55 protein-coding genes (2 of these 55 only partly in view) are annotated in these 56,511 nt (G+C 57.9%); 21 read left to right on the forward strand and 34 right to left on the reverse strand.

All coding sequences use genetic code 11. The annotated features are described in order from the left end of the window. Positions 1–928 carry the 5' portion of a serine hydroxymethyltransferase gene (gene glyA / locus J3R80_RS10870; protein ID WP_275393799.1) on the reverse strand. Its footprint begins 365 nt before the window's first position, so 928 of the gene's 1,293 nt are visible here — the first part of the coding sequence; it begins with the start codon at positions 926–928; its stop codon lies beyond the left edge, outside the window. Positions 929–1,098: 170 nt separating this feature from the next. On the opposite strand from glyA, the gene J3R80_RS10875 reads away from it, so the two are divergent. Next, positions 1,099–1,860, forward strand: coding sequence for an NAD kinase (locus J3R80_RS10875; RefSeq protein WP_275393800.1), 762 nt, complete (start codon positions 1,099–1,101; stop codon positions 1,858–1,860). A gap of 9 nt (positions 1,861–1,869) precedes the next feature. Here J3R80_RS10875 and J3R80_RS10880 read toward each other — a convergent pair whose 3' ends face one another. The 3 genes from J3R80_RS10880 to J3R80_RS10890 form a co-directional block, all read right to left on the reverse strand. Next, positions 1,870–3,351 carry a sigma-54 dependent transcriptional regulator gene (locus J3R80_RS10880; protein ID WP_275393801.1) on the reverse strand — a complete coding sequence of 494 codons (1,482 nt, stop codon included), beginning with the start codon at positions 3,349–3,351 and terminating at the stop codon, positions 1,870–1,872. A 128-nt stretch (positions 3,352–3,479) separates the two neighbouring features. Further along, on the reverse strand, positions 3,480–5,369 hold the full coding sequence (locus J3R80_RS10885; protein ID WP_275393802.1) for a propionyl-CoA synthetase: 1,890 nt from the start codon (positions 5,367–5,369) through the stop codon (positions 3,480–3,482). Positions 5,370–5,600: 231 nt separating this feature from the next. Continuing rightward, positions 5,601–7,874: an NADP-dependent malic enzyme gene (locus tag J3R80_RS10890; RefSeq protein ID WP_275393803.1), complete on the reverse strand. Its 2,274-nt coding sequence runs from the start codon at positions 7,872–7,874 to the stop codon at positions 5,601–5,603. A 207-nt stretch (positions 7,875–8,081) separates the two neighbouring features. Here J3R80_RS10890 and J3R80_RS10895 point away from each other — a divergent pair, with 207 nt between their 5' ends. From J3R80_RS10895 to upp, 4 genes are read left to right on the forward strand one after another with little or no spacing between them, the layout of a single operon-like run. Beyond that, positions 8,082–8,474, forward strand: a complete 393-nt coding sequence (locus J3R80_RS10895) for a cytidine deaminase (RefSeq protein ID WP_343075824.1) — start codon at positions 8,082–8,084, stop codon at positions 8,472–8,474. Further along, positions 8,471–9,685 (forward strand): phosphopentomutase, encoded by a 1,215-nt coding sequence (locus J3R80_RS10900; protein ID WP_275393805.1) that lies wholly within the window; start codon positions 8,471–8,473, stop codon positions 9,683–9,685. The genes J3R80_RS10895 and J3R80_RS10900 overlap by 4 nt, the downstream gene beginning before the upstream one ends. Then, positions 9,682–10,674, forward strand: coding sequence for an adenosine deaminase (locus tag J3R80_RS10905; protein WP_275393807.1), 993 nt, complete (start codon positions 9,682–9,684; stop codon positions 10,672–10,674). Before J3R80_RS10900 ends, J3R80_RS10905 begins: the two co-directional genes overlap by 4 nt. Further along, positions 10,667–11,299 (forward strand): uracil phosphoribosyltransferase, encoded by a 633-nt coding sequence (upp, locus tag J3R80_RS10910; protein WP_275393808.1) that lies wholly within the window; start codon positions 10,667–10,669, stop codon positions 11,297–11,299. Before J3R80_RS10905 ends, upp begins: the two co-directional genes overlap by 8 nt. Positions 11,300–11,317: 18 nt before the next feature. Here the strand turns inward: upp and J3R80_RS10915 are convergent, their stop codons facing one another. Further along, on the reverse strand, positions 11,318–12,334 hold the full coding sequence (locus J3R80_RS10915) for a hypothetical protein (RefSeq protein WP_275393809.1): 1,017 nt from the start codon (positions 12,332–12,334) through the stop codon (positions 11,318–11,320). A gap of 80 nt (positions 12,335–12,414) precedes the next feature. Then, positions 12,415–14,058 carry an AMP-binding protein gene (locus tag J3R80_RS10920; protein ID WP_275393810.1) on the reverse strand — a complete coding sequence of 548 codons (1,644 nt, stop codon included), beginning with the start codon at positions 14,056–14,058 and terminating at the stop codon, positions 12,415–12,417. 118 nt (positions 14,059–14,176) lie between these two features. On the opposite strand from J3R80_RS10920, the gene J3R80_RS10925 reads away from it, so the two are divergent. Both J3R80_RS10925 and J3R80_RS10930 read left to right on the forward strand, forming a co-directional pair. Next, complete coding sequence (locus J3R80_RS10925) at positions 14,177–15,082, forward strand: DMT family transporter (protein ID WP_275393811.1); 906 nt, start codon at positions 14,177–14,179, stop codon at positions 15,080–15,082. Between the two features lie 20 nt (positions 15,083–15,102). Next, entirely contained in the window at positions 15,103–15,750 is a 648-nt protein-coding gene (locus tag J3R80_RS10930; RefSeq protein WP_275393928.1) for a sulfotransferase family 2 domain-containing protein, read from the forward strand. A gap of 51 nt (positions 15,751–15,801) precedes the next feature. Here J3R80_RS10930 and J3R80_RS10935 read toward each other — a convergent pair whose 3' ends face one another. The 8 genes from J3R80_RS10935 to J3R80_RS10970 all read right to left on the reverse strand — a co-directional run bounded on the left by J3R80_RS10935 (position 15,802) and on the right by J3R80_RS10970 (position 23,602). Further along, a complete protein-coding gene (locus J3R80_RS10935; protein WP_275393812.1) occupies positions 15,802–18,006 on the reverse strand; it encodes a 3-hydroxyacyl-CoA dehydrogenase NAD-binding domain-containing protein in 2,205 nt (734 codons plus the stop codon). Positions 18,007–18,018: 12 nt separating this feature from the next. Further along, positions 18,019–19,224: an acetyl-CoA C-acetyltransferase gene (locus J3R80_RS10940; RefSeq protein WP_275393813.1), complete on the reverse strand. Its 1,206-nt coding sequence runs from the start codon at positions 19,222–19,224 to the stop codon at positions 18,019–18,021. A gap of 17 nt (positions 19,225–19,241) precedes the next feature. Beyond that, complete coding sequence (locus J3R80_RS10945; RefSeq protein WP_275393814.1) at positions 19,242–19,877, reverse strand: glutathione S-transferase family protein; 636 nt, start codon at positions 19,875–19,877, stop codon at positions 19,242–19,244. 143 nt (positions 19,878–20,020) lie between these two features. Further along, on the reverse strand, positions 20,021–20,233 hold the full coding sequence (locus J3R80_RS10950) for a hypothetical protein (protein WP_091430943.1): 213 nt from the start codon (positions 20,231–20,233) through the stop codon (positions 20,021–20,023). A gap of 27 nt (positions 20,234–20,260) precedes the next feature. Beyond that, a complete protein-coding gene (locus tag J3R80_RS10955) occupies positions 20,261–22,036 on the reverse strand; it encodes an acyl-CoA dehydrogenase C-terminal domain-containing protein (protein ID WP_275393815.1) in 1,776 nt (591 codons plus the stop codon). A gap of 23 nt (positions 22,037–22,059) precedes the next feature. Beyond that, a complete protein-coding gene (locus J3R80_RS10960) occupies positions 22,060–22,449 on the reverse strand; it encodes a MerR family DNA-binding transcriptional regulator (protein WP_275393816.1) in 390 nt (129 codons plus the stop codon). A 251-nt stretch (positions 22,450–22,700) separates the two neighbouring features. Further along, positions 22,701–23,069: a MerR family DNA-binding transcriptional regulator gene (locus J3R80_RS10965; protein ID WP_275393817.1), complete on the reverse strand. Its 369-nt coding sequence runs from the start codon at positions 23,067–23,069 to the stop codon at positions 22,701–22,703. A gap of 92 nt (positions 23,070–23,161) precedes the next feature. Then, positions 23,162–23,602 (reverse strand): putative manganese transporter, encoded by a 441-nt coding sequence (locus J3R80_RS10970; protein WP_275393818.1) that lies wholly within the window; start codon positions 23,600–23,602, stop codon positions 23,162–23,164. On the opposite strand from J3R80_RS10970, the gene J3R80_RS10975 reads away from it, so the two are divergent. The 3 genes from J3R80_RS10975 to J3R80_RS10985 are packed head-to-tail and all read left to right on the forward strand — an operon-like array spanning position 23,595 to position 25,911. Next, positions 23,595–24,086: a PaaI family thioesterase gene (locus tag J3R80_RS10975; protein WP_275393819.1), complete on the forward strand. Its 492-nt coding sequence runs from the start codon at positions 23,595–23,597 to the stop codon at positions 24,084–24,086. The two genes, J3R80_RS10970 and J3R80_RS10975, sit on opposite strands and share 8 nt — an antisense overlap. Next, a complete protein-coding gene (locus tag J3R80_RS10980) occupies positions 24,083–24,598 on the forward strand; it encodes a PaaI family thioesterase (RefSeq protein ID WP_275393820.1) in 516 nt (171 codons plus the stop codon). The genes J3R80_RS10975 and J3R80_RS10980 overlap by 4 nt, the downstream gene beginning before the upstream one ends. Further along, positions 24,595–25,911, forward strand: coding sequence for an MATE family efflux transporter (locus J3R80_RS10985; RefSeq protein WP_275393821.1), 1,317 nt, complete (start codon positions 24,595–24,597; stop codon positions 25,909–25,911). The genes J3R80_RS10980 and J3R80_RS10985 overlap by 4 nt, the downstream gene beginning before the upstream one ends. Here the strand turns inward: J3R80_RS10985 and arsC are convergent. The 3 genes from arsC to J3R80_RS11000 are packed head-to-tail and all read right to left on the reverse strand — an operon-like array spanning position 25,908 to position 27,645. Then, positions 25,908–26,249 carry an arsenate reductase (glutaredoxin) gene (gene arsC / locus J3R80_RS10990; protein WP_275393822.1) on the reverse strand — a complete coding sequence of 114 codons (342 nt, stop codon included), beginning with the start codon at positions 26,247–26,249 and terminating at the stop codon, positions 25,908–25,910. The two genes, J3R80_RS10985 and arsC, sit on opposite strands and share 4 nt — an antisense overlap. Continuing rightward, positions 26,246–27,310 carry a quinone-dependent dihydroorotate dehydrogenase gene (locus tag J3R80_RS10995; RefSeq protein ID WP_275393929.1) on the reverse strand — a complete coding sequence of 355 codons (1,065 nt, stop codon included), beginning with the start codon at positions 27,308–27,310 and terminating at the stop codon, positions 26,246–26,248. Before J3R80_RS10995 ends, arsC begins: the two co-directional genes overlap by 4 nt. Next, positions 27,307–27,645, reverse strand: coding sequence for a DUF952 domain-containing protein (locus tag J3R80_RS11000; protein ID WP_275393823.1), 339 nt, complete (start codon positions 27,643–27,645; stop codon positions 27,307–27,309). Before J3R80_RS11000 ends, J3R80_RS10995 begins: the two co-directional genes overlap by 4 nt. A gap of 179 nt (positions 27,646–27,824) precedes the next feature. Here J3R80_RS11000 and J3R80_RS11005 point away from each other — a divergent pair, with 179 nt between their 5' ends. Further along, the gene (locus J3R80_RS11005; protein ID WP_275393824.1) at positions 27,825–29,402 is read left to right on the forward strand and encodes a bifunctional metallophosphatase/5'-nucleotidase; all 1,578 of its coding nucleotides are present in this window, start codon (positions 27,825–27,827) and stop codon (positions 29,400–29,402) included. An 88-nt stretch (positions 29,403–29,490) separates the two neighbouring features. Beyond that, complete coding sequence (locus J3R80_RS11010) at positions 29,491–29,796, forward strand: DUF1992 domain-containing protein (protein ID WP_275393825.1); 306 nt, start codon at positions 29,491–29,493, stop codon at positions 29,794–29,796. 29 nt (positions 29,797–29,825) lie between these two features. Here J3R80_RS11010 and J3R80_RS11015 read toward each other — a convergent pair whose 3' ends face one another. After that, entirely contained in the window at positions 29,826–30,386 is a 561-nt protein-coding gene (locus J3R80_RS11015; protein ID WP_275393826.1) for a flavodoxin family protein, read from the reverse strand. Between the two features lie 127 nt (positions 30,387–30,513). On the opposite strand from J3R80_RS11015, the gene J3R80_RS11020 reads away from it, so the two are divergent. After that, complete coding sequence (locus J3R80_RS11020) at positions 30,514–32,040, forward strand: malonyl-CoA synthase (protein WP_275393827.1); 1,527 nt, start codon at positions 30,514–30,516, stop codon at positions 32,038–32,040. A gap of 74 nt (positions 32,041–32,114) precedes the next feature. Here J3R80_RS11020 and J3R80_RS11025 read toward each other — a convergent pair whose 3' ends face one another. Genes J3R80_RS11025 through J3R80_RS11050 form a run of 6 tightly spaced genes read right to left on the reverse strand, consistent with a single transcriptional unit; the run spans position 32,115 to position 38,774 of the window. Further along, a complete protein-coding gene (locus J3R80_RS11025; RefSeq protein WP_275393828.1) occupies positions 32,115–33,440 on the reverse strand; it encodes an FAD-dependent oxidoreductase in 1,326 nt (441 codons plus the stop codon). Positions 33,441–33,443: 3 nt separating this feature from the next. Then, positions 33,444–34,790 (reverse strand): glutamine synthetase family protein, encoded by a 1,347-nt coding sequence (locus J3R80_RS11030; protein WP_275393829.1) that lies wholly within the window; start codon positions 34,788–34,790, stop codon positions 33,444–33,446. After that, complete coding sequence (locus J3R80_RS11035; RefSeq protein WP_275393830.1) at positions 34,787–35,599, reverse strand: ABC transporter permease; 813 nt, start codon at positions 35,597–35,599, stop codon at positions 34,787–34,789. The genes J3R80_RS11030 and J3R80_RS11035 overlap by 4 nt, the downstream gene beginning before the upstream one ends. Beyond that, positions 35,596–36,486: an ABC transporter permease subunit gene (locus J3R80_RS11040; RefSeq protein ID WP_275393831.1), complete on the reverse strand. Its 891-nt coding sequence runs from the start codon at positions 36,484–36,486 to the stop codon at positions 35,596–35,598. Before J3R80_RS11040 ends, J3R80_RS11035 begins: the two co-directional genes overlap by 4 nt. Continuing rightward, positions 36,483–37,628 carry an ABC transporter ATP-binding protein gene (locus J3R80_RS11045; protein ID WP_275393832.1) on the reverse strand — a complete coding sequence of 382 codons (1,146 nt, stop codon included), beginning with the start codon at positions 37,626–37,628 and terminating at the stop codon, positions 36,483–36,485. The genes J3R80_RS11040 and J3R80_RS11045 overlap by 4 nt, the downstream gene beginning before the upstream one ends. A gap of 60 nt (positions 37,629–37,688) precedes the next feature. Further along, positions 37,689–38,774, reverse strand: a complete 1,086-nt coding sequence (locus J3R80_RS11050) for a polyamine ABC transporter substrate-binding protein (RefSeq protein ID WP_275393833.1) — start codon at positions 38,772–38,774, stop codon at positions 37,689–37,691. A gap of 164 nt (positions 38,775–38,938) precedes the next feature. Between J3R80_RS11050 and J3R80_RS11055 the strand changes: the two genes are divergently transcribed. The 3 genes from J3R80_RS11055 to J3R80_RS11065 all read left to right on the forward strand — a co-directional run bounded on the left by J3R80_RS11055 (position 38,939) and on the right by J3R80_RS11065 (position 42,469). Next, entirely contained in the window at positions 38,939–39,598 is a 660-nt protein-coding gene (locus J3R80_RS11055) for a GntR family transcriptional regulator (protein WP_343075825.1), read from the forward strand. A gap of 129 nt (positions 39,599–39,727) precedes the next feature. Further along, entirely contained in the window at positions 39,728–41,122 is a 1,395-nt protein-coding gene (locus tag J3R80_RS11060; RefSeq protein ID WP_275393835.1) for an aspartate aminotransferase family protein, read from the forward strand. A gap of 45 nt (positions 41,123–41,167) precedes the next feature. Then, complete coding sequence (locus J3R80_RS11065) at positions 41,168–42,469, forward strand: FAD-binding oxidoreductase (RefSeq protein ID WP_275393836.1); 1,302 nt, start codon at positions 41,168–41,170, stop codon at positions 42,467–42,469. Here J3R80_RS11065 and modC read toward each other — a convergent pair. The 5 genes from modC to msrB all read right to left on the reverse strand — a co-directional run bounded on the left by modC (position 42,466) and on the right by msrB (position 46,130). After that, positions 42,466–43,566 (reverse strand): molybdenum ABC transporter ATP-binding protein, encoded by a 1,101-nt coding sequence (gene modC / locus J3R80_RS11070; protein ID WP_275393837.1) that lies wholly within the window; start codon positions 43,564–43,566, stop codon positions 42,466–42,468. The genes J3R80_RS11065 and modC overlap by 4 nt on opposite strands. After that, positions 43,563–44,258: a molybdate ABC transporter permease subunit gene (modB, locus tag J3R80_RS11075; protein WP_275393838.1), complete on the reverse strand. Its 696-nt coding sequence runs from the start codon at positions 44,256–44,258 to the stop codon at positions 43,563–43,565. The genes modC and modB overlap by 4 nt, the downstream gene beginning before the upstream one ends. After that, complete coding sequence (gene modA, locus J3R80_RS11080) at positions 44,255–45,067, reverse strand: molybdate ABC transporter substrate-binding protein (protein WP_275393839.1); 813 nt, start codon at positions 45,065–45,067, stop codon at positions 44,255–44,257. Before modA ends, modB begins: the two co-directional genes overlap by 4 nt. A 107-nt stretch (positions 45,068–45,174) precedes the next feature. After that, entirely contained in the window at positions 45,175–45,684 is a 510-nt protein-coding gene (gene msrA, locus J3R80_RS11085; RefSeq protein WP_275393840.1) for a peptide-methionine (S)-S-oxide reductase MsrA, read from the reverse strand. Further along, entirely contained in the window at positions 45,684–46,130 is a 447-nt protein-coding gene (gene msrB, locus J3R80_RS11090) for a peptide-methionine (R)-S-oxide reductase MsrB (RefSeq protein ID WP_275393841.1), read from the reverse strand. The genes msrA and msrB overlap by 1 nt, the downstream gene beginning before the upstream one ends. Positions 46,131–46,559: 429 nt before the next feature. Between msrB and J3R80_RS11095 the strand changes: the two genes are divergently transcribed. The 5 genes from J3R80_RS11095 to J3R80_RS11115 all read left to right on the forward strand — a co-directional run bounded on the left by J3R80_RS11095 (position 46,560) and on the right by J3R80_RS11115 (position 49,477). Next, positions 46,560–46,892, forward strand: coding sequence for a hypothetical protein (locus J3R80_RS11095; RefSeq protein ID WP_275393842.1), 333 nt, complete (start codon positions 46,560–46,562; stop codon positions 46,890–46,892). A gap of 34 nt (positions 46,893–46,926) precedes the next feature. Next, positions 46,927–47,352, forward strand: coding sequence for a hypothetical protein (locus J3R80_RS11100; protein WP_275393843.1), 426 nt, complete (start codon positions 46,927–46,929; stop codon positions 47,350–47,352). 97 nt (positions 47,353–47,449) lie between these two features. Then, the gene (locus J3R80_RS11105; RefSeq protein ID WP_036560649.1) at positions 47,450–47,695 is read left to right on the forward strand and encodes a helix-turn-helix domain-containing protein; all 246 of its coding nucleotides are present in this window, start codon (positions 47,450–47,452) and stop codon (positions 47,693–47,695) included. Further along, positions 47,695–48,978: a type II toxin-antitoxin system HipA family toxin gene (locus tag J3R80_RS11110; RefSeq protein ID WP_275393844.1), complete on the forward strand. Its 1,284-nt coding sequence runs from the start codon at positions 47,695–47,697 to the stop codon at positions 48,976–48,978. The genes J3R80_RS11105 and J3R80_RS11110 overlap by 1 nt, the downstream gene beginning before the upstream one ends. A gap of 301 nt (positions 48,979–49,279) precedes the next feature. Then, positions 49,280–49,477 carry a hypothetical protein gene (locus J3R80_RS11115; RefSeq protein ID WP_275393846.1) on the forward strand — a complete coding sequence of 66 codons (198 nt, stop codon included), beginning with the start codon at positions 49,280–49,282 and terminating at the stop codon, positions 49,475–49,477. 114 nt (positions 49,478–49,591) lie between these two features. On the opposite strand, the gene J3R80_RS11120 is transcribed toward J3R80_RS11115, so the two are convergent. The 5 genes in view from J3R80_RS11120 to J3R80_RS11140 are tightly spaced (at most 9 nt apart) and all read right to left on the reverse strand, a layout consistent with a single transcriptional unit that may run on beyond the window. Continuing rightward, positions 49,592–50,005 (reverse strand): hypothetical protein, encoded by a 414-nt coding sequence (locus tag J3R80_RS11120; RefSeq protein ID WP_275393847.1) that lies wholly within the window; start codon positions 50,003–50,005, stop codon positions 49,592–49,594. A 9-nt stretch (positions 50,006–50,014) separates the two neighbouring features. Then, positions 50,015–53,125 (reverse strand): DEAD/DEAH box helicase family protein, encoded by a 3,111-nt coding sequence (locus tag J3R80_RS11125; RefSeq protein ID WP_275393848.1) that lies wholly within the window; start codon positions 53,123–53,125, stop codon positions 50,015–50,017. 5 nt (positions 53,126–53,130) lie between these two features. Next, positions 53,131–53,727: a hypothetical protein gene (locus tag J3R80_RS11130; protein WP_275393849.1), complete on the reverse strand. Its 597-nt coding sequence runs from the start codon at positions 53,725–53,727 to the stop codon at positions 53,131–53,133. Next, on the reverse strand, positions 53,728–55,041 hold the full coding sequence (locus tag J3R80_RS11135) for a restriction endonuclease subunit S (RefSeq protein ID WP_275393850.1): 1,314 nt from the start codon (positions 55,039–55,041) through the stop codon (positions 53,728–53,730). Continuing rightward, positions 55,038–56,511: the 3' portion of a class I SAM-dependent DNA methyltransferase gene (locus J3R80_RS11140; RefSeq protein ID WP_275393851.1), read on the reverse strand. It continues 716 nt past the right edge of the window; 1,474 of the gene's 2,190 nt are visible here — the last part of the coding sequence; the start codon falls outside the window, past its right edge — the gene reads right to left on this strand; it ends in the stop codon at positions 55,038–55,040. The genes J3R80_RS11135 and J3R80_RS11140 overlap by 4 nt, the downstream gene beginning before the upstream one ends.

Consider the following 56,511-nt stretch of genomic DNA (forward strand, 5'->3'; position numbering starts at 1 on the left):
CCTTCATCAGTTGATCTGCCAGCGCGACGGCATTGGCGCGCACCTGCTTCTGATAGGTCTTGAATTCGGGGCGCAATGCCTCGCCGAAGGCCACGGCCTTTGCTGCGATCACGTGCATCAACGGGCCGCCCTGAATGCCGGGGAAGATGGCGGAGTTGATCTTTTTGGCCAGATCCTCGCGGTTGGTCAGGATCATGCCGCCACGCGGGCCGCGGAGGGTTTTGTGGGTCGTGGTGGTCGCCACATCGGCATAGGGGAAGGGCGAGGGATGCTCGCCTGCCGCCACCAGACCGGCAAAGTGGGCCATATCGACCATCAGGAATGCTCCGACCGAATCCGCGATCTCGCGGAATTTGGCGAAGTCGATCTGGCGCGGGATGGCCGAGCCGCCAGCGATGATCAGCTTGGGTTGGTGCTCGGTCGCCAGCGCCTGAATTTCATCATAGTCGATCAGGTTGTCCTGCTTGCGCACGCCATATTGCACCGCGTTGAACCATTTGCCCGACTGGTTCGGCGCCGCACCGTGGGTCAGGTGCCCGCCCGAGGCAAGGTTCATGCCAAGGATCGTATCGCCCGGCTGGATCATCGCCATGAACGCACCTTGGTTGGCCTGCGATCCCGAATTGGGCTGCACGTTGGCAAATTCGCAGCCAAACAGCTCTTTCGCGCGATCAATGGCCAGATTTTCGGCCACATCCACGAACTGGCATCCGCCATAATAGCGACGGCCCGGATACCCTTCGGCGTATTTGTTGGTCAGAACCGAGCCCTGTGCCTCCATCACGGCGGCGGACACGATGTTTTCCGAGGCGATCAGCTCGATCTCGTCGCGCTGGCGCCCCAGTTCATCAGTGATTGAGCCATAAAGCTTGGGGTCGCGAGAGGCGAGGGATTCGGTGAAGAAACCTTGGTCACGGGTGGCAGTCATGCGCGTAGTCCTTGGGTTGGAAGCCAGATGTCCGGATTTCCTATCGGAAACAAACCAGATCGCAAAGACCGGAAAGCGACATGGCTGCGGAAAGACGCGGCAATTTCTGGCACTTTGCGGAAACATGTGTTTCTTTCGGAAACCAAGGGACACGTACAGGAAACCCAGACATGAGCCAAAACATCGCTTTCGTCGCAAGCAATGCGCAAATTGCAGAGACCGCGAAAGAGGAACTGGTGGCCCGCTACGGCAACAAAAACGTCAAGGACGCCGATGTGATCGTCGCGTTGGGGGGCGATGGGTTCATGTTGCATACGCTGCACGAGACGCAGGAGCTGACGATCCCGGTCTATGGCATGAATTGTGGCACCGTCGGGTTCCTGATGAACGAGTATTCGCCCGACGATCTTGTCGAACGCTTGATTTCCGCCGAGGAAGAGGTGATCAACCCCCTTGCCATGCGTGCGGAAAGGAAGGATGGCAGTGTGCACGAGGCACTTGCGATTAACGAAGTCAGCTTGCTGCGCGCAGGGCCTCAGGCCGCGAAACTGCAGATCAGTGTAGATGGTCGAGTGCGCCTGTCAGAACTGGTCTGCGACGGTGCATTGCTTTGTACGGCTGCCGGGTCAACGGCTTACAACTACTCGGCACATGGTCCGATTCTGCCCATTGGATCAGATGTGCTCGCCCTGACGGCAATGGCTGCCTTTCGCCCACGCAGATGGCGCGGTGCCTTGCTTCCGAAGAACGCAGTGGTGCGGTTTGATGTAATGGAGCATGAGAAGCGGCCAGTGATGGCCGATGCGGATGGGCGATCCGTTCGCGACGTGGTGTCCGTAGAAATCAGATCGGACAACAAGATCAAGCACCGTATTCTTTTCGATCCGGGGCACGGTTTGGAAGAACGTCTGATCCGCGAACAGTTTGTCTAAGCTGTCGCGCTATTTGCGGACCCAACCTTCCCGTTTTCGATAAATCGTCGATGGCGATAGCTGCAGAACCTGCGCGGCCTGCGGGATAGAGCCCCCTTGCGCTCGGATTGTTTCCTCGATGACGATGCGCTCGATTTCCGCCAAGGGTCGTCCCAGCAGCCCCGTTTCCGCCAAAACCTGCTGGCGTCCCGTGGCATCGACTGGCTCAGCAAGCCCGGCCAGAAGGTCAACAGGCAGCATGTCGGTTGTGACCATATCCCCATCATGGTGCAGCACGATATTCCAGATAACATTGGTGAGTTGGCGTATGTTGCCCGGCCAACGGTGAGACATCAGGATGTCGGCGGCACTGGGTGTGAAGCCGCGAAACCTGCGCCCTTCCTTTCTGGCGGTTTGGATCAATTTGGTGTTGGCGATAGCCAATATGTCGTCCCCGCGGTCCCGCAGTGCAGGCAGCGAGATCGGCACGACGTGCAAACGGTAATACAGATCCTCGCGAAGGCGCCCGGCCTCGATCTCGGCCCGGGCATCTTCGGTGCTCGTGCAGATGATACGCGCATCAACCTTGGATGCATCAACGTTGCCGAGCGGCGTGATATCACCACTTTCCAGAAACCGCATAAGTTGCTCTTGCACCCGCAAATCCGTCCGCGCGATTTCGTCGAGGAACAACGTGCCACCATCGACAGTGCTTGCTACGCCTTGCGTGCCATGTCCGCTGTCGGCAAAGACCTGACGCGTCAGGTTGTCAGGTTCAAGTCGCGCGCAATCGACGACAACAAAGGGCCCCGTGGCCCGACTGCTTTCCGCATGGAGCGCACGGGCCAGAACCTCCTTTCCAGTGCCGGTTTCACCGTGGATGTAAATTGGAGCGTCCGACGCGGCGACCGTATCCAGCGCATGCAAGACGGGTTTCATAGACAGGTCGGACAAGACCATGCCGTGCCTCATCCAATACGGATCGACGGGCTTGGTGTGGACGGAACCGGATGATTTCTGATTGGCCTCGCGCGGCGGTGGCTTGGACGTTGTCTTCGCCCGGCTTCGGCCCTTACCGCCAGCGCCAATTTTCTGAAGCACTTGACCGACGGTTTTTTCCAAACGGGTGGGTGTGAACGGCACGAAAAGGCAATCCATGGCCCCAAGCCGCATGGCTTCCGCAGCATCATTGATCTGATTGCTTTGAGGCACGACGATGATCGCTTGCTCGATGTTTCGCTTCATCAGCTCACGAACAAGCGGTAGAACGCTGCGCCCGTTCACATCGAGCGGCAGGAGCGCAATATCGACAATGTCATCCTTGGCAATGATCCGAGCCTCAGCAATGGAGTTCGCATACCTGACATCGCAATCCAGCGTCCTAAAAACCGTGGCGGGAAACAGGTTGTCGATGACTGGCGGGGCCAAAGCCATCACGACGGGTGGGTGCCCGTCCTTATCGTCGTTAGCCGATCCAGTGACGCTGGGTTTGTCCCGTTCATCTTTCGCCATCTTCCCCCCAGTCCGCTGGCGCAATTTTTTTTATTCCCCAACCGGTTCTAGCCAGCCCGATGCCGAAAAGCCAAAAAAAACTCACCCAACGCCGGGTTGGGTGAGTCTTGCAGGCCTCTGGCCCGGTGTTAATCGGCGTAGCCAAGGCTTTGCAGCGCTTCCTGGATTTCCTCCAGAATGGCCGGATCATCAATGGTTGCCGGCATCTTGTAATCCTTGCCATCCGCGATCGAGACCATAGTGGCCCGCAGAATCTTGCCCGACCGTGTTTTCGGCAGTCTGTCGACCACAATGCACAGCTTGAAGGCCGCCACCGGACCGATTTTCTCGCGCACCAGTTTGACGCATTCGGCGGTCACATCCGCCTCGGGGCGATCGGTGCCCGCGTTCAGGCAGATCATGCCCAACGGCAATTGACCTTTAAGCTGGTCCGTGACGCCGATGACAGCACATTCGGCCACGTCTGGATGGGACGCCAAGACCTCCTCCATCGCGCCGGTTGACAGGCGGTGCCCAGCCACATTGATCACGTCATCGGTGCGGGCCATGATGTAAAGATAGCCGTCTTCATCCTTGTATCCCGCATCCCCGGTCTCATAGTAACCCGGAAAGGTGTTCAAATAACTGGATTTGAATCGTTCTTCCGCATTCCACAGGGTTGGCAGAGTGCCAGGGGGCAGGGGGAGTTTGATCGCGATCGCACCCAGTTCGCCGGCTGCCATCGGGTGCCCCCCTTCGTCCAGAATTTGCACGTCATAGCCGGGCATTGGCACCGATGGCGAACCAAGTTTGACGGGCAGCTCTTCGATACCAAGCGGGTTGGCTGCGATGGCGTAACCCGTTTCCGTCTGCCACCAGTGGTCAATCACAGGCACGTTCAATTGGTCCTGCGCCCACACGATGGTGTCAGGGTCGGCACGCTCACCAGCCAAATAGACCTGTTTCAGACTGGACAGGTCATATTTCTTCACAAACGCGCCCTTGGGGTCTTCGCGTTTCACGGCGCGGAAGGCGGTGGGGGCCGTGAAGAAGGTTTTTACATTGTGCTCGGAGATCACCCGCCAGAAGGTGCCCGCATCCGGCGTGCCGACCGGCTTGCCTTCGAAGACGATGGTGGTGTTGCCATGCACCAATGGTCCGTAAGTGATGTAAGAATGGCCAACGACCCAACCCACATCCGATGCCGCCCAGAACACGTCGCCCGGATCGACATTGTACAGGTTCTTCATCGTCCAGTTCAGGGCCACCAGATGGCCACCCGTGTGGCGGATCACGCCTTTCGGTTGGCCGGTGGTGCCCGAGGTGTAAAGGATATAGGCCGGGTGGTTGCCCTCGACCGGCACACAATCGGCTGGTTTGGCGGATGCTTCCAACTCGGCCCAGTCAAAATCACGCCCGGAGGTCAGGTCTGCAATGGCTTCTTCGCGTTGCAAGATGACAGTGAAGTCAGGTTTGTGGTCGGCAATGTCGATTGCCCCGTCTAGAAGCGGTTTATAGGCAATGACGCGACCCGGTTCGATCCCGCATGAGGCCGCGATGATCGCCTTGGGTTTCGCGTCGTCGATCCGCACCGCCAGTTCGTTCGAGGCAAAGCCACCGAACACGACCGAATGCACGGCGCCGATGCGGGTGACGGCCAGCATTGCCATCAAGGCTTCAGGCACCATTGGCATATAGATGATGACGCGGTCACCCTTTTCGATGCCCTTTGCCTTCAGGGCACCCGCCAATGCCGCCACGCGGGTTTGCAACTCGGCATATGTGATCTTGGCCTGACGACCGGTGATCGGGCTGTCGTAGATGATCGCCACCTGATCACCGCGGCCGCCTTCGACATGCCGGTCGACCGCGTTATAGCACGTGTTCACCATCCCGTCTGCGAACCATTCGTAAAGCGGTGCGTTTTCGTCAAAGAGCGCTTTCGAAGGTGCCTTGTCCCAACTGATCGCCTGTGCGGCGTCCATCCAGAAAGCTTCCGGGTCCGCCTGCCACGCAGCGTAAACGTCTTTGTATGCCATGGTGCACTTCCTCCAGTTTCCCTTGGTATGAAGTGTTACGCCTCTGGCTATCGTTAGGGCAAGCTTGGCGTATCGCAGTGCGACGGTTTAACCGGGAAAATTTGCAATCAGGCTGGAAACGGCTTGCAAATTTTTGCAAACCGCAGAGAAATAAGCCCCTCGAGTTTGAAAAAGTCAAAGATTGCAAAATTGCAAAGTCAGGCTTGCAAAGATTAGCAGACGTGAGTCGCCTCATCCATACTTGGCGACGGGGGTGCCGGCAACCGCCGACATGTTCAGCAACCCGCGCGCTGTGATCGACGGCGTGACGATGTGGGCGCGGTTGCCCATTCCCATCAGGATCGGTCCGACTTCCAACCCGCCACCTTTCACCTTCAAGGTGTTGCGAACGGCGCTTGCCGCATCCGCATTGGCAAAAACCAAGGTATTGGCTGGCCCTTCAAAGCGCGCATCCGGGAATATGTGCTGCCTGACGTCGGTGTCCAAAGCAGCATCGACATGCATCTCACCCTCATAGGCGAAATCGCGCGGGCGACTGTCGAGAATCTCCAATGCGCCGCGGGCCCGTTTGCCGCTGTCGCCATCATGATTGCCGAACTGAGAATACGAGCACAGCGCGATCTTCGGCTCGACCCCGAAACGGCGCACATGACGAGCGGCTGCACACACTGACTCTGCGATCTGCTCAGACGTTGGGATGTTGTGCACATGTGTGTCGGCAATGAACAGCGGGCCGTCCTGCAAGATCATGAGGCTGAGCGCCCCAACCGGGTGCAATTGATCTGTTCCGAGGATTTGCTTGATATAGTTCAGGTGCCACAAATACTGACCGAACGTACCGGCGATCATGCTGTCTGCCTGTTCCAGATGCACCATGATCGCGGCAATGGCCGTCGTGTTGGTGCGCAGGATCGCCTTGGCAAGGTCTGGCGTGGTGCCCTTGCGCGCCATGATCTGGTGATAGGCGGTCCAATAGTCGCGGTAACGGTCGTCGCGTTCCGGGTTCACGATCTGGAAATCCTTGCCTGGCGTGATTGACAAACCCGCGCGTTCGCAGCGTTGGGCGATCACGTCTGGACGCCCGATCAGGATCGGGGCGTCGGTGGTTTCTTCCAGCATCGCGTTGGCAGCGCGTAAGACCCGCTCGTCTTCGCCTTCCGCAAACACAATACGGCGTTCGGCGGTGGCGGCGGCCTCGAACACAGGGCGCATGATCAGGGCGGACCGGAACACAGACCCGTCCAGCGTTTCTTTGTAGGTCGCCAAATCCTCGACCGGGCGGGTGGCAACACCGCTTTCCATGGCGGCTTTTGCAACTGCGCTTGCGACCACACCCATCAGGCGCGGATCGAACGGTTTCGGGATCAGGTAGTCTTCGCCAAAACTGAGCTGTTCGCCCTTGTAAGCCGCCGCTGCTTCGGCCGATGTGGTGGCGCGGGCCAGCGCCGCGATCCCTTCGATACAGCCCAACTGCATGGCGTCGTTGATCTCGGTCGCGCCGACATCCAACGCGCCCCGGAAAATGAACGGGAAACACAGGACGTTGTTGACCTGATTGGGAAAGTCCGAACGCCCCGTGGCGATGATCGCGTCGGGCGCAACGGCGCGCACTTCGTCCGGCATGATCTCGGGGGTTGGGTTTGCCAGAGCGAACACAATCGGCCGCTTGGCCATCTTGGCAACCATTTCCGGTTTCAGCACGCCGGGACCGGACAGGCCCAGAAACAGGTCGGCCCCTTCGATCACGTCATCCAACGCGGCTTGGGTTGTGCCCTGCGCATATGCCGCTTTCTGCGGCGTCATCTCGGTTTCGCGGCCTTTATAAACCAGCCCGTCAATGTCGCAGAGCCAAACATTCTCGCGTTTTACGCCCAGCTTCAGAAGCATGTTAAGGCAGGCGATACCTGCAGCCCCGCCACCGGTCGACACCACCTTGATCTGATCAAAGGACTTACCGGTCACGCGCAATGCATTGGTTGCCGCTGCACCAACAACGATTGCTGTGCCGTGCTGATCGTCATGGAACACCGGGATGTTCATGCGCTCGCGACAAATTTGTTCAACGATGAAACAATCGGGCGCCTTGATGTCCTCAAGATTGATCGCACCGAAGCTGGGTTCCATCGCACAGACGATTTCGGCCAGCTTCTCGGGGTTGTTTTCGTTCAGTTCGATGTCAAAGCAATCAATGTTGGCAAACTTCTTGAACAAAACGGCCTTGCCTTCCATCACGGGCTTTGACGCAAGTGCACCAATATTGCCTAAACCCAACACGGCAGACCCGTTCGACACCACGGCTACCAAATTGCCGCGCGCGGTGTATCGGCTTGCTACAGAAGGATCGTTCTTGATTTCGATACAGGCTTCGGCGACCCCCGGTGAATAGGCCAGACTAAGATCGCGCCCGTTTGCCATGGGCTTTGTGGCGCGAATTTCCAGCTTCCCTGGTTTCGGAAACTCATGATAATCCAACGCGCGTTTTCGGGGGTAATTGTCGTCGCTCACGGCGTCCTCCAGTAAGAAGTTTAGCTTTAAACTATCTTCAAGATCGCCTTACTACAGGCAACCGCGCGCAATCAAGCCTGCTTGCGCAATCATAGGTTAGCGCAGGTATTGGCGGGCGCGTCAACTCGGCACGGTTTGGCCTTGCATCCGACGTCGCTCCGCGCCACCTTGGTTGAATGTCCTTACCATCACCGTACAGGAGGTCCGATGTCGCTATTGGAGGCTGCCAAAACCGCTCGTGAAAATGCCTATGCGCCTTATTCGAACTTCAAGGTTGGCGCGGCGCTGCGTTGTGCGTCCGGGGCGGTGTATGCTGGGTGCAATGTCGAGAATGTGGCCTATCCCGAAGGCACCTGCGCCGAAGCCGGGGCGATCGCAGCCATGGTCGTGGCGGGGGACCACAAGGTGGTTGAGGCAGTCGTGATTGCCGATGCGCCGTTGCCGGTCACACCCTGCGGTGGATGCCGACAAAAACTTGCCGAGTTTGGGGATGCAGATGCCACCATCACAATGATGACGCTGGGTGGCGAAAGCCTGACCATGACCATGGCAGAGTTGCTGCCGGGCGCTTTCGGCACCGAGCATATGGAGAATACATGACACGAGCCTTCCTGATCGTTCTGGACAGTGCCGGATGTGGCGGTGCGCCTGATGCGCACGCGTTTGTCAATGACAAGACCGTGCCGGACACTGGTTCGAACACGCTGGCTCACATCGCGCAGGCCTGCGCAGATGGCCGGGCCACCGACGGGCGATCCGGGCCGTTGAAAATGCCCAATCTTGATGGGCTGGGTCTGGGCGCTGCGATCCGATTGGCCTCGGGCGATGATACACCGGGGCTGGATGCCAAACCACAAGGCCTGTGGGGCGCGGCTGAGGAGATATCGAAGGGCAAGGATACGCCGTCCGGTCATTGGGAAATCGCCGGTGTGCCCGTGCCGTGGGACTGGGGTTATTTTCCGGACACCCAACCCGCCTTTCCAGAAGAGTTGACGCGCAGGATCTGCGAAATCGCGGGCGTGGATGGAGTTTTGGGCAACAAACACGCTTCTGGCACCGCGATTCTTGATGAATTGGGGGCTGAACACATGCGCACGGGTTGGCCGATTGTCTATACCTCGGTCGATAGCGTGATCCAGATCGCCGCGCATGAGGAAGCATTTGGTCTTGACCGGTTGATTGACCTCTGTGCTGCCATCGCGCCCGAAGTGCACAAGATGCAGATCGGTCGCGCAATCGCGCGCCCCTTCGTCGGGACCGAGGCCGAGGGTTTCAAGCGCACCACCAACCGCCGCGATTTCGCAATGACGCCACCCAGCCCGACCTTGTGCGACTGGGTGCATGACGCAGGACGCAAGGTTCATGCGATCGGCAAGATTGGCGACATATTCGCCCATCGGGGGATTGATACCCTGAAAAAGGGGGCCGACGCCGAATTGATGGAGCATCTGGTGGCGTCAATGGATACGGCGCAGGACGGTGATCTTGTGTTCGCCAACTTTGTCGAGTTCGACTCGAAATACGGGCATCGCCGCGATGTATCGGGCTATGCCCGCGCGTTGGAGTGGTTCGACGCCGAATTGCCGCGCTTGTTCGACAAGATGCGTGATGGCGACCTGCTGATCTTCACGGCTGACCACGGTAACGATCCGACATGGGTCGGCACGGACCACACCCGTGAACGCGTGCCGGTGATCGGGGCGGGGCTTGGTCTGAAAGAAATAGGCATTTGCGGTTTCTCGGACATTGGGGCATCAGTCGCTGCACATCTCGGACTAAAGGATCACGGGGCGGGGAAATCGTTTCTATGAATTACACAGCAATGCCAAAGGTCGAACTGCACACCCATATCGAAGGTGCGGCTCCGCCAGATTTCATTCGCGGTTTGGCGAAGGAAAAAAGCGTCGATCTGTCGGGCATCTTCGAGGCGGACGGCGGTTATGCCTATCGCGACTTCTGGCACTTTCTTGAAGTCTATGAAGCTGCGACCTCGGTTTTGAAAAGTCCGAGTGATTATGCTCGCCTGACCCGTGCGGTGCTTGAAAACAGCGCCGATGCTGGCGTCGTATATCTTGAGACTTTCATCTCGCCAGATTTCTGCGGTGGGCGGGATGTGATCGCTTGGCGCGACTATCTTGCCGCCATACAGGATGCGGCAGCCGAGGTAGAGCGCGACCGGGGAATCATCCTGCGCGGGATTGTGACTGCCGTGCGCCATTTCGGCCCCGATGCCGCGCACGAGGCCGCGCGCTGTGCGCAGGAAACTGCGGGCGACTTCATCACCGGGTTCGGTATGGGTGGTGACGAGAAATCAGGCAAGCAAGGTGATTTTGCCTATGCGTTTGATATGGCGCGCGAAGCGGGATTGAAACTGACGACCCACGCAGGCGAATGGAATGGTCCGGACGAAGTGCGGGCGGCTTTGGATGATCTTAAGATTGAACGGATCGGCCACGGTGTGCGCGCGATCGAGGATCCCGCTTTGGTCAATCGCCTGATCGAAGATGACATTACGCTAGAGGTTTGCCCCGGTTCCAATGTCTTTCTGGGCGTTTATCCAGACCTCGCCGCGCATCCCATTGCCAAGTTGCGTGACCAGGGTGTGAAGGTCACCGTGTCCACCGACGATCCGCCGTTTTTCCGCACGGATATGGTGCAAGAATATGAAAACCTGTCGCGCCAGTTCGGCTGGGATGCGGCGGATTTCAAAGCCGTGAACCTGACCGCCACCGAGGCGGCATTTTGTGATGAGGCCACGCGCGACCGCGTGCGCAAGATAGTGGAGGCCCAGGATGTATGAACATCTGACCGTCGTGAAGCACCCGTTGCTCCAGCACAAGCTGACCCTGATGCGCGACGAGACAACGCCGACCAATCATTTTCGCCAACTTCTGCGCGAGATCAGCCAACTTTTGGCCTATGAAGTGACGCGTGAATTGCCGATGGAAACACAGCGTATCAAGACACCGATGCAGGAAATGGATGCTCCGGTTCTGGCGGGGCGCAAGCTGGCACTGGTGTCGATCCTGCGGGCCGGCAACGGGCTGCTGGATGGTGTGCTTGAGTTGATTCCGTCCGCCCGCGTTGGGTTTGTCGGGCTGTATCGCGACGAAGAAACACTGGAGCCCGTGCAGTATTATTTCAAGGTGCCCGAGGCGTTGGAAGACCGTTTGGTCATCGCGGTTGACCCGATGTTGGCCACCGGAAACAGCTCGGCCGCCGCGATTGATCTGCTGAAAAAGGCAGGTGCACGGGACATTCGTTTCATGTGTCTTTTGGCCGCCCCCGAAGGTGTGGCCCGGATGAAAGAGGCGCACCCCGATGTGCCGATTATCACCGCCGCACTGGACGAAAAGCTGAACGACAAAGGCTATATCGTTCCCGGCCTTGGTGACGCTGGCGATCGGATGTTCGGAACGAAGTAAGTCGGGCGCTTGGGGGGGCTATTCGCCACAGATGCCTTGCAGACGCACCCAGTTGGCATCAGTCAACAAGGGCGTCGCGTCTGCCAGGGGCACCGGATCAGCCTCGATCAACTCAAGCGTGGTTTCGCCGGTCAGGTCCAGCGCATAGGCATAGGGCGTGGATCGTATCCCTGCCTTTTCAAAGCGCGCCAACAGTGCGGCATGGCTCAGCACGGCCGGCGCCGCGGTCAGCAGGTCTTCGGCATAATTGTCGATCACGCTGTCGGGCAAATCGCCCGTCGTCAAAAGCTGGGCCGTCGCTTTTAACCCGGCATGTTCCAGCAAGGCTTTCATCGGGTCAGTGTTTTGGCGGCGCATGTCCTCGGCCAGAAGGAAGCCTGCGACCACATCGGGTTCCTCGTAATCTTCGATCAGCGCGCGATTTAGAAGGGTGATTTGTCCCGGCAGATGCGTTGCGGTCTGTACCCCACCAGACAAAACGATCACGCGGGTCGTTGATCCATCCAGAACACGGTTTTTCAAGCGATCCAACGCGCCCTGTCCGTTGCGCCCATCGCATTGTTGACCCGCCACCCTGCCGATCCGGTTCAGTATGCGTTGCCCGATGGCATCCCGTGTTGGCTCCGGCACCACGGATACGGTGTAACCGCGAAGTGCACCGGGCATCCAGAACACGCAAAGCGCGAGCAGCAGGCAAAACAATCCGGCGGTAATCCAATGGCGCAGGCGGCCTGGATGGGGGCGGCGGCGTTCCACAACCCTGCGCACCTTCTCGATCGCCCGGATCATGGTGTCGTCGTTTATCTCAAGCTCTTCGGTGGCATCTTCACCCGGTGTAAAAAGCGCCGGGCGCTCGGACGGGTTCATCCGGATCACAGCAGGTAGGGACCAATGGGTCAGGGCCGTATCATGGGTGTCCGAGATCGTCAGCGTGGCATCCCCCAGCGACACGATCACATCCCGGCGTTGGGCGTCGGGGGCGCCGCGCCACAACCCGGCTGCCTCCAGCCGTTGATATTTCGTGAGGGCCGTCATGTGTCGGACGGGTCCGTCTGCTCGTTATCGTTACCAAAAGAATAGTCCGTTGCCGTCGTTGGGGCAATGCACGAGGTGGGTCAGGACGCGTTCCGCAGACGATCACGCAATTCGAACTTCTGGATTTTCCCGGTCGAGGTTTTGGGCAACTCGCAAAACTCGATCATCTTGGGCGTTTTAAACCCAGCCAGACGGCTGCGAACGAAAGCGATCAGCTCTTCTTCGGTCGCATGTGCACCGTCTTTGAGCTCTACAAAAGCGCAGGGCACTTCTCCCCATTTGTCATCAGGTTTGGCGACGACGGCGCAGAGGCTGACGGCAGGATGGTGCATTAACGCACCCTCGACCTCGACCGAACTGACATTTTCACCGCCCGAGATGATGATGTCCTTGGCACGGTCTGTGATGCGGATATAGCCGTCCGGCGTTTGATGCGCGATGTCGCCGGAATGAAAGTAACCACCCATGAACGCCTCGCGCGTGGCGTCGGGGTTTTTCAGATAACCTTTCATGACCGAATTGCCACGGATCATAATCTCGCCGATCATTTCGCCGTCCATCGGCACTTGGGTCATCGTTTCCGGGTCCAGAACCGTGATGTCTTCCATCTGCGGCATGGCGACGCCGGTGCGTGCCTTCATGGACGCCTTGTCGTCCTGCGAAAGCGTGTCCCAGTCAGGGCCGTTCCACAGACATTCGGTGACGTGTCCATATGTTTCGGTCAGGCCATAAACCTGCATGACGTTGAAGCCCAGCGGCTCAATCGCGGCCAAGGTGGCGGCAGCTGGCGGGGCCCCTGCGGTGAACACCTCGACCGTGTGGTCAAAGTCGCGGCGATCCTTGTCGGGCGCATTCACGATCATGTTCAGCACGATGGGGGCGCCGCCGAAATGGGTCACGCCGTCATCCGCAATCGCGTCATAGATTGCTTTGGCGGTGATGTCGCGACAACAAACCACGGTGCCACCAAGCGCCGGGATCATCCATGAATGGTTCCAGTTGTTGCAGTGAAACAAAGGCACAATGGTCAGATAGCGCGGATAAAGCGTCATCCCCCAACTGATCGGCGTGCCCATTGTCATCAGGTAAGCCCCACGATGGTGGCAGACGACACCCTTGGGCCGCCCGGTTGTGCCCGAGGTGTAATTCAGGGCAAGGCTTTCCCATTCGTCCTGCGGCATGATCCAGTCGAAACCAGCGTCGCCTTCGGTCAGCAGGTCTTCGTATTCCAGATGGTTTCCAATGGCGGGGAAACCTGCTGCCGGGTCGGCGACCTCGACAATCAAGGGGGCAGGGTTGCCCTGATCGGTCAGTTGGCTGATCGCCTGTTCTGCCAGCGGCAGAAGCTGGGTGTCGACCAGCACGGCACGGGCTTCACCATGGGCAAGGATATAGGCCACCGTGTCCACATCCAGCCGCGTGTTGATCGTGTTCAACACCGCACCGCAGGCCGGGATGCCAAAGCTGGCTTCCACATGGGGCAGCGTGTTGGGCAGGAGCGTGGCAATCACGTCACCCGGTTTGATCCCCCGGCCTGCCAGCGCCGAAGCCAACTGTGTCACCCGTGCGTGATACTGCGCATAGGTCAGCCGACGTTCGCCATAAACCAACGCCTCGCGCTTTGGAAACACCCGTGCCGCGCGTCTGAGATGCGACAAAGGCGTCAGGGGCACAAAATTTGCCGCGCATTTGTCCAACCCGGTTTCGTCAGCCATCCAACCCATCGGTGTTCCTCCCTGTCTTGCTGCGACAATTCACTCGTGTATGTCGTTTTACGAGCAGACCAGAACGATACCCGTGTGGTCAATGCTCGCGACACATGAACAAAGGGCGGAAAGCGACATGGCTGGCGATCGAACGCTTGCGGCGGCAGGAACAATCGGTCTGTCGATGTTCCTTCTGGGGTTCTTTGACAATTTCGTTGCGTTGATCGCGCGTGACCTTGGCCTTTGGCAGTTTCACCTGATGCGTGCGACGATGGCCGTCGGCCTTCTTTTGCTTCTGTCATTGGCGGGCCGGGCTCGGCTGAAACCCATCCGCCATTGGGCCGTGATGGTTCGGGGTGGTTTCGCGGCTGTCGCGATGCTGATTTACTTCGGCTGTCTGGCCTTCCTTCCCATCGGACAGGTCGCAGCCGGGCTGTTCACCGCGCCGATCTGGGTGCTGCTGATCGGCGCCCTGTTTCTTGGTCAGCCGGTGGGTGTGACGCGGATCAGCGCCGCGGTGGTGGGATTTGTGGGCGTGTTGATCGTGCTGGACCCGTTTGCAAACGGCCTTGATCCCGTCGCCTTTGTTCCCGTGGCAGCCGGATTCTTCTATGCCATCGGAGGGATCGCCACGCGCCAATGGTGCGAAGGTGAAAGCGCCTTGTCCATGCTGCTGTATTTCTTTCTTGCGTTGGGGTTGTTTGGTCTTATGGGTTCCGTCGTCATGACGATGTGGGTGCATGAAGTGCCCCCCGGGCCCGAAGGGTTCATCGTGCGCGGCATGGTCTGGCCCACGCCGATGGGTTGGGGGCTGACGGTTATGCAGGCGGTGGGGTCTTTGATCGCAGTCGGTCTGATTTTCAAAGGCTACCAGATGGGCGACGCAGCACAGGTGGCGATCTATGAGTATCTTCTTCTGCCATTCGCGGCGGGGTGGAGCCTTGTGCTGTTTGGCGACCCGGTCCCCGCCCGCGCGGTTGTGGGGATGGCTTTGATCATTGTCTCAGGCGCGATCATTTCCTTACGCTCGCGCGCCGTTTGAAACCAAGCTATGGTCAGGGCATGATCATCTCGCACGGGCGTCGCTATATTTTCATACACCCGCCAAAAACCGGCGGAACCTCTCTTGCCCTAGCGCTTGAGGCGCGGGCGATGAAAGACGACATCATGCTGGGTGATACCCCGAAAGCGGTTCGGCGGCGCAGACGCATGAAACATGTTCAGTCCTCTGGTCGGCTTTGGAAGCATTCAAAGCTGCGCGACATTTACGGCCTCGTGACGCAGGACCAGATCGAGGATTATTTCATCGTGACACTGGTGCGAAACCCGTGGGACAGGCTGGTCAGCTACTATCATTGGCTCAAGGCGCAGCATTTCGATCATCCGGCAGTTGATCTTGCGCATGCTCTGACGTTTTCCGAGTTTCTGAACCATCAGCACACGATTGACAGTTTCGTCGCTTCGCCGATTGAAAGCTACGTTCTGGATCAGAGTGGCCGGGAACATTGTGATCTGTTTGCCCGGACCGAAGAATTGCCCGCCGATCTTGCCCCGTTCGAAGAACATCTGGGTTTTACGCTTGGTCCGATGCCTCACGAAAACAAGTCTGACCGCCGCGCCGATTACCGCAGCTATTATTCCGATGGCGATGCAGCACTTGTTGCTGATATTTGCGCCAAGGACATCCAGAGATTTTCATACACATTCTAAAAAGGCCCGAGCGATTGCCCGGGCCTTCTTGTCATGTTGGATGCGGCGGTATCAGGCTGCGTCTGCTGCCGTGTCGAAGCGGCCATAGAAGGTCTCGCCTTTGTCCGCCAGATCCCGCAGCAGGGCGGGCGTTGTGAACCGCGCGCCGTGGGCGTCTGTCAGGCCGTCGCAGATCTCGACCGCTTTGCCAGCGCCGATCATGTCCAGCCAGCTGAACGGACCGCCCGACCACGGCGCAAAGCCCCACGCCAGGATCGCGCCCACGTCGCCTTCGCGGATGTCTTCCAGCACGCCTTCTTCAAGCGCACGGACGGCTTCCAGAACCTGTGCCATCATCAGACGATGTTTGACTTCGGTCAGGTCAGGCTGGTCATCCGCCAGCGGGAACTTGTCGCCAAGCCCTTCCCACAAGCCGGTGCGCTTGCCCTTCTCGTCGTAGTCATAGAAGCCCGCGTTCGACTTGCGGCCCATGCGACCTTCGTCGGCCATCCAGAAGATGATGTCATCGACAGCGTCGTCCGGATAGGCGTCGCCCATCGCGGCCTTGGTCGCCTTGGCGATCTTCACGCCCAGATCAATCGAGGTTTCGTCGACCAGTTGCAGCGGTCCAACCGGGAAGCCCAGCAGTTTTGCAGCACCTTCGACCAGCGCGGGGCTGACGCCCTCGCCAACCATGCGCATCCCTTCGTTGATGTAGGGAATGATGCAACGGTTGCAGTAGAAGAAGCGCGCGTCGTTGACCACGATCGGCGTCTTGCGGATCTGGCGCACATAGTCGAGCGCCTTGGCCACAGCACGCGGGCCGGTTTCTTTGCCCTTGATGATCTCGACCAGCATCATGCGTTCGACAGGGCTGAAGAAGTGGATGCCGATGAACTGCTCGGGACGTTCAGACGCCTTGGCCAGCTCGGTGATTGGCAGGGTCGAGGTGTTGGTGGCGAAGATGCAATCGGGGCCAACCACGGCCTCGACCTTTTTGGTCATCTCGGCTTTCACACCCACGTCTTCAAACACGGCTTCAATGATCAGATCGGCACCTTTCAGGGCCTCCAGATCGGTGGTGGCGGTGATCGCCGACAGAACGGCCTCTTTCTTCTCGGGCGTGGCTTTCTTGCGGGCGATGCCCTTGTCCAGATAGCTTTCCGAATAGGCCTTACCGCGGTCTGCGGCCTCTTGCGTCTGGTCGATCAGAACGACCTCCATGCCAGCCATGGCGGATACCAGCGCGATGCCAGCGCCCATCATGCCTGCACCCAGAACGCCGACCTTCTTGACCGACTGATCATCGACGTCTTTCGGACGCACAGCGCCTTTTTCAAGCGCCTGTTTGTTGATGAAGAGCGAGCGGATCATGGCGCTGGACGACGGGTTCATCAGCACATTGACGAACCAGCGGCATTCCACGCGGAGTGCATCATCAAACGGCACCATTGCGCCTTCATAGACAGCCGCCAGCAGGGCTTTTGCCGCCGGATAGACGCCATTGGTCTTGCCATGGATCATCACGGCCGCGCCAACAAAGGTCTGGAAACCAGCGGGGTGATAGGGCGCGCCGCCGGGCATTTTGTAGCCCTTTGCGTCCCACGGTTTCACGATGTCCGCATCGGTGGCGTTCAGAACCCATTCTTTCGCGCGGGCTTGCAGGTCCTCTGCCGGAACAACCTCGTCAATCAGGCCAGCCGCTTTGGCTTTGTCGGGCGACACGGTTTTGCCTTCCAGCAGGAAGGGGGCGGCCGCCATTGCGCCCATCTTGCGCACCAGACGGGTGGTGCCGCCTGCGCCGGGGAAGATGCCAACCATGATTTCCGGCAGGCCGATTTTGGCCTTCGGGTTGTCTGCCGCGATGATGCGGTGACAGGCCAGCGGGATCTCCAGACCGATGCCAAGCGCGATGCCGGGCAGGGCGGCGACAATCGGTTTGCCGCCTTTGTTGGTTTTGGGGTCCATGCCCGCGCGCTCGATTTTGCGCAGCACGCCGTGCATCGACATGATGCCGTCAAACAGACCCTGTGCCGGGTTGTCGCCCGCGTCGGATTTCATCTGAGCGATCACGTTCAGGTCCATCCCGCCCGCGAAGTCTTTCTTCGCCGAGGTGATGATTGCACCCTTCACGTTGTCGTCGGACAGCACCGTGTCGACATGCGCATTGAGTTCTTCAAGCGCCGCATAGGACAGCACGTTCATGGATTTGCCGGGAACATCCCAAGCGATGGTGGCGACGCCGTCGGCGTCAACGGAATAGTTGAAATCAGCCATGTTTACGTCTCCTTACACGCGTTCCAGAATGGTGGCGGCACCCATGCCCGAGCCGATGCAGAGCGTGGCCAGACCGGTTTCCTTGTCCGAGCGCTCCATTTCATCCAGCAGGGCGCCAAGGATCATCGCGCCAGTGCCGCCCAGCGGGTGGCCCATGGCAATCGCGCCGCCGTTGACGTTCACCTTGTTAGTGTCAGCGTCAAAGGCTTGGATGAAGCGCAGAACGACGGATGCGAAGGCTTCGTTGACTTCGAACAGGTCGATGTCGCCAAACGACATGCCAGCGGCTTGCAGAACGCGTTCGGTCGCGGGGACCGGGCCGGTCAGCATGATCGTCGGATCAGTGCCCACTTTCGAGGTCGCCTTGACGCGCGCGCGGGGTTTCAATCCGTGACGTTCGCCGAACTCTTTGTTGCCGATCAGCACAGCGGCCGAGCCGTCTGCGATGCCCGACGAGTTACCAGCGTGGTGCACATGATTGATGCGCTCAAGATGCGGGTATTTCAACAGGGCCACAGCGTCGAAGCCAGGCATCGCTTCGCCCATCGCTTTGAACGAAGGGTTCAGGCCGCCCAGCGTCTGCATGGTGGTTTCGCGGATCATCTCGTCCTGATCCATCACGGTCAGGCCGTTTTGGTCGGTGACGGGGACGATCGATTTGAAGCGGCCATCGGCACGCGCAGCAGCGGCGCGTTTCTGGCTTTCGACCGCATAGGCGTCGCAGTCATCGCGGCTAAAGCCGTACTCGGTCGCGATGATGTCGGCCGAGATACCCTGCGGCACGAAGTAAGCCTTCATGGCCAGATGGGGGTCAGCGGCAATCGCGCCACCGTCCATACCCATGGGCACGCGGCTCATGCTTTCCACACCACCGGCGATGTAGGCTTCACCGGCGCCGCCCTTCACCTGGTTCGCGGCCATGTTCACGGCTTCCAGGCCCGAGGCGCAGAAACGGTTGATCGAGACGCCGGGGATACGCTCGTCCAGATCGGAGTAGAGCACGGCGGAGCGGGCCAGACAGGCACCTTGTTCGCCAACCTGGGTCACGTTGCCCCAGATCACATCCTCGACGGCATGACCGTCCAGATTGTTGCGCTCTTTCAGCGCGTTCAAAGCCACAGAGGACAGGCGCACCGCTGTCACTTCGTGCAGCGTTCCGTCTTTCTTGCCCTTGCCGCGCGGGGTGCGCACGGCGTCATAGATATAGGCGTCGGTCATCATTCGTCCTTTCGAAATCACGCGCGGTCCGGAAGGGAACCGGGCATCAGGTCATAGGGGTGTTTCCAGCCGGGCGTCTCGGAAATCCGGGTCAGCCAGGCGTCAATTGCGGGCCATTCGGCGCGGTCAAAGCCGAAGGGTTCAGGATAAAAAAGGTATCCGCAGCACGAGATGTCGGCGATGGTGATGGCCTCACCGACCAGCCAGTCCCGTTGTGTAAGCTCGCCTTCAAGAACCTTGTAGGCGCTTTTCAGGCGGGCCTGATTGAAGGCGATCACCTCGACTGGTCGCTTATCTTCGGGCACGAAGTTCATCAAAAAACGGGTGTTTCCCGCAACAGAAGACAATTTGTGATTGTCCCAGAACTGCCAGCGCAGAATCTCGCGGCGTTCAGCGGCGCTGGTGCCGCCCAGTTTGCCGGATTTCGAGGATACATAATCCTGAACGACGCCTGATTGCGACAGGGTGACATCGCCGTCAATCATAACCGGGATCTCGCCCATCGGGTTCAGGTCGCGAAACTCTGGGCTGCGGCTCTCGCCGTTGAAAAAATTGACGAAGACCGGTTCCCATTCAAGGCCCGACAACTCCAGCGTCAGAGCAGCCTTATAAGCGTTGCCGCTTTCGCCGAAGCAATAGAGTTTGATCGTCATCCGGTCCTCCTTGTCGATGTTCCGTAGCTGGGGGCGCTGCCCCCAGACCCCCGGGATACTTCGGACAAGAAAAAACCGTGCCTGCTTTTTCTTGTCGAAAATATCCCCGCCGGAGGCTTCAACTCGTGCCTCCGGCGGTATGGTTAGCGTTTGCGTGCATCAAGTTCCGAATTAAACAGCCGTAATCGAGCCGTCAGGTTTTCATGGTCCGTCACGCTGTCGAAATGTTCAAAGAGGAAGGACAGGGCTTCACCTTCGTCAAGCCCCGCCTCTTTCGCGAAACGCCTGAGCCGACGATAGCCATCCTCTGTCATTGCACAGGGGAAACGGCGGGTCAGTTTGAAACGTTTCGGCATGATGTCTCCTTGCTTGATTTGCCCGGCTTAGAATGCGTCGGCGTCCAAACCCATCACGGTGTCTGCACCGCTTTCGATGCGGGCCAGATGCATACCGGTCGCGGGCAAGCGGCGTGCCATATAGTAACGCGCCGTGGTCAGCTTGGTCTCATAGAACGTGGCGTCAGATGCGCCATTTGCAAGGGCGTCCAACGCAGCACGGGATTGCTGCGCCCAAGCGTAGCCCAGGCAGACATGGCCAAACAGGTGCATGAAATCATAGCTGCCCGCCAGCGCGTGGTTCGGGTTCTTCATGCCGTTTTGCATGAAGAACATTGACGCGGCCTGCAGGTGTTTCGACGCGGTTTTCAAGGGGTCGATGAAATCCTTCATCGCATCGTCTTCACTGTGTTCCTTGCAATAGGCTTTGATCAACTCGAAGAAGGCCATCACGTGTTTGCCGCCGTCTGCGGCCAACTTACGACCAACCAGGTCGAGCGCCTGCACACCATTCGCACCTTCGTATATCTGCGCAATGCGGGCGTCGCGGACAAACTGGCTCATGCCATGTTCTTCGATATAACCGTGACCGCCATAGATTTGCTGAGCCAGCACGGTCATGTCAAAGCCCTGATCGGTCAGGAAGCCTTTCAGAACCGGGGTCATCAGGCTGATCAGGCCATCTGCGTCCTTGTCTTCCGAGCGATGTGCCTGGTCGATCAGCTGAGCGCCCCAGAGCAGGAAGCCACGTGCGCCTTCAATGAAGCTTTTCTGATCCATCAGCGAGCGGCGGATATCGGGGTGCACGATCAACGGATCGGCGGGGCCGTCCGGGTTTTTCACGCCCGTTACGTCACGCCCTTGCAGACGGTCCTTGGCATAGATGACGGCGTTCTGATACGCGGCCTCGGCTTGTGCCAGACCTTGCATTGCCACGCCCAGACGCGCCTCGTTCATCATGGTGAACATGGCGCGCATGCCTTTGTGTTCGGTGCCCAGCAGGTATCCGGTCGCCTCGTCATAGTTCATGACGCAGGTCGAGTTGCCGTGGATGCCCATCTTGTGTTCGATGTTGCCAACCGAAACGCCGTTGCGCGATCCGACCGAGCCGTCCTCGTTCACGTTGAACTTGGGCACGATGAACAACGAAACACCCTTGATGCCTTCGGGGCCACCGGGGATTTTCGCCAGCACAAGGTGGATGACGTTGTCCGACATGTCGTGGTCGCCAGCCGAGATGAAAATCTTCTGGCCTGAGACCTTATAGCTGCCATCCTCCTGCGGTTCTGCCTTGGTGCGCATCAGGCCCAGATCGGTACCGCAATGCGGTTCGGTCAGGTTCATGGTGCCCGTCCATTCGCAGCTGATCATCTTGGGCAGATAGGTCGCTTTCTGTTCGTCTGTGCCATGCGCCAGGATCGCCGAAGCAGCGCCGTGCGTCAGACCTTGATACATTGTGAAAGACTGGTTTGCAGCCGAGAACATCTCGCCCACTGCTGTACCCAGCAGGACGGGCATGTTCTGGCCACCGAATTCTTCGGGCATGTCCAGACCGGTCCAGCCACCTTCTTTCATCTGCTCGAACGCATCTTTGAAACCGGTGGGGGTGTAGACGACACCGTTTTCCAACCGACAGCCTTCCTGATCACCCACGACGTTCAGGGGGGCCAGAACCTCGCTGGCCACTTTGCCGGCTTCTTCCAGAACCGCGCCTGTGAAGTCAGGTTCCAGTTCGTCATAACCGGGGATATTCAGTTTGTCCGCCTTAAGCACTTCATGCAGAAGGAAGGCCATGTCCTTGGTCGGCGCGGTATAGCTGGGCATAGAGGTCGTCCTTGTCCTGGGTCTTATTGTTCATCGTCGAGTGAGGCGATCTTGTCGTTCACCCATTGCAACTGGTTTGTCAGATCGTCGATGGCGTCGTCCAGTTCAGCCCGTTGGCGTTTCAGGTCCTCAAGATGGCCCTGTGCCACGTCATAAGTGCGTTTCAACTGCGTCTTTTGTTGATCGCCGCGATCGTAAAGGTCCAGCAGCTGCCGGATCTCTTCCAACGAAAAGCCGAAACGCTTGCCGCGCAGGATCAGTTTCAGTCGCGCACGATCACGCTTGGTAAACAGCCGCTTCTGGCCTTCACGAATGGGCGCAATAAGCTCTTTCGCCTCGTAAAAGCGCAAAGTACGTGCGGTGACGTCGAAGGCATCGCACATTTGCCGAATGGTCATAAGTTCGTCGGTCATACTAGCTCCAATCTTTACCCGACGCCGGTCGTGTAGTCTGACCAGCACGTCATACAATATAAGTTTACGTTGACGTAAATGTAACGTGGCGTCAGAGCTTTTCTTGTCGTTACGTAACGTCGAAAATCTGCCTGCATGACGCAAGGGTATGGTTTTCAACAGAAAACAGGGTGCCGCAGGGTCAGCGAAAATCCTGGGTTCGTGCAGTAAAAAAGCCAAATCCCAAATGAAATAAGGAGAATCAGCCTGTACTAGCTCAACGCTTGAGCCACATCATCACGCAGTTTCTGAAGATCTTTGATGCTTTCCGCCAGTTGTTCATGCTGGCTGCGCAGGTCAACGAGTTGCCGGTCGGCAAGCTCAACCCACGCGCGGTTTTGTGCATCGGTGCCTTTCTCATCATAGATCAAAAGCCACTGCCGCAGTTCTTCGAGTGAAAACCCAAACCGACGCCCGCGAAGAATCAGCGTCATACGCGCCACTTCGCGTGGGGTATAAAAACGGGCGCGGCCTTCCTTCTCGGGGCTCAGTAGCTCGATATACTCGTAGTATCTGAGCGTGCGCGGCGTTACGTCGAACTTCGCGCACATTTCCTTGAAGGTCAGGCGGTCTTCAGTCATCGGTGCCCCATTTCCATTCTGTGTGGGGCACAGCGTAATCGACAGGGGCATGGGGCGCAATTGCGTAGAAGCACCTGTCCTTGTCGGTTGACTTAATTCATGAAGCCGGGGGCAAGAACGAAGAATGCGTAGGCTACGATCAAGGCGAGGATGCTTGAATAAAGTGTCGCCATCACCGCAGCTTTCGGGTTCAGGGCAATCGCAGGGAACAAGGCATCGCCATCAGTGTCGCTAGGGTCGCTACAACAGCCCCGCCACAGTCTGGTGTCGTGCCCTAGAGGGCTGCCCGCGAGACTTGTGCGCCCCTGTGCCTTGGACAGGCTTTCATCAATATCAAAGTTGGACAGTCGCTCGGCGCCACAGAAAATCAAAAGCGTGGCGGCGGTGAAGGCCGAGCCGTGAGCATGGACGTCGGTTATGGGTGCTGTTGAAGTCGCGAATAAATCTTGATTGCGAAAGTAGGGGCTGGACGTGCCTTTTGCGACAGCCAATAAAAGACGGGACACGGCAAAAAGGGAACCTGTGATGATCAAAGGTCTGACTCCCGAGAAAAAAGCTGAAATTGCTCGGAAATTTACCGAAGCCATTCCGCATTGTGGGGCTTTGGGCATGACCCTTGATGAATTGGGGGAAGGCGAGGCGGTGATGTCTATGCCCTATGATCCCCGCTTTGTCGGCGATCCGCGGTCAGGGGTGATTCATGGCGGTGCGGTGTCGGCGCTGATGGATACCTGCTGCGGGTCGGCTGTGATGAGCCACCCCGACGCTCCGGCGATCACCGCGACGATTGATCTGCGCATCGACTATATGCGTCCGGCCACGCCTGGTCACAGAATTACGGCGCGGGCAACCTGCTATCATGTCACGCGTTCGGTCGCTTTCGTGCGCGCGGTCGCGCTGGACGAAGATGAAAACCGTCCTGTAGCGACGGCAACGGGTGCCTTTTCTGCGGATGGGGACCCGAAACGGCGCTCGACCGAAATCTCGTCCGAAATCAGCGGGGGGGACGTGGCATGAGTGGAACAGCAAAGCGCCCACGCCCGGAACCTGTTGAAGTGGTCAAGAAACGTCGCGATGCTGCCCTGTCGGCGCTGGTCGAAAGTGTACCATACCTTAGCTTTCTGGGCATCACGGTCGAGCGTCACGGGGATGAATTGACCGCGGTCTTGCCGTTCTCGGACAAGCTGATCGGCAACCCGTTGCTTCCCGCCATTCACGGTGGGGTGACAGCGGCCTTTTTGGAAACGGCGGCGGTGGTCGAACTCAGTTGGGTGTCCCTGTGGGAGGATATGGAGACCGGGAAGCTGGACCCCGGCACGCTTGGGCCGGATAACCTGCCTTACCTGCCCAAGACGATCGACTTTTCAATTGACTATCTTCGCTCGGGCCTGCCCCGTGACGCTTATGCAAGGGCGCGGATCGTGCGACAAGGGCGGCGCTATGCCTCGGTGCATGTCGAGGCATGGCAGGACAATCGTAACAAGCTTTACGCACAGGCGACCGGCCATTTCCTGATGCCCAGTAAATGACCACGCGCAAGGTGCAGATCACCCACCGCCGTATCCTGGCGGTCGCGGGGCCAATTGTTCTGTCCAATGTGACGGTGCCCATTCTGGGCATCGTGGATACCGGCGTGATCGGCCAGTTGGGTGAAGCTGCTCCGATTGGCGCGGTGGGGATCGGGGCCGTGGTGATTTCGACCTTCTATTGGGTGTTTGGTTTCCTGCGCATGGGCACCACGGGTTTGACCGCGCAAGCCTATGGGGCGGGGCGCATGGGCGAGGTATCGGCCATGTTGACACGGGCGGTATTGATCGCGGTGACTGCTGGGCTGGCCCTGATCGTGTTGCAAATCCCACTGTTCTGGGCTGCGTTCAAACTTGCCCCGGCTTCCGCCGAGGTCGAGGACATGGCACGAGATTATCTGGCCATCCGGGTGTGGGGTGCGCCGTTTGTCATCGCGTTGAACGCCTTTAGCGGCTGGTTGATTGCACTGGAGCGCACACGGTCCATTCTTGTCCTGCAAGTTGCGATGAACGGCATCAACATCGTTCTGGATATATGGTTCGTTTTGGGGCTGGGTTGGGGGATCCAAGGGGTTGCCGTTGCGACTCTGATCGCCGAGGTCGGCGGTGCAGCCTTTGCCTTGTGGCTGTGCCGGGACGTGTTCGCCAATGCGGCATGGCGTGATCGTGCGCGGATTTTGGATGCCGAAACCCTGAAGCGAATGGCCATTGTGAACAGCGACATTCTGATCCGGTCGCTGCTGCTGACTGCGATCTTCACGAGCTTTATGTTCTTTGGTGCACGCTTTTCCGATGTGGAACTGGCCGCCAACCAGATATTGCTTCAGTTCCTGAACGTAACGGCCTTCGCAATGGATGGGTTTGCCTTCGGTGCAGAGACCTTTGTCGGACAAGCGCTGGGCGCACGAAACCGCGCCGGGCTTCGTCGTGCGGCGATCATGTCCAGCCAGTGGGGGGCGGGGATATCCGTGGTCTTGGCATTGGGGTTCTTGGTATTTGGCGGCGTGGCCATCGACCTGATGACGACCGCAGAAGATGTGCGTGCGGCAGCGCGGGTGTTTCTGATTTATATGGTCGTTGCCCCGTTGGTCGGTTGGCCGTCCTGGATGCTGGACGGGATATTCATCGGCGCGACCCGCACAGCAGACATGCGCAACATGATGGTGGTGTCCGCAGCAATCTATATCATTGCCGTGCTGACACTGATGCCGCTTATCGGCAATCACGGGCTGTGGCTGGCATTACTGATCTCGTTCATCGCGCGCGGTATCACGCTCGGGCTGCGCTATCCTGCATTGGAACAGACAGCTTCTTAAAGGATCTCGATCACGCTTTCCGGTGGTCGACCGATCCGCGCCTTGCCGTCTTTGATCACGATGGGGCGTTCGATCAGGATCGGGTGCGCCACCATGGCTGCGATCAGGGCATCGTCAGGGCTGTCCTTGGCCAACCCAAGTTCTTTGAACAGCTTGTCGCCCGTCCGCATGATCGCAATGGGAGTGACATCGAGGGCAGCCAGAACCGACCGAAGCGTGGCAGCGTTGGGAGCATCCTCCAGATATCGGCGCACGGTGATTTTTTCGCCGCGCTCTTCAAGGATTGCCAGTGTCTGTCGCGATTTCGAACAGCGCGGGTTGTGCCAGATCTCGGTCATAGCCAGTCCTCTCGTCCGGTTCCGACGGCATCCGCGACATGAGCGAACCCGTCTCGCTCCAATAGCGCGTCCAGCCCCAATGCAATCTCTTCCACAAGGCTCAGCCCCTTGTAAGCAAGCGCAGAATAAAGCTGCACGATCGACGCACCCGCGCGAATTTTCTGATACGCATCTTCCGCCGAGGCAATACCGCCGACCCCGATCAGCGGCATCGTGCCGTCAGTTAACTTCGACAAGCGGGCCAAAACGCGCGTGGACTTTTCAAACAGCGGGGGGCCGGACAGGCCTCCGGCTTCGGATTTATATCGGCTTTTCAGACCCTCGCGGGACAGGGTGGTGTTGGTGGCGATGATGGCATCGACCTCCACTTCATTTGCGACAGCCGCCACTTCGGTCAGTTCTGCATCGGTCAGGTCCGGCGCGATTTTCAGAAAGACCGGCGTGTATTTGTCTTGCCCTTCGCGCGCAGCAAGCACGCCGGACAACAGGCCCCGCAATGCGTCAGCCCCTTGGAGGTCACGCAGCTTTTCGGTGTTGGGCGAGCTGACATTTACCGTGGCGAAATCGACGAAGGGGCTACAGGTTTCAAACACGCGGACGTAATCGGCGGCGCGGTCGTCACTGTCCTTGTTGGCCCCAAGGTTCAGTCCTACCGGTACAGAGCGACGACGTGACCGACGGGTCAGACGGGCAGCCGCGGCCTCCATCCCTTCGTTGTTGAAGCCAAAGCGGTTGATCACGGCCTGATCCTCGGTCAGACGAAACAGGCGCGGCTTTGGGTTGCCGGGTTGCGGTCGGGGGGTGACAGCGCCCACTTCGACAAAGCCAAAGCCCGCTTGGGTCAGGGCGTCAACAACCGTCGCGTTCTTGTCATAACCTGCGGCCAGCCCGATGGGGTTCGTCATCTCCAGCCCGCAAAACGTGGTTTTCAGCCGGTCTGTTGTCACGATGCCCGGCATCGGCACGACACCGGCCTTCATCGCCATCAGGGCCAGCGAATGCGAGCGTTCCGGGTCAATCTGATGCAGCACTTTAAGCGCGATTTTCTCGATCAGGTTCATGCAAGACACTCGGGAAATTCGTGCCCGTCGCGCCCCAGTGGCAATGCGCGATGCCACAGTGCTTCGGACAGCATGAGTTCACGATAAAGGTGGGGAAACAGGGCGCCGCCGCGCGAAGGCTCCCACTTCAATGCGGTGCCCAGGGCACCGGAATCGAAGGCGACCAGCACCAAACCGTCTTCGCCCGCGAAGTGCTTTGTTGCGGTTTCGGCAACCTGAGCCGCGGTTGAAAAGTGTATGAAGCCATCCTGCAGGTCGACGGGCGCCCCCATCGTTTTGCCTGCCGCCTTGAACGCCTGCCATTCTGCGGCGCGGAAAAGTTTGTAAATCTGCATGCCCCTCATGTGACGCGCAGGGTGCACTTCGTCAAGTCATGTTAAGTTTTCAAGGCCGCGGTTCGCATCTGGCCCGACATCTTACTGTTACGTCAATGGGACATTCCGGCGGTGATCTTTGACAAGTCAGGCCGACTCGCGTCAACTTGTTTGCAAGATAAAACAACAGGGGGTTCCCAATGATTACGCGTTTCATGACAACCGTCGCGGCATTGGCCGTGACAGCGGGTACGGCAGCGGCGGATTATACGTTGACCGTGCTTCACACCAATGACTTTCACGCCCGGTTCGAACCGATCAGCAAATATGATAGCGGCTGCTCGACCGAAGATAACGCCGAGGGCAAGTGTTTTGGTGGATCAGCCCGTTTGGTCAGCGCCATCGCCGAGGCACGTGCACGCACGAACAATTCTATCCTTGTGGATGGCGGCGACCAGTTCCAGGGCACGCTGTTCTATACCTATTACAAGGGCAAGCTGGCCGCCGAAATGATGAACAAGATGGGTTATGATGCCATGACCGTGGGCAACCACGAGTTTGACGACGGCCCAGAAGTGCTGCGCGGCTTCATGGACGCGGTGGATTTCCCCGTCCTGATGTCGAACGCAGACGTGTCCGGAGAAGAGCTTCTGGCTGACAAGCTGGCAAAATCCACCGTCATCGAGCGTGGCGGCGAAAAGCTGGGTCTGATTGGCCTTACTCCGCAAAACACCGATGAACTGGCATCGCCCGGTCCGAACATTATCTTCACCGATCCCGTCGACGCGGTTCAGGGCGAAGTGGACAAGCTGACGGCAGAAGGCGTGAACAAGATCATCGTTCTGAGCCACTCGGGATATCGTATCGACCAACTGGTCGCCGAGAAAACCACGGGTGTGGACATTATCGTGGGCGGACATACGAATACGCTCTTGTCGAACACGAACGAGCGCGCGGAAGGCCCTTATCCCACCATGGTTGGAAGCACGGCAATCGTGTCTGCTTATGCCTACGGGAAGTTCCTGGGCGAGCTGAATGTCACATTCGACGACGACGGTAATATCACCGAAGCCACGGGCGAACCGATCATCATGGACGCAGCCGTGGTCGAGGATGAGGCAACCGTCGCCCGCATCACCGAAGCAGCCGCACCGTTGGAGGAGATCCGCAACAAGGTTGTCGCGACAACCAGCGAAGCGATCGAAGGGTCGCGTGACGTTTGCCGTCACATGGAATGCGCAATGGGGAATCTTGTTGCTGACGCCATGCTGGATCGGGTGAAAGACCAGGGCATTCAGATCGCGCTGGCCAATTCCGGGGGGCTTCGGGCCTCGATTGACGCGGGTGATGTGACCCAGGGTGAAGTTTTGACAGTGCTGCCTTTCCAGAACACGCTGTCCACGTTCTTCGTATCCGGCGCGACCTTGAAAGATGCGCTGGAAAACGGGATGGGCCAGTTTGATGACCCCGAGAATGACGGTCGTTTCCCGCAAGTTGCCGGGATGAAATATGTCGTCGAAACAGGCAATTCCACAGGCGAACGCGTGGTGGAGGTGATGGTCGATATGAACGGCACGTGGGAGGCTTTGGACCCCGAGAAGATGTATGGCGTTGTGTCCAACAACTATGTCCGTAACGGCGGTGACGGGTACAGAATGTTCCGTGACGCCGAAAACGCCTATGACTTTGGGCCGGACCTTGCGGATGTGACGGCCGAGTTCCTGGCCGCGAATGCGCCCTATCAGCCTTATACAGATGGCCGCATCACTTTGAAGTAAAACGATAGCCATTCTGGAACCCCCGCTGGATATCCCGGCGGGGGTTTTGTGTTCTTGATCGGATCAGATGGTTGGCTATGCTGTTTGCATGGACCACCCATTGTTCGATCTGATTGACCAAAGAATTCGCGACGCTCAGGCGTCGGGCGAGTTTGACAATCTTGCGGGTGCCGGGAAGCCCTTGCCGAATGTCGATGATCCTGAAAACGAGTTGATCAATCGTCTGATCCAGGACAGCAACGCCGTGCCGGAGTTTGTCAGCCTGTCACGCGAATTGCGTCGGCTGCGCGACGAGCTGGCTGCAACCGGTGATCGCGCACGTCGGCTTGATATCATGAAAAACATGTCAATGATGGAAGTGCGGATTAACATGGCACGAAAGGCGCATCGCTAGCGGCGAATATCCAGGCTGCCGACAACACATCATGCGCGCCCTTGCACCCATCGACCTGTCGCCGTCGCAATGCGTTCCCCGAAGCGGCGGGCGGTTTCAAGATCGTCCGCAGGCAAATCGTCATCCTGCCCCAGTAGCTCGGTGACCATCAGCCCCAACCAGCTTCCGTCGCGATTGGCACCGGGGCGGTCAGGCTTCACAGGAGCTCCAATTTCGGACTGACCGACCCAGATCATGCCCATCTGTGCTGCGAATATGGACAGCCTTTGCAACGTGGCCAGCTTGTCGCCCGAGGGGTGGATGGCCGTCGTAAAGCCAGCGGCGATCTTGTCCACCCATCTACCGTTCTCCCAACGCGTGTCGACCTCCTCAAGAAACATACTGAACCGGGCGGCAGCGGACCCCATATAGGTCGGCGCCCCGAAAATGATGGCGTCAGCCGCGTCCAGCGCTTGCCAATCGGCATCGGTCATAGCCGCGACATCAATCAAATAAGCTGTGGGTCCGGCACCTTGTGCAATGGCCTGCGCGATGCGCCTTGTATGCCCAAAGCCAGAGAAGAAGGGGATGCAGATTGCTGGGTTCATCATGCTGCCAACATGGGGCAATCATACGGATTGTCAATTTGACAGATGTGACACCTGATGGTCGGAGAAGCGGGGCGATTGACCCGACAGATGTGCACGGCTAATTCATGCGCAGTTTCAGGAGGATCGAATGTACGACCGGAACCACCTTGCCCATGCCATTTCTTGCGCGTCGGACGGGCGTCACGCGGCGACATTCCTGACGGATGCACGAAATGGCCGAGTGATCACATATGGTGACTTTTGGGCCAATGCCGAACGGATGGCCGCAGCGTTGGTGGCGTTGGGTGTCCGGCCTGGGGATCGGGTGGCAGTGCAGGCCCCGAAAGAACCGGCCATGCTGGAACTTTATGTCGGCACGGTGCTTGCAGGCGGTGTGTTTCTGCCCCTGAATACGGCTTACACACCGGATGAAGTAGCGTATTTCCTGGGCGATGCCGCGCCGCACGTCTTCGTCTGCGATCCCACGACGCAGAAGGCTTTGGAGACGGTGGCAAGAAACGCGCGCGTGGTGCAGGTCTTGACCTTGGGCATGGATGAAGCGGGCACTCTGGTGTCGGCACGTGATGAGCAGGCACCGGGCTTCCAGGCGGTGGCGCGTGACGCGCAGGACTTGGCGGCGATCCTTTACACATCGGGCACGACTGGTCGGTCGAAAGGGGCGATGTTGACGCATCGGGCGCTGGCATCAAACAGCGAGACATTGCGCGATTACTGGCGGTTTACCGAGCAGGACGTGCTGATCCACGCACTGCCGATCTTTCACACCCATGGCCTGTTCGTCGCCACCAACGTGACGCTGATGGCCGGAGGCGCAGCGATCTTCATGCCGGGTTTCGATGCCGGTGCGGTGATCGAGGCGATGCCAAACGCAACTGCGCTGATGGGGGTGCCAACCTTTTACACAAGGCTGCTGAAAGACGACCGATTGGCCAACGCGTCGCGCAATATGCGCCTGTTCATCTCGGGCTCGGCCCCGCTGTTGGCGGACACGCATGCGAAATGGCGCACGGTCACCGGGCACGCGATCCTGGAGCGATACGGGATGACGGAAACCAATATGAACACATCAAACCCCTACGAGGGTGATCGGCGCGCAGGGACGGTTGGCCTTCCGCTTCCCGGCGTCGAGGTGAAGGTGTGCGATCCGAAAACGGGGGAAGAGCTGCCAACCGGCGAGATTGGTGTGCTGGAAGTCCGGGGCGACAACGTGTTCGCGGGGTATTGGCAGATGCCCGAGAAAACGGCCGAAGAACTGCGCGCGAATGGTTGGTTTATCACCGGCGACCTCGCCACGATTGACGCAGAAGGGTATGTGACGATCGTGGGGCGTGGCAAGGATCTGATCATCACAGGCGGTTTCAACGTCTACCCGAAAGAGGTGGAAGGCGTGATCGACGATTTGCCCGGTGTCGTGGAAAGCGCCGTGATCGGGGTGCCGCATGACGATTTCGGAGAAGCCGTGGTGGCGGTTGTTGTTTTGGAGTCTGAAACTGTGTTGGACGAGGCGGGCATTCTAGCAGGGATCTCGAAGCGTCTTGCAAAGTTCAAACAGCCTAAGCGCGTCTTGGTGGTCGAAGCGTTGCCGCGTAACACCATGGGCAAGGTGCAGAAAAACATTATGCGTGCAGATTATGCTGCGCTGTTTCAGGGGTAGGGGCGTTGCCCCAGAGCCAAATCGTGGATTTGGCTCTTCCCCAGGATATTTAAAGCCAGAAGAAACCCTGACGGTCAGGCGGTCGGTGGGCCGTCTTTCCACCGATAGCCGAGGATCGCGGGGTAGAGATAGCTGCGCCTGAGCCCCGGTAGCGGGAAGCGCGGCAAGGTGCGTGTGTGGATGGGCAACGCAGAGGAGCGCCCCATCGCCATGTCAGCCAGCCGCACGCCCACCCATGTGCCCATGGCGACCCCGTTGCCGTGATAGTTCATGCCAGCCCATGCGTTTTCCCAAGCTCCGATGGGGCCGGCATAGGGAAGCAAGTCACGCGACAGGCTGATAAGGCCGGACCAGAAGTACGGGGTTTCGATCTTGGCCCATGCTGGAAACAGGGCTGCGAGGTCTCGGCGCATACGCGCCCGCATCTCGGTCTGGCCCTGTGCGCTTGCCCGAACGTTACCGCGCGCGCCAAACAGGAACCGGCGGTCGGGCAGCAGGCGGAAATAGTGCAACAGGTTTCGACTGTCATAGGCCATCAGGTCGGTGGTCCAGCCCTGTGCCGAGATTTCACTGTCTGACAGCGGGCGGGTGACCAGTATGTTGGATTGCAGCGGCAGATAACGACCAGTGAGCCAGTCGGGTAGGCCGTCGGTGCCATATCCGTTGGTGGCGAGGATCAGTTTTCTGGCTATCAGGCGTCCGTTTGGTGTGTCCAGCCTGTACCTGCCATTCGTTTGGGTGATCGACAGGGCAGGGCTGTGCGCATGAATACGCGCGCCTGCATGTGCGGCGGCGGTTGCAAGGCCCGTCACGAATTTACCGGGGTTAAGGGCGAAGCCCAACGGCACGTGAAGTCCACCATAGAAGGTGCCGGACAGGCCATGGTTTGCAAGCTCTTGCTGCGGGATCAACGTGGCGTCAATTCCGCAGCCCGCCCAGTGGTCCCGCTCGGCCCGCAAGGTGGGCAGCACGTTGGCGCGATGGGCAAGTTGTACCTCGCCGTTCGAATGGGTGTCGGCGTCGATATCATTGGTCGCAAGCAGGTCTTTCACAAGGTCGATTGCACCGCGTTGGGCTGTGAAATAGGCTTGGGCGGCATCCGGGCCGAACCGCTTGCGGATTGCACCCGGACCCATTTTGTCGCCACCGATACAGCAAAACCCACCGTTGCGACCAGAGGCGCCCCAGCCGGGCACGTGTGCTTCCAGCAGGGTGGCGTCAACACCAGACTTGGCCAGATGCAGGGCTGCCGACAAGCCGGTGTAACCGCCGCCGATGATGGCGACGTCCGTTGTCGTTTCGCCATCTAACGCGGGCCAGTTCTGATCGGGCAGCGGCCAGATGCATTCCGCCCGAGCCGCATCAGAATAGGCATAGCCTTCATAGATGCGGCGGGGCATGGGTCAGAGCCGGCCCAGATAGGCGCGGTATTCGATGTGGCTGATCTCGTTTGTCAGTTGGTCAATTTCGTCCAGTCGCACCGCGGCGTAGATGTCGCGATACTGCGCGCCGAAAATGTCCGCTGCGATGTCTGATTGCGAGAAACGGTCGACCGCGCGGATCCAGTCCGCGGTCAAGCGTGGGGCGGTTTCGGCATTCGGGTCGTCCAACGGCAACGGAAGGTCTGGTGTCGTTTCCAACCCGTGCAATATGCCGCCCAGAATGGCGGTGATCACCAGATAGGGGTTCACATCTGCGCCAGCGATCCGGTGTTCCAACCGGGCCCCCGGCCCCGAGACCTCGGGCAGTCGGACGCCGGCGGCGCGATTGTCGTATCCCCAGTCGGGGGCCGACGGAGCAAAGCTCATCGGGCGGTAGCGGCGATAGGAATTGAGATGCGGCGCGAAGATGGCCTGCAGATCACGCATGGTATCAAGTGAACCACCCACGGCGGCGCGCAGCCTTTCCGAGGCTTGTCCGCTGCCGTCGTCAAAGATGTTCTTGCCATTTTTGTCGACGACCGAGGCGTGCAGATGCATCCCGTTGCCGGGAAAATTGGCATAGGGCTTGGCCATGAATGTGGCCTCTAACCCATGATTGCGGGCCACCCCTCGCACCAGCCGCTTGAACAGAAGGGCCGTATCGGCTGCCTTCATCACATCGTCTGTGTGGTGGAAATTTACCTCGAACTGGCCGGGGCCATATTCGGCAATCAGCGTATCGGTCGCAATGCCCTGAATGGCGGATATTTCCAGAATGTCATCCAGAACATCCTGCGTGCGCTCCAACACCTCAAGATCATAGTTCTGTGCATCCGGGCTGCGGACCGGCGGCGTTGGCGCTTCGTCCTCGCTTTGTCGCGGTTGGATCAGATAGAATTCCAGTTCACTGGCAAGAACCGGATGCAAGCCCTTGTCGTGGAATCGGTCGACCATGTTGGAGAGCAGCTTTCGCGATGACAATTCGCTGATCTTGCCGGTGTCCGGGTCAAGCATCTCGACCTGCACTTGCGCCATGTTCCCCTTGGCCCATGGCACAGGTTTAAGTGATCCGGGGATCGGGACGATACGTCCGTCAGGGTCGCCCACGACAATGCCCAATCCTGTTTCGGACACCTCGGCCCCGAGGATGTTGGGCACATAGGTGGAATGGGGCAGGCGCACGGCGCCATCGTCCAGTTTCTGTTCGTCGTCCCCGGGCAACCATTTGCCCCGCAGAACCGCGTTGATGTCGCACAGCATCAGCTCAAGCCGATCTGGCCGTCCATGGGCGTCGCAATACCTGGCGTACTCTTCAAGGAAACTGCTCATAGAATGGCCTCTTGTTCGTCTTTCTGACGTTTCGCAATAGATCGTTTCGAGGTGAGAGACGCGCCAATCACGCCGATCGTCACCAAGCCGATCATAATCGTAGAAAGGGCGTTGATCTCAGGACTGACACCCAGCCGCACCGCCGAGAAGATCTTGATCGGCAGGGTTGTCGAACTGGGGCCGGAGGTGAAGGACGCGATCACCAGGTCGTCCAGTGACAGGGTGAAGGCCAGCAGCCATCCCGACACGACCGCAGGCATGATGATGGGCAGGGTGACAAGGCGAAAGGCTTCGAACCCCGTGCAGCCCAGATCAAGTGCGGCTTCTTCCAGCGACTGATCAAAGGTCACAAGACGCGAGGACACCACGACTGACACGAAACACATCGAGAATGTGGTGTGCGCCAGCACGATGGTCATCACGCCACGATCCAGCCCAATCGAGATGAACAGAAGCAACAGCGACAAACCGGTGATCACTTCGGGCATCACGAGCGGCGCATAGATCATGCCGGAAAACAGTGTCCGACCCGGAAAGCGCCCGGCACGGACCATCACATAAGCCGCCATGGTGCCCAGAATGGTGGCGATGGTTGAAGACATCACTGCAACCTTCAATGTCACCCATGCCGCGTCCAGGAACGCCTCGTTCCGGAACAGCTCCCCATACCATTTGGTTGAGAAACCCGACCAAACCGTCACGAGTTTACCCGCGTTGAAGGAATAGGTGATCAGGATCATCATCGGAATATAGAGAAACGCAAATCCCAGCGTCAGGGACACCGCGTTGAACCAGGACAGACGCCTCATTTCTCGGCCTCCCGCTGTTTTTCCTCGTTCCGCTGGAACAGGACGATGGGGACGATCAGCAGAAGCAGCAGCACGACCGCCACGGCCGACGCCACAGGCCAGTCACGGTTCGAGAAGAATTCTTCCCACAGGACCTTGCCGATCATCAGGGTTTTCGACCCGCCCAGCAGGGCCGGGATCACGAACTCGCCCATTGCGGGGATGAAAACGAGGAAGGACCCGGCGACGATGCCCTGCCTGGACAGGGGGAACGTCACCAGCCAGAACGCGGTGAAGCGGGAACATCCCAAATCCTCGGCCGCTTCCAGAAGGCTTTCATCCAGCCGTTCCAGCGCCGAATAGATCGGCAGCACCATGAAGGGCAGATAGGTGTAGACGATGCCGATATAGACGGCGAGGTTGGTATTCAGGATGATCAGCGGTTCCTGAATGATGCCAAGGTTCATCAGAAGCTGGTTCAGCAGCCCTTCGTTCGACAGGATGGCTTTCCACGAATAAACGCGGATCAGGAAGCTGGTCCAGAACGGCAGGATGATCAGCATCATCAGCGTGGGGCGCCATTCATCCGGCGCGCGGCTCATGCCATAGGCGATGGGATAGCCAACCATCAGCGTCAACACGGTCGAGATGATGGCGATCTTCAGGCTGGACAGGTAGGCCTTCCAATAAAGATCGTCCTCGGTCAGCCAGGTGAAGTTTTCCATATCCAGCCCAGCCCACCATTCCCTGATGCCGGCCCAGCCTTGGGACAGGTCAAGTGTCGGCGTGTAGGGCGGAATGGACAAGGCGGTGTCTGACAGGCTGATCTTCAGAACAATCAGGAACGGCACCAGAAACAGGGCCAGAAGCCACAGGTAGGGGACGGAAATCAGGCCAAAGCGTTTCATTTGTCCAACACCACGCCAGCGGTGTCTGTGAAGCTGAGCCAGACCTTGTCTTCCCACGTGATCTGGCGGCGGTGAATGCGCCGCGTGTTGGCAATCTGCGCTTTGATCAGATCGCCGGACGGGGTTTCGATCACATAGGTGGACATGTTGCCCAGATAGGCGATGTCCAGAACCTTGCCCTTGATCACGTTGGACTGGTCCTTCGGGCGCGAGGTATAGATGCTGAGCTTTTCGGGCCGCACGGCAAGGGTGGCGGCACTGCCGATGGGCAGATCCTGATGTGAAATGCCGGTCAGATCAGGTTGACCTTCGGCCCATGCGATAGACGCGTGCCCGTCGCCGGTTCTGGAGACATTGCCCTTGATCAGGTTCACGTCCCCGATGAAATCTGCGACATAGATCGACTTCGGCTCTTCATAGATCTTCGACGGTGTATCGACCTGAATGATTTTGCCATGGTCCATTACGGCGATACGGCTGGCGACGGTCATCGCCTCTTCCTGATCGTGGGTTACAATCACGAAGGTGGTGCCGGTCTTTTCCTGAATGTCCATCAGCTCGAACTGCGTGTCCTGACGCAGCTTCTTGTCCAATGCGCCAAGAGGTTCGTCCAGCAAAAGCAACTTGGGGGCCTTCGCAAGTGATCGCGCCAAGGCGACACGCTGGCGTTGACCGCCGGAAATCTGGTGCGGCTTGCGGTTGGCAAACCTGTTCAGCTGCACAAGGCTGAGCATCTCTTCGACCCGTGCGGCGATCTGGTCCTTGGGCAACTTGTCGCGTTTCAGACCAAAGGCGATGTTGTCAGCCACCGACAGGTGTGGAAACAGCGCGTAGCTTTGAAACATCATGTTCACAGCGCGCTTGTTGGGGGGGATGGCGGCCACGTTCTGGCCGTCGATCAGGATGGTGCCCTCGGTCGGGGTCTCGAACCCGGCCAGCATCCGCATCATCGTGGTCTTGCCGCAGCCCGATGGCCCCAGAAGCGCAAAGAATTCCCTGGTGTAGATGTCGATGGACAGGTCGTCGATTGCCGTGAAATCGCCCCATCGCTTGGTGACGTTCTGGAATTGGATCAAGGGCTTGGCCTGGGCATCTTCCCAGGGTGCGAAAACAGAGACCGGTGCGGTGGCGGCGTCAGACATGATAACCTCGGGAAAAAGTAAAGACCCCCCGCATACCGGATGCAGGGGGTCGGGTCAGGCTCAGGTGCCCGATTTGATTGCTGTCCACATGCGCGTCACGACCCGCTGAACCTTGGAAGGATAGGCCGCTTTCACATAGGTGTTCGCCATGGCTTCATCCGTCGGATAGATGGCGGGATCGCCGATGACATCCTCCTCAAGAAACTCCTGCGATGCCTTGTTGCCGTTGGCGTAATAGACATAGTTCGAAGCCGCGGCCATGTTATGCGCGTCCAGAATGAAATTCAGGAACTTGTGCGCGCCGTCCGGGTTGGGGGCGTCGGCCGGGATCGCCATCTGGTCAAACCACATCAAGGCCCCTTCCTTCGGGGCGTTATAGGCGATTTCGACACCGTTATCGGCCTCGTCCGCGCGGTCGCGGGCTTGCAGCACGTCACCGGACCAGCCGAAGGCCACGCAGATATCGCCATTGGCCAGCGCGTTGATGTATTCCGAGCTGTGGAATTTCTGCACATAAGGGGAAATCGCCGTCATCAGCGGCTCTACCTTCGCCAGCACGTCGGGATCCTGGCTGTTCGGGTCTTCCCCAAGATAGGTCAGTGCTGCAGGCACAACCTCGTCCGGCGCGTCCAGAATATGCACACCGCAAGCGGCCAGTTTCTCCATGTTGGCCGGATCGAAGATCAGCGAAAGACTGTCGATCGGGGCATCCTCGCCCAGCATCTCGGCAACCTTGTTGACGTTCACGCCCAGACCGGTTGTGCCCCACATATAGTTGATCGAGTAGGCATTGTCCGGGTCGAACTGGGCGGTGCGTTCTGCGATCACGTCCCAAAGGTTGCCCGCGTTCGGCAGCTTGGACTTGTCAAGCGTCTGGAATACGCCTGCCGTGATCTGGCGCTCCATGAACGACGCGGTGGGAACCACCACGTCATAGCCCGAGCCGCCAGCCAGCATCTTGGTTTCCAGAACCTCGTTGGAATCGAACACGTCATATACAAGGTCGATGCCGGTTTCTTCTTCGAATTTGGCCAGAAGGTCTTCGTCGATATAATCTGACCAGTTGTACACACGCACTTCATCCGCAGTGGCAGCTGTTGCCCCCATGGCCAGTGCGGCACCCATCAATACCCAAGTTTTTTTCATTTACAGTCTCTCCCTGTTTTGAGCTTTCACCCAGACTTGCGACATTTGATCAAAAAAAATCCATTTGCGCAATATGGTAATATTGCTGATAGCATAGTAGATTGCTTTCAAAGATTATCTTCGCAGCCGGAATTGGCAAAACAATTGTGATAAGGGGGGCGCACGTGTCCGACAGACCCACTAAATTACCGGATCACCAACGCGTTTACCGAAGTTTGCGTGAAATGATTCTGTTCGGCGAACTTGCGCCAGGCCAGCCTGTCACCATTCAGGGTTTGGTTCAGGTGCTGGATGTCGGCATGACGCCGGTGCGCGAAGCGATCCGCAGGCTGACCTCGGAAGGGGCGCTGATCTTCAAAGGCAACCGCCGTGTGTCGGTGCCGCAGCCCGACATGGCGCAGTGGGACGAAATCGCCTTTGCTCGTCTGAGCATCGAGCCGGAGTTGGCTCGTTTGGCTACGAAAAACATCGGTTCAGCAGAGCTTGATCGCCTTGTTCAGTATGATGATATGCTGAACGCGGCGATTGATCGTGGGGATGTGCGTGGCTATCTGGAACATAATTATCGCTTTCATGCTTATCTGTATGATCTGGCAGGCACCGAGGTTCTGTCGTCCATTGCCAATATGTTGTGGTTGCGCGCAGGCCCGTCCCTTCGCGTCGTGTTGGGTCGCTATGGCACAGCCAACTTGCCCGACAAGCATGCCGAAGCGCTGGAGGCTTTGAAGTCCGGTGATGCAGACCGGGTCGCCAATGCCGTTCGGGGCGACATTGAACAGGGAATCGCTCAGGTTCGGGAAACTCTGATGGCTGAGAAGATTTGATCAGATTTCAGTCTCGCCGTTGACAGTAGAAATTTTGATCATATTCTGAGCGCAGCTTTTCGCAGAGCCACGGCACCGACTGATTCCAAGCCTGCTGCTTTGCGCCGGACTGTTTTAGGAGTTCCCGACATGAACAAGATCACAAACCACCTTCCCACCGCCGAGCTGCAAGCGATCGACGCTGCGCACCACATGCATCCTTTTACCACTGACGATGACCTGAAGCAGAAGGGTGCACGGGTTATCACATCGGCCGATGGGATATGGCTGAAGGACAGCGAAGGTGAACAAGTGCTGGATGCGATGGCGGGGCTGTGGTGTGTCAACATCGGCTATGGTCGTGACGAACTGGCCGATGTGGCCGCCCGCCAGATGCGCGAGCTGCCGTATTACAACACCTTCTTCCAGACCACCCATGTGCCTGCCATCGCGCTGGCGCAAAAGCTGGCCGAGCTGGCACCGGGCGATCTGAACCATGTGTTCTATGCCAATGGTGGCTCGGACGCCAATGACACCAACATCCGCATGGTGCGCACTTACTGGGCCGAGAAAGGTCAGCCCGGGCGCGAGGTGATCATCTCACGCTGGAATGCCTATCACGGGTCCACCATTGGCGGCACGTCGCTGGGTGGTATGAAGGGGATGCACGGACAGGGCAGCCTGCCCATTCCGGGGATCGAGTTCATCGACCAGCCCAACTGGTATGCAGAAGGCGGCGACACGGACCCCGAGGCATTCGGGCTTGAACGTGCCCAGCAGCTTGAAACCAAGATCAAGGAAATCGGCCCCGAGAAGGTCGCGGCGTTCATTGGTGAGCCGGTGCAGGGCGCAGGTGGTGTGATCGTCGCGCCCGATGGTTATTGGGCCGAGATTCAGCGGATTTGCCAGAAATATGACATTCTGCTGATCGTGGACGAGGTCATCACCGGCTTTGGCCGCACGGGAAACTGGTTCGGCAGCCAGACGTTGGATATCAAGCCCGACATCATGACCGTCGCAAAGGGGCTAAGCTCGGGCTATGTGCCCATTGGCGCCTCGATCGTGTCCGACAAAGTGGCCGAAGTGCTCGCCGGCACCGAGTTCAATCACGGCTACACCTATTCCGGCCATCCGGTCGCCTGCGCCGTTGCGTTGGAAAACCTGCGGATTTTGGCCGAAGAAGGCATTGTTGACCGTGTGCGCGAAGAAACCGCGCCTTATCTGGCCGAGAAATGGCATTCGCTGGCAGATCACCCGTTTGTCGGAGAAACAAAGATCGTCGGTATGATGGCCTCGCTCGCCCTGACGCCTGACAAATCCAAGCGCGCACCCTTTGCCGCCGATACTGGTACAGTCGGTTACATCACGCGAGAGCGTTGTTTTGCCAACAACCTGATCATGCGCCACGTGGGCGACCGGATGATTATCTCGCCGCCCCTCGTGATCACGAAGGCCGAGATCGACACCTTGATCGAGCGCGCCCGCAAGTCGTTGGACGAGGCGTATGAGATCGTGAAAGAGAAAGGTCTGCTGGTTGCAGGCTGACCTGACCGGGCCGGGATACCCCGGCCCTTTCTTCGCGGGGGTTTCATGGACTTACTGACCGCCAACGACCGGCACGGGGAATACCCGCAATCGTGGTATGCCGCCACCGCCGATGCCCCCGGGCCCTATCGGGCGGCGTCGGGCGATTTGGCTTGCGATGTCTGTGTCATCGGGGGCGGATTCACCGGACTTTCAGCGGCGCTCCATCTGGCCGAACGTGGCTATGATGTGGTGCTGTTGGAGGCACAGCGCGTCGGCTTCGGCGCGTCTGGCCGCAACGGAGGACAGGTCGGCACGGGCCAGAGGCTGGAACAGGACGCGCTGGAAAAGATGGTCGGGCGCGATGATGCCCGAAAACTGTGGGACTTGTCGCTGGAAAGTGTTCAGGCGGTGCGCGATATCGTGGCCAGGCACGCGCCGGACGCAGGGTTCAAGGACGGTATCCTGCACGCCATGCACAGGCCGCGATATGTGCCCGAAGATCACGCCTATGTGCGCAAGCTGAACGAAGATTACGGCTATGACCTGATCCGCGCCGTGGATCGCGATGAAATGCACGCGCTTTGCGGATCGCCTGCGTATCACGGTGGTTCGTTGGACATGGGGGGTGGGCATACGCACCCGCTGCGATTGACCTTTGGCATGGCGCGTGCTGCCGTCGCGGCTGGCGCGCGGATATTTGAAACCAGCCGCGTCACAGGTGTGACAGACGGTCCGAAGGTGGTCGTGACAACCGACGCCGCGCAGATCACAGCGGGTCATGTGTTGTGGGCCTGCAACGGGTATCTTGGCAATGCCGAAGGGCACGTGGCCGCGCGCGTCATGCCAATTAACAATTACATCCTTGCCACCGAACCGCTTGAAGACAGCTTTGCCAAGTCGCTGATCCGCGATGGTCATGCGGTGGCGGACAGCAAGTTCGTGATCAACTATTTCCGTCTGTCTGATGATAACAGGATGCTGTTTGGTGGTGCCGAAAGCTACGGCTACCGTTTCCCGAAGGACATTGTGAAACTGGTGTCCAAACCGATGCTAGAGATCTATCCTCAACTGAAGGACACCAGAATTGACTATGCGTGGGGCGGCACGTTGGGGATCACCCTGAACCGCATGCCGCATTTCGCCCGGCTTCAGGGCAACGTGTTGTCGGCATCAGGCTATTCCGGGCATGGGGTGGCGATGGCAACTTTGGGTGGCAAGATGGCGGCCGAAGCGATCGCGGGGCAGGCCGAGCGGTTCGATCTGATGGCGTCCGTGCCAACTCCGCGGTTTCCCGGAGGCGTGGCGATGCGCTGGCCGTTGCTCGTTGCTGCGATGTTCTGGTTTTCCCTGCGCGACAAGTTCTAACGGGACGCGCCACCAACATCACCCGGTGCCACGGCGACCGATTTGACCACCGCAAAAACCGCGCCTCCGGGGTGCAAATCCATCGCTTGGACAGAGCGTTTGGTGACGCGGGCCAAGACACGCCCTGCGGCAGTGTCAAGCGAGATGACCGCCCCCGGTCCACTGCCCGCTTTGATATCTGCGATCGTGCCGGGCAAGATGTTCAGCGCTGACATGCCTTCGGGTCGGGTTTTGGACAAGATCACATCCTGCGCGGCGATACGAAGACGCAGTTTATCCCCAATTGCACGATCAACATGCGGCAATAGAAGGGGCAAACCGCCCGCCGCAAGTTCGGTCAAACCGTCGGGGTGATGGGCCGCCACGCGCGTTTCAATCACCGCACCGATATCGCGCACACCACCGGGCATAAAGCTGGGGTCGCCCAGTACCTGGGCAGCGGTGCCTTGGCGGATCACACGGCCAGCCTCCAGCGCCACAACGGTCGTCGCCAGTCGCGCGACCTCGGCCGCCGCGTGGGTTACATACAGGATCGGCACATCGCTTTCATCGCGTAACCGCTCGAAATATGGAAGGATTTCGCCTTTTCGAGCATCGTCCAACGCTGCCAGAGGTTCGTCTGCAAGGATCAGCTTGGGGCGGGCCAGCAAGGCGCGTCCGATGGCGACGCGCTGCTTTTCGCCGCCGGACAGTCGGGCCGGACGGCGTGACAACAAGGGGGCAATTCCCAACATCTCGACCACGCGGTCAAAAGAGGGCTGGTTCCTGGGGCTGCGCGTGATCCAACGCGCGTAATCCAGATTGCGGGCGACGCTCATGTGCGGGAACAGGCGGGCGTCTTGAAAGATATAGCCAAGTTGGCGTTTGTACGGCGGCAAATGCAGGTTGCGCGTGCTGTCCATCAATACCTGATCTGCGACAACGATGCGCCCCGATGCAGCTCGGCTCAGTCCTGCAACGGCATCAATGACCGACGTTTTCCCTGAACCCGACGCGCCGAACAAGACCGTCAAACCCGCGGAGGCGTCGAAGTTCACGTCTAGTGTGAAATCTTCCATGGCCTGCTGAAGGCGTACGGACAGAGCGGGAGGGGTCATGCGCCTTCCATCCGTTTGGCGACGCGTCTGGCAAAAACCTCGGATAGGATCAGGGCTGCCATGGCAACTACGATAGACACGATCACCAATCGCATTGCTTGTATTTCGCCACTGGGAACTTGCAAAAAACTATAAATGGCTGAAGGCAGTGTTTGCGTCTGCCCCGGAATGTTCGACACGAACGTGATTGTCGCGCCAAACTCGCCCATCGCCTTGGCAAATCCAAGGATGGCACCGGTCAAGATGCCCGGCAGGGCCAAGGGTAGGGTGATCGTGGCAAAGATGCGTAGTTGGCTGGCACCGAGGGTCGCCGCGGCCTCTTCCAAGCGTCGATCAACAGCTTCGATCGATAGACGGATCGCCCGCACCATTAAGGGAAACCCCATGATCGCTGCGGCAAGGGCCGCCCCCGTCCATTGAAAAGCGATGGTCACACCGAAGGCATCAAGCAAGCGTCCACCGGGACCAGTTACGCCAAAGATCAGCAGAAGCAGATAGCCGGTGACGACCGGAGGCAGGATCAGCGGCAGGTGAACCAGACCGTTGGCGATCTGCTTGCCCGAAAACTCCCACCGTGCCAAGGCGTGCGAAACGAAAATGGCCAGCGGAAGCGACAGCAGCGTCGCCCAAAATGCCACCTTCAGGGACAGCGCGACTGCCTGCCATTCCTGCGGACCAAGCCAGTCGGTCATGAGCCCTCCAACCTGGTGAAGCCATGATCTGCAAAGATTGCCATGGTCGCGTCCTGCTGCAGCCAGTTCAGAAAGTCGCGTGCCGTTTCCGTGTTGTCACCAGCAACGGCGGCCGCCGGATAGCGAATGACCGGGTGGCTGTGGGCAGGGAACTGCATCTCCACTTGCACTCTCGGTTCGGCTTTGGCATCGCTTCCGTAGACGATCCCAAGCGGAGTTCGTCCAAGCGCCACAAGCGCCAGTGCTGCGCGAACGTTGTCGGTTTGTGCGACCAAGGGGGCGAGGGTGTCCCATTGCCCCAATGTCTCAAGCGCCGCTTTGCCATAGACGCCAGCGGGCACTGCATCGACCAGGGCCATTGCCAGTCGGCGACCATCCAGAAATACAGCGATGTCGGCATAATCGCCAGAGGTAAGAGGCTTTGCACCCTTGGGCGCGATGAGCACCAGTGAATTGCTCAGAAGATCAATACGGGTGCCCGGCACGATCTTTCCGCCCTCCTCCAGAACATCCATCCAGTCGGTGTTGGCCGAGACGAAAACATCCGCTGGGGCGCCAAGCGATATTTGACGCGCCAGAACCGATGACCCTGCATAAGACAGGCTTACATTGTGGCCGGTCTGAGCCTCGTATCCCAGGACGACCTTATCCAACGCGTCTTTCAGGCTTGCGGCTGCAAATACCGTTATGTCGTCTGCTTGCGCGGGTTCCGGGTTCAAGCAAGCCGCGAAGGCCACCGCTGAACATATCAGCGCGACGGCGTTGCGACACAGCGAACGGGTATATGTGAAAGCGTGCGAAACAAACATGATCGCTGTGCAGATAACGACAAGCGAGCACGGGCAGCAAGGTCTTTTCCTGCGACGAAACAGGCGCAGACATCGCGTATGCAATGTCTGCGCGTCTGATCAAGGTGTTATTCGGCGGCGTCGCGTTTGGGCAAAACCCAATCCGGGCGCACGAAATGGCACGTATATCCGTTGGGAATACGTTCAAGATAATCCTGATGTTCTGGCTCGGCTTCCCAGAAGTCACCAACAGGTTCGACTTCGGTTACGACCTTTCCGGGCCATAGACCCGAGGCGTCCACGTCAGTGATGGTGTCCATGGCTTCCGCCTTTTGGGTGTCATTAACATAGTAAATCGCGGACCTGTATGATGGACCGATGTCATTGCCTTGTCGCATGGGCGTTGTCGGATCATGGATCTGGAAGAAAAATTCCAGCAATCGGCGAAAGGAAATCTTCTCAGGGTCAAAGATGATCTCGATCCCCTCGGCGTGGGTGCCGTGGTTGCGATAGGTCGCATTGGGCACATCGCCACCCGTGTATCCCACGCGTGTCGATATCACGCCGGGCAGCTTGCGGATCAAATCCTGCATACCCCAGAAACACCCACCTGCCAGAACCGCGCGTTCTTGTGCCATCAGATATCCTCCACTTGGTCGAGATAGGCACCATAGCCCTCCGCTTCCATCGCGTCACGATGCACGAAGCGAAGTGACGCTGAATTGATGCAGTAGCGCAGACCACCCCGATCCGTAGGCCCATCGGGGAACACATGACCCAGATGGCTGTCGCCATGAGTCGATCGGACTTCGGTCCGCACCATGCCCAGCGTTGCGTCTCGCAATTCGGTGATATGGGTGGTCTCGATCGGTTTTGTAAAGCTGGGCCACCCACATCCGCTTTCATATTTGTCCGTGGATGCAAACAACGGCTCACCCGAGACAATATCGACATAGATGCCGGGCTCCTTGTTATCGAGGTATTCGCCGCTTCCGGGACGCTCCGTGCCATTTTCCTGCGTCACGTGAAACTGTTCCGGCGACAGTTTTGCGATGGCGTCAGCGGACTTGGTATAAGTGCTCACTTCAATACCCCTTTGGCAGCATAGTTCTTTCCCAGATGGGTGTTGGACAGCCAATATTCCATGGCTTGAAGAATGCCAATGCACCTGACGCCCTGCTATGAGCTTTCACAGCTTGAGAATTAAAGTAATTGGTGATGGTCGTTATTGGAGGCGAGTACCGGAATCGAACCGGTGTACACGGATTTGAAATCCGGAAAACTTCATTGATTTCAAAGGGAGAAATTGCAAACGGACTTGTTTCGTTCAGGGTCACTTTTCAATAGGTTATGAGGCCCAAGTAAACGGTTTTTCACAGGCTCTTGCTCTGGCGAGAAGGCAAAGAAAAACCGCTGAGGGGGCGGCCACCCACCTCAACGGCATAGCAGAATATTTCCGTCCCAATACCTACGGCATTTCCAGTCTGACCTCAACCCAATTGGCGGTGAGATCATGAGCTGGCGCATCGCAAATGAATGCGCAGAGCGCCGCTTTGGCAGCGCAGCGCGCAAGCAGATCATCATGTTTCTGGCTGATAAGGCGAGCGACGACGGCTCTGGTATCTGGTGTTCGAAAGGGACAATTCAGCGCCACACAGAACTCAGCGAGAGCACGGTCAAGCGCACCATCATCGACTTCTTGCGCGAAGGCATTCTGATCGAGACGGGTCGGCGGCACTGCAAGAACGGCTACACCGTCATTTACCGAATTGTTCTGGAGCGCGTGGCCGCGCTCGAACCCAAGGCTGAGCCCGATATTGAGACGGTGGACCCCAAACCATCCTAAAACCATCCATAAACCACCTACGCGCAGGCGCGAGGTGGCGGAGGAGGTTGAAGATCTTGAAGCTGAGAAGATCTTGGTGGCCTATCCTGAAGACAGGATCCGAGACCGTCGAACCAGTCTGCGAATGATCGCAGCAGCTGTGAAGGCCGGAGTGAAGCCCGATGATCTGAAGCAGGCGGTCAAAGCCTATGCCAAGGAAAGCGAGGGCTACACGCGCAGCAAGGTCTGTTTCTCGGACAATTGGTTCAAGATGCGCCGGTGGGAGAAGGGACCGGCCCAGATCCAGGCCGACCGCGAGAAGGCGCGAGAGGCCGAAGCCAAGGGCCGCGCCAGCCTTGCAGAATGGATCCACGAGCGCCATCCCCTGTGTCTCCATATTACGAACCGCCAGATCGAGGACTTGATCGCGTCAAAGCTGGTGACGCCCGAGCAGGTGCGAGCTGCAGGGCTGCAGGCATGAGTGCGGCTCGAGTAATACGCTATAGCGTAAAAAGTGAATATTTACGTTGCAGCGTAATTTGTTTTCATTTACGCTATGCCGTAAAAGGAGCCGCATCATGGACCTCACAGCACGAACGGCCGAGCAGATCGGCGAGGCACTCCGCCGGACGCGCAAAGCGCGCGGCTGGACCCAAAGCGATATCAGCGCGCGCACGAATTTGCGCGTCGCGACGATTTCGTCGCTCGAGAATGGCGACGCGGGAACCAAGCTCGCCACTGTGCTCGCTGTCATGGCGGCTCTTGGGCTTGAGTTCCGATTGGTGGAGCGCGGTGGCTCGCTTGAAATCGAGGATATCTTCTGATGGCCAAACGCGGGCGTAGCGGCACGATGCAGGTGCTTCTGAATGGAAGGCTGGTGGGGGCATTGCGTCTCGCAGGCTCGGGCGCAATCAACTTCACCTATGATCCGGACTGGCTGTCGTGGGAACACGCCATGCCCATCTCTCTATCCCTGCCTTTGCGTGAAGTGGCACACCAGGGCGGCCCTGTCATTGCCTACCTGGAAAACCTGTTGCCCGACAATCAGGCGATACGCGAACGCGTAGCCGCTCGGGTGCGTGCAGGCGGTACGGACGCCTGGCACATGCTGGAGAAAATCGGGCGCGATTGCGTAGGGGCTTTGCAGTTCGTTTCGGGCGAGATCCCCGAGTTTGGCGCACTCGAGGGAGAGCCCGTTTCAGAGGCACAGGTTGCGGATATGTTACGCAACCTCGCAAACGCTCCGCTTGGCTTGGATGAGGAAGACGACTTCCGCATTTCTATCGCAGGGGCGCAGGAGAAAACGGCGCTGCTACGCCACGAGGGCGCGTGGATCCGTCCATCGGGGCTCACCCCAACAACCCATATCCTCAAGACGCAGCTTGGCGTTCTGCCCGCAGGGATCGATTTGTCTGACAGTGTTGAGAACGAATTTTTCTGCATTAGCCTTTGCCGTGCCATGGGTATGGATGTGGCTGAAGTCGAGATTGCCGACTTCGAGGACGTGCGGAGCCTTGTTGTGACCCGGTTCGATAGGCGCTGGACCAAAGATGGCCGGTTGATCCGCCTCCCGCAGGAAGACTTCTGTCAAGCGCTGACTGTCCCACCCAGCCAGAAGTATCAAATGGACGGCGGGCCAGGGATCACCGAAGGGATCGGATTACTGACCGGAAGTGATGCCCCCGAGGCAGATCAGCGCGCCTTCTTTCGCGCGCAGGTGCTGTTCTGGCTCTTGGGCGCGACGGACGGGCACGCAAAGAATTTCAGCATTGCATTGCGCCCCGGAGGTTTCCTTATGACCCCGCTTTATGACGTGTTGAGCGCACAAAAAGCCGTGGATGACGGTCAAATCCGCCAGAACCGGATGCGCCTCGCGATGGCGGTCGATGGGCACTATCGGATCAATGAGGTGGTGCCTCGCCATTTCCTGCAGGCTGCAAAGACGGCTGGTTTTGGTGTGGCGCTGGCGGAAGAGATCTTGTCGGACATTGCGACAGAGCTTGAACCCGCCTTGGACAAGACACTCGCAGACTTGCCGGATGGGTTCCCACAGCCATTGGCCGAAGCCATTGTTGCTGGCGCACGACGTCGTTCAGCTGCCTTTTAAGCCGTATGATCCGCAGATCATATTGACTGACAGCAATCTGCAGGCCCAGTACAGCAATTGCAGCGTTCCGGGCCAACTTGACGGACCAGCCCAGCGATTGATGGCCAAACTCAGATCCTCAACGCCGTGTTTCTGATTGCTGAACATAAGCGGGCAGTCGTGTCAGACGCGGTTAAGCCCCGCTTCAACAAGAAACTTCCCCTGCACCAGCGCATTCCTCGCGAGGCAAGTTTCTCGCTGACAGCCCCTTGGTGCCAGCTTTGGGCATGTTCATCGAAACACTCAAAGTGAGGATCAAAACATGGCTACTCAAACTCTGAAACTGAACGTCAAATCCGGCGAAAAAGACGGCAAGAACTTCTGGGACCGCTGCGGCGTCCTCTTCGTACACACCGACGACGGCGGCAACATCACCTCGATCAACATCAAGCACAGCATGTTCTCCGATGTTGAGATGGTCGCTTTTCCGCGTCGCGATGAAGAACCGATCACCGAATAACAATACACCAGGGCGGGTTTCCCGCCCTGGTGTATTGTTATTCAAGGGGGCGCAGGGTCGCTGGTTGCCCATCACAGTCTTGCTTTGCGTTTTCGATCTACGAAATTGACTTAATTAAGGAAAATGTGCAGCGCGAAGGTTGCGGCGATCGCAATTGCACCCAGTCCTAGAGTAACCTGCTTGATGATGAAGAACGTCGTTTGCAAAAAAATAGGCGGGATGGTTTCTGCTGAATTTGTAGCCTTGCTCCCTTCGGTTTAAGGCATGTTTCACAGACAGGTATGCGCAAAGATATTGAAAATAGTCGCTCGCAATCGAAATGACTGCCAACGCTCCAGCTGTGTTGATCCAGATTTCATGAGCCTGAATATAAGTCTTCGAGAACTTGGCATCAGAGGCTTGAACGGCGAAAACCCATGCGACAATCCCAAAGGCAACAAACCGTGTCGTTTCACTTAGCCGAGAAGTGACGACGGTTTTTTGTTCTAAGCGTTCTTTGTGCGCTGCTTTCTTTTCGGCGTCTGTCATCTTTGCCTACTACTCGCGGTTAACCATAGGTCCGGGGTCGTCCGTGTCTGGTTCATCGTCCGGATCGTCCGAAGTGGCATTTGCTCCAACAATTGAATCATAAACACGCTTCACGAGGCCGTTGGCCGCAGCCTCTCGAAACCGATCATCGTTCATGAGTTTGGCAAAAATCTCTTCGTTGCCTTCCATGCGTTCAATGAACATGCCTTCAAGCATGGAGTTGAAGACTAGGGAAAAGTTGTCCAGCGTGTTCGCCCGCGCGGCTTCCCGCAACTTTTCTTTCCCTGTTGCGACCTCAACCACTTGATCGAAGAACAACTCATCAGCTTTGTCGAATTCGGTCCCAAACCGCTCATTCAACGTGTCAACCAACAAACTCAGCTGGACAGCTTCATCTTTAGAAATCCCTGATCCTACTTCCGTTGGCCCTTTCAGCGGAACAGCTTCACCCCGCGAAAGGTCGATGCCGCCTTCGCTGATTTTCTGCAGGCGGTAGTATTGTAGCTCTACCTCGTCGCCGAATTGAAATGGATCGTCCTCTGCGCGTTTCGGGAGTTTCGGGATAAGGAGGCGGAGGTAGGTGTAGAGCTTTTCTTGGTCTGAGTCCTGATACGGTACGACCTGAGACAAGAAGGCGTAAAGGTTTCGGAAACTGGTGAGCTTGCCACGCAGTAGCTCGCGGTCGGCATCTTCCAGAGCCGCAAAGCGTTCAACGGCCAAGTCAATCAAGGCATTCATGTTGCGATGATCGGAAGCCGTCGGTTCTTTGCGGTTCTTGAACCAGATTTCGCAAACCTGATCGACTTCATCGCTGCCAAGAACACGCCATTCTTCGATCGAATGCTGCAATTCGTAAAGTTGGTGCGGATCCGGCGCTTCACCAGCGTCTGTAGTTTCGTAGTAGTCTTTGAATGATTGGAAAATCTCATCACGTTCGTTGACGAAATCCAGCACGAAAGTGTTTTCTTTGCCTGCTGTCCGTCGATTAAGGCGCGAGAGCGTTTGGACCGCCTGAATGCCTGACAAGCGCTTGTCGACATACATGGTGTGAAGCAAGGGTTGGTCGAAACCAGTTTGATATTTGTCAGCCACGAGAAGCACCTGGTATTCTTCAGTGCCGAACTTTTCGGGCAATTCGCTTTCTTTGATGCCCTTGTTCATTCCGACTTCGGTGTACTCTTTTTCGGGGAAGTCTGGATCCTTCACCGAACCGGAAAACGCCACCAGTGCCTTGATGTCGCCGTAGCCTTTGTCTTTGACGTATTTGTCGAAAGCCAATTTATAGCGAACCGCATGCAAGCGCGATGCGGTGACCACCATCGCTTTGGCGCGGCCACCAATCTTATGACGCGTATGATGGCGGAAGTGCTCAATAATTACTTCCACCTTTTGCGCAATATTATGCGGGTGCAAGCTCATGAAGCGCGCGAGCTGCTTGGCGGCCTTCTTGCGCGGCACTTCTGGGTCATCTTCGATCGACTTGATTAGCCCGTAATAGGCTTTGTAGGTCGTGTAATTCTTGAGCACGTCCATGATGAAGCCTTCCTCGATGGCCTGCCTCATGGAGTAGTGATGAAAAGGGGGCTTTCCGTTCTGTCCCGGCTCATTGAAGACCGCTAGCGTCTTAAACTTGGGCGTAGCGGTGAAAGCGAAAAAGCTGATGTTCTTCTGGCGGGGGCGTTTGAGCATCTTCTGGAACAGGGCCTCTTTTGCCTCGTCCGAAAGGCTTTGCTCCTCTTCGTCGTCGATGATCTGTTCGGCGATGGTGGCCGCAATACCCTCTCGGTTAAGTACCTTGCGCAATTCCATGGCTGTCTCGCCACTTTGCGAACTGTGCGCTTCGTCAACGATAACGGCGAAGCTCTTGCCAGATGTATCGATCTGAACGCCTTCACCCTTCTTGGACAGCGTGTCCAATGCCTGCGCGATGAAAGGGAACTTCTGGATCGTGGTGATCACGATTGGGACGCCACCTGACAGCGCCTTGGCGAGCTGCTGGGTGTTTTCGTCGATCTTTTCGACCACGCCTTGCTTGTGCTCGAACTGATAGATCGTGTCCTGCAGCTGTTGATCCAACACGCGGCGGTCAGTGATCACCACCACGGTGCTGAATACCTTCTGATCAGTGTCATCATGCAAACTCGACAAGCGATGCGCCAGCCAAGCAATCGAGTTTGACTTGCCAGACCCAGCCGAATGCTGAATCAAATAGTTGTGGCTCGGCCCCTTGGCCTTGGCGTCAGCAACGAGGTTCCGAACTGCGCCTAACTGATGATATCGCGGGAAGATCATAGTTTCCTTGCGCGAGGTCTTGATCCCGCGCGCTGTCACGACCTTGGTTTCCTTGACCTCCAAATGAAGATAGCGCGCCAGGATATCCATCAGGCTATCCTTGGTCAGTACCTCTTCCCACAGATAGGCCGTGCGGTAGTTGTCCTCATCCGGCGGATTACCCGCGCCGTGCCCGTGCCCCTTGTTGAAGGGCAGAAAGAAAGTCTTCGATCCGCTCAGCCGCGTGGTCATGTAGGCCAGATCGGTATCAACCGCGAAATGCACCAGCGCCCGTTCCTTGAAGCGGAAAATTGGGCAGGTCGGGTCACGGTCGAACTTGTACTGCTTCTTGGCGTGTTCGACCGTTTGGCCGGACATCTGGTTTTTAAGCTCCATCGTCACGATCGGCAGACCGTTGACTGAAAGCACCAAGTCGAGCGAGAGCCCCTTTTGCTTGGGATCGAAATGCACCTGCCGCGTGGCGGTTAGACGGTTGGCGGCATAGTCTGCCAGCGCGTCAGGGTTCATGCCCGAAGCGGGCGCGAAATAGGCTAGCTTCCACGTTTTGCCGAAACACTTGAACCCGTGACGCAGCACATGCAGCGAGCCTTTGGTAGACAGTTCCTTGCAGAGCGAGTCCAGCAGGGTGCCCTTGGCGCGGTCGCCGTGGAATTCTTGCAGGCTGGCCCAGCGTTTGGCCTGTGTCGCCTCGATGAAGGCGATGACATCGTCAGGGAACAGCCCGCGTTCGGCATCAAAGCCGTCAGGGTCACCCAAGGCATACCCGCCGACAGTAGTCAGGCTTTCGGTGATGGCATCTTCAAAACGGATTTCGGTATGTTTGCTCATAAAACTCAGCTTATCTTTATGTTTCTTTCATGATCCAGCTCTTCCAATGTCTGACCGCGCACGTCGGCATAGTTGAAATGGCGGATCTTTGGATCAACCCTCAGATATTTTCCGTCGGCTTGCAAATAGGCATCTGCCTCGGTCTTGTCTGTCAAAAGGAATTTGCGGAACTGAAAGGGCACCTTGTCGCCAGTGTAGTGCTGGACGATTGAATGGATGCAGCGACACCAGCTTTCGGTACGCTCTAATTGCGCTTTGACAGTGTCAGCTGGGATGTTTTCGCTCTTGAATTCCAACGCATACACGCCGATGCAGCGCTTTTCCTTTTGGAAAAGCACGAAATCACATCGTTTCGACCACGGTTGTGACGTGTCGTTGAAGAAATGAAAAAGCGGTTCAACGTTACCCTTTCCGTTCTTTTTGTCCAATTTGAGCGCAAAGGTGGGGCTGCCGAACTTCAGGTCGACCGTCCGGGTTACTTGCCCTGTTCTGGTATCGACTCTTTCCTTGAGTTTGACCTCATCCACGCCGCGAGCAAGTTTATAGTACTCCGCAAAATAGCTTTCGAGACAGTCGAAATACGTACCAACATCAGTGGTCATTTATGCCACCTTGATCTTGCCGGTCACTGCGTTAGCGATCAGTGCAGTTCGGTATTCGCGCAGGTGTTCTATCGCTTCACGTGTCTTCTGAGCGGTTTGGTCGATCGCTTTCGTTTCATTGGTAAGCTGGCCAACAATGGCTTGCTGCTCATCAAGCGGTGGGAGAGTTATCGGCAATATTGATTGATACCCTTCGCTGAGTGAAGGAACCGCGCCGGGATTGGTATGCTCCCCAAAATCGACCGTACTCATCCAATAGAACCCCCAGAGCGGCAGGACTTTGGATGGGTCTACGATCCAAGCCGTCATGTTATTGTCGATGCAGCAATTAGCTGTCGAAATGCGACGCCTGTTCAGAAGGAGAGCCGCGCCAATCTTTGCGTAAAGAATGGCATCAGGCGGAATGACGGTCGCGCGCAGCTTTGCAGCTGTCTCACGGCCAATTGTGTGGGGAGCGGATGTGAGGTGGATACCGTCTTCCGACTTCGCCAGATCTCCCACCTTATAGAAATAGAGTTCTTCGCCCTGAACATTCTGAAATTCGTGCGGGAAGCCAGTACCGCCGGTGAGGGTTCCAACATCCTTTAGCCGTCTGACTTGCCAGTGTGCGGGCACTTGATCGAACCAAACGACGCCGCTGGGTTTCATGGGGGCGTTGGGGTTGAGGCCTTTGGTGACGGCGTGGGTGATCAGAGCGGTGCGTTGTTCGGCCAGGAGGCGCAGAAGCTCTTCCTTTTTGGCGATCAGATCATCAATCTCGGCCGTCTTCTCATCCAAAAAGTCCGCAATGGCGGTTTGTTCTTTGAAGGGCGGGCGAACGCCGGATATTGCTACCAAGTCTCCTGGGTTAATCGCGGGGTAACTGACGCCCGTAGATTTTGAAACAACTTCTCCCACAAAACCCTCTGATTGGATGAAATAGCCAAGGAAGTCAGGGTTCATTGTTTGGTCAGGGCGGATGACGGCAAAGCCCGTTGAAACGATCATGTTGTCAACTGGGTTTCGAATAGGCGCAATTGCCTTTAAGTACGTCCGAACCGTCGAGACGATGGTGTCACCTTCACGAACAACGCGACGCGCTCGAGACGGGGCCTTTTCGAACTCGACCTGCTCGATTTTTTTGATGCCTTCGACCAAGCTGACGCTGGAAATATCAACGTAATTCAGCATCAACTCAGGATCGGTGGCCTCCGGCAAAGCTTCGTCATTGAAGGTCGAAACATATTTGATCGGTTTCACCTCCCATCCCTCAGGCACTTGGCCAAGCCATGGGATGCCGCTGTCCTTGTATGCCGGATAAGGGGCGTAGCTCATGCGGTGATCCCCTTAAGCATCTCCATGATGTCGCGGGTGACATCCTCGATATCTTTTTCAATCTTCTCGAGCTTGCGCGGGGGCTCGTAGACGTAGAAATGTCGGTTGAGCGGGATTTCATAACCCATCTTAGTTTTCTTGTGGTCGACCCAGGCGTCAGGCACATGCGGATGCACCTCGGCGGCCAGATAGGCCCCGATGTGATCATGCATGAGATCGGGCAGCTGAACATCCGTCAGCTCGCCTTCACCCGCGTTCAGCATGGGCAGTTCGATATCCTTGGGCAGCGGCACCAACTCGGTATCGCGCAGCTCGGTATCCGGCTCGGGGTTGCCTTTGGCGTCGGTACAGGTGTCGGCGGTCTCATCCCGTTCCGACAGCGCGCTGAGGATCGCCTTGCGGATCGGCGCTTCGAGCTTGATGCCCGCAGATTTGAACGCGACGTTAAGCGTTTTGGTGAAGTCGTCGCGGTTCTTGACCAACGTGTCGGGCATGCCCTCCAGCACGGCAATGATCTGGGCCTGCAGCGCTTTGCCAGCCTCTTCCTCCGCCGCGATGACGGCACTGTCCTTACGCTTTTTGCTTTCGGACAGCTTGGCAAAAGTCGTCTCGCCCGCCAGCCGAGCGATGCGTTCCCCGCTGGCCTGGAAATTCAGCTTGAGCGGGCGTTCGACCGTGATCTTGAGATAACCGAAGTCGCGGTTGTCGAAGATCTTTGAACAAATCCGCTCTTTGGTTTCGCCGTCGATGATGACGCGCGAGGTGTCGTCGTGTTTGAAGGCGGCATAGAGGCGAGTGATTTCGCCGATATGGTCTGGCTTGCCATCCTCGCCGTCGCCAAGTTCGTGGCGCTTGTTGCCCAGGCTCTTGCGCATCTTCATGAAATGCTTGGTGCCGTCGATCAGCTGTACCTTGCCGCGACGCTCAGGGCGTTTGCGGTTCGATACAATCCAGATGTAGGTGAAAATCCCGGTGTTGTAGAACATCTGATCTGGTAGCGCGATGATCGCGTCGAGCCAGTCATTTTCGATGATCCAGCGGCGGATATTGCTTTCGCCTGATCCGGCGTCGCCCGTGAAAAGCGGTGAGCCGTTGAAGACGATGGCGATTTTGGAACCGTCGCCGCCGATCTCGGGGCTGGGGCGCATTTTGCTGATCATGGTCTGTAGAAACAGCAGAGCACCATCATTGATACGCGGTGTGCCCGCGCCAAAGCGGCCCGAGAAGCCGAGCGCGTCGGCCTCTTTCTGAACGATGGATTGCTGGGTTTTCCATTCTACGCCGAAGGGCGGGTTGGCCATCATGTAGTGGAATTTTTTATCCGAGTGACCGTCTTCGGTCTTTCCGTCGCCCAACGTGTCACCGAAGTGGATATTGTCGATCGGTTCATCCTTGATGAGCAGGTCAGAACAACAAATCGCGTAGGACTCGGCGTTGTATTCCTGACCGTATAGAAGCAGGTTGGCTTGA

Source organism: Aliiroseovarius sp. Z3, from assembly GCF_029105185.1.
Classification (GTDB): Bacteria; Pseudomonadota; Alphaproteobacteria; order Rhodobacterales; family Rhodobacteraceae; genus Aliiroseovarius.

Coding starts and splice junctions, on each gene's coding strand:
- J3R80_RS10875 (WP_275393800.1), top strand. CDS start 1,099: ATGAGCCAAAACATCGCTTTCGTCGCAAGCAATGCGCAAATTGCAGAG.
- J3R80_RS10880 (WP_275393801.1), bottom strand. CDS start 3,351: ATGGCGAAAGATGAACGGGACAAACCCAGCGTCACTGGATCGGCTAAC.
- J3R80_RS10885 (WP_275393802.1), bottom strand. CDS start 5,369: ATGGCATACAAAGACGTTTACGCTGCGTGGCAGGCGGACCCGGAAGCT.
- J3R80_RS10895 (WP_343075824.1), top strand. CDS start 8,082: ATGTCGCTATTGGAGGCTGCCAAAACCGCTCGTGAAAATGCCTATGCG.
- J3R80_RS10900 (WP_275393805.1), top strand. CDS start 8,471: ATGACACGAGCCTTCCTGATCGTTCTGGACAGTGCCGGATGTGGCGGT.
- J3R80_RS10905 (WP_275393807.1), top strand. CDS start 9,682: ATGAATTACACAGCAATGCCAAAGGTCGAACTGCACACCCATATCGAA.
- upp (WP_275393808.1), top strand. CDS start 10,667: ATGTATGAACATCTGACCGTCGTGAAGCACCCGTTGCTCCAGCACAAG.
- J3R80_RS10915 (WP_275393809.1), bottom strand. CDS start 12,334: ATGACGGCCCTCACGAAATATCAACGGCTGGAGGCAGCCGGGTTGTGG.
- J3R80_RS10920 (WP_275393810.1), bottom strand. CDS start 14,058: ATGGGTTGGATGGCTGACGAAACCGGGTTGGACAAATGCGCGGCAAAT.
- J3R80_RS10925 (WP_275393811.1), top strand. CDS start 14,177: ATGGCTGGCGATCGAACGCTTGCGGCGGCAGGAACAATCGGTCTGTCG.
- J3R80_RS10930 (WP_275393928.1), top strand. CDS start 15,103: ATGATCATCTCGCACGGGCGTCGCTATATTTTCATACACCCGCCAAAA.
- J3R80_RS10935 (WP_275393812.1), bottom strand. CDS start 18,006: ATGGCTGATTTCAACTATTCCGTTGACGCCGACGGCGTCGCCACCATC.
- J3R80_RS10940 (WP_275393813.1), bottom strand. CDS start 19,224: ATGACCGACGCCTATATCTATGACGCCGTGCGCACCCCGCGCGGCAAG.
- J3R80_RS10945 (WP_275393814.1), bottom strand. CDS start 19,877: ATGACGATCAAACTCTATTGCTTCGGCGAAAGCGGCAACGCTTATAAG.
- J3R80_RS10950 (WP_091430943.1), bottom strand. CDS start 20,233: ATGCCGAAACGTTTCAAACTGACCCGCCGTTTCCCCTGTGCAATGACA.
- J3R80_RS10955 (WP_275393815.1), bottom strand. CDS start 22,036: ATGCCCAGCTATACCGCGCCGACCAAGGACATGGCCTTCCTTCTGCAT.
- J3R80_RS10960 (WP_275393816.1), bottom strand. CDS start 22,449: ATGACCGACGAACTTATGACCATTCGGCAAATGTGCGATGCCTTCGAC.
- J3R80_RS10965 (WP_275393817.1), bottom strand. CDS start 23,069: ATGACTGAAGACCGCCTGACCTTCAAGGAAATGTGCGCGAAGTTCGAC.
- J3R80_RS10975 (WP_275393819.1), top strand. CDS start 23,595: ATGATCAAAGGTCTGACTCCCGAGAAAAAAGCTGAAATTGCTCGGAAA.
- J3R80_RS10980 (WP_275393820.1), top strand. CDS start 24,083: ATGAGTGGAACAGCAAAGCGCCCACGCCCGGAACCTGTTGAAGTGGTC.
- J3R80_RS10985 (WP_275393821.1), top strand. CDS start 24,595: ATGACCACGCGCAAGGTGCAGATCACCCACCGCCGTATCCTGGCGGTC.
- arsC (WP_275393822.1), bottom strand. CDS start 26,249: ATGACCGAGATCTGGCACAACCCGCGCTGTTCGAAATCGCGACAGACA.
- J3R80_RS10995 (WP_275393929.1), bottom strand. CDS start 27,310: ATGAACCTGATCGAGAAAATCGCGCTTAAAGTGCTGCATCAGATTGAC.
- J3R80_RS11000 (WP_275393823.1), bottom strand. CDS start 27,645: ATGCAGATTTACAAACTTTTCCGCGCCGCAGAATGGCAGGCGTTCAAG.
- J3R80_RS11005 (WP_275393824.1), top strand. CDS start 27,825: ATGATTACGCGTTTCATGACAACCGTCGCGGCATTGGCCGTGACAGCG.
- J3R80_RS11010 (WP_275393825.1), top strand. CDS start 29,491: ATGGACCACCCATTGTTCGATCTGATTGACCAAAGAATTCGCGACGCT.
- J3R80_RS11015 (WP_275393826.1), bottom strand. CDS start 30,386: ATGATGAACCCAGCAATCTGCATCCCCTTCTTCTCTGGCTTTGGGCAT.
- J3R80_RS11020 (WP_275393827.1), top strand. CDS start 30,514: ATGTACGACCGGAACCACCTTGCCCATGCCATTTCTTGCGCGTCGGAC.
- J3R80_RS11025 (WP_275393828.1), bottom strand. CDS start 33,440: ATGCCCCGCCGCATCTATGAAGGCTATGCCTATTCTGATGCGGCTCGG.
- J3R80_RS11030 (WP_275393829.1), bottom strand. CDS start 34,790: ATGAGCAGTTTCCTTGAAGAGTACGCCAGGTATTGCGACGCCCATGGA.
- J3R80_RS11035 (WP_275393830.1), bottom strand. CDS start 35,599: ATGAGGCGTCTGTCCTGGTTCAACGCGGTGTCCCTGACGCTGGGATTT.
- J3R80_RS11040 (WP_275393831.1), bottom strand. CDS start 36,486: ATGAAACGCTTTGGCCTGATTTCCGTCCCCTACCTGTGGCTTCTGGCC.
- J3R80_RS11045 (WP_275393832.1), bottom strand. CDS start 37,628: ATGTCTGACGCCGCCACCGCACCGGTCTCTGTTTTCGCACCCTGGGAA.
- J3R80_RS11050 (WP_275393833.1), bottom strand. CDS start 38,774: ATGAAAAAAACTTGGGTATTGATGGGTGCCGCACTGGCCATGGGGGCA.
- J3R80_RS11060 (WP_275393835.1), top strand. CDS start 39,728: ATGAACAAGATCACAAACCACCTTCCCACCGCCGAGCTGCAAGCGATC.
- J3R80_RS11065 (WP_275393836.1), top strand. CDS start 41,168: ATGGACTTACTGACCGCCAACGACCGGCACGGGGAATACCCGCAATCG.
- modC (WP_275393837.1), bottom strand. CDS start 43,566: ATGACCCCTCCCGCTCTGTCCGTACGCCTTCAGCAGGCCATGGAAGAT.
- modB (WP_275393838.1), bottom strand. CDS start 44,258: ATGACCGACTGGCTTGGTCCGCAGGAATGGCAGGCAGTCGCGCTGTCC.
- modA (WP_275393839.1), bottom strand. CDS start 45,067: ATGTTTGTTTCGCACGCTTTCACATATACCCGTTCGCTGTGTCGCAAC.
- msrA (WP_275393840.1), bottom strand. CDS start 45,684: ATGGCACAAGAACGCGCGGTTCTGGCAGGTGGGTGTTTCTGGGGTATG.
- J3R80_RS11095 (WP_275393842.1), top strand. CDS start 46,560: ATGAGCTGGCGCATCGCAAATGAATGCGCAGAGCGCCGCTTTGGCAGC.
- J3R80_RS11105 (WP_036560649.1), top strand. CDS start 47,450: ATGGACCTCACAGCACGAACGGCCGAGCAGATCGGCGAGGCACTCCGC.
- J3R80_RS11110 (WP_275393844.1), top strand. CDS start 47,695: ATGGCCAAACGCGGGCGTAGCGGCACGATGCAGGTGCTTCTGAATGGA.
- J3R80_RS11115 (WP_275393846.1), top strand. CDS start 49,280: ATGGCTACTCAAACTCTGAAACTGAACGTCAAATCCGGCGAAAAAGAC.
- J3R80_RS11120 (WP_275393847.1), bottom strand. CDS start 50,005: ATGACAGACGCCGAAAAGAAAGCAGCGCACAAAGAACGCTTAGAACAA.
- J3R80_RS11125 (WP_275393848.1), bottom strand. CDS start 53,125: ATGAGCAAACATACCGAAATCCGTTTTGAAGATGCCATCACCGAAAGC.
- J3R80_RS11130 (WP_275393849.1), bottom strand. CDS start 53,727: ATGACCACTGATGTTGGTACGTATTTCGACTGTCTCGAAAGCTATTTT.
- J3R80_RS11135 (WP_275393850.1), bottom strand. CDS start 55,041: ATGAGCTACGCCCCTTATCCGGCATACAAGGACAGCGGCATCCCATGG.